Source organism: Lelliottia sp. AC1 (assembly GCF_023278595.1).
In the GTDB taxonomy this organism is placed as follows: Bacteria; Pseudomonadota; Gammaproteobacteria; order Enterobacterales; family Enterobacteriaceae; genus Enterobacter; species Enterobacter nimipressuralis.
The window spans coordinates 2855657-2913327 of record NZ_CP025699.1 but is presented as its reverse complement, the minus strand read 5'-3'; the positions used below and the strand labels follow the sequence as shown (position 1 = coordinate 2913327).

Genomic DNA, 57671 nt, shown 5'->3' with positions numbered 1-57671 from the left:
GGCGCTGAAGAAAACGGCGCAGGAATTTGATAAAGCACTGGCTGAAGCGAAACCTTATCAGCCAACGGGCAAATCAGAGTCCTCCGCCAGCGAAGGCAAAAAAGAGTCTGCGGGCGCTTATCGTCACCTGCTGACCGGCGTGTCTTACATGCTGCCGATGGTGGTTGCGGGTGGTCTGTGTATCGCACTCTCCTTCGCTTTCGGTATCGAAGCCTTTAAAGAGCCGGGTACGCTGGCGGCGGCGTTGATGCAGATTGGTGGTGGCTCGGCGTTCGCGCTGATGGTGCCTGTTCTGGCGGGTTATATTGCGTTCTCCATCGCTGACCGTCCGGGCCTGACGCCGGGTCTTATCGGCGGTATGCTGGCTGTGAGCACTGGCTCGGGCTTTATCGGCGGTATCATCGCCGGTTTCCTGGCCGGTTACGTCGCGAAGGCCATCAGCTCGAAGCTGAAGCTGCCGCAAAGTATGGAAGCACTGAAACCGATCCTGATCATTCCACTGATCTCAAGCCTGGTGGTTGGCCTGGGTATGATTTACCTCATTGGTAAGCCGGTTGCGGGTATCCTGGAAGGTCTGACCCACTGGCTGCAAACCATGGGTACGGCGAACGCGGTACTGCTGGGCGCAATCCTTGGCGGCATGATGTGTACTGATATGGGTGGTCCGGTCAACAAAGCGGCTTACGCGTTTGGTGTCGGCCTGCTGAGTACTCAGACGTATGCCCCGATGGCCGCTATCATGGCTGCCGGTATGGTGCCACCGCTGGCGCTGGGTCTGGCGACCATTATTGCACGCCGTAAGTTCGATAAGGCGCAGCAAGAGGGCGGTAAAGCGGCGCTGGTACTGGGACTGTGCTTCATTACCGAAGGTGCGATTCCGTTCGCGGCGCGTGATCCGATGCGTGTTCTGCCTTGCTGTATCGCAGGCGGCGCGGTAACCGGTGCGATCTCCATGGCGATTGGCGCGAAACTGATGGCGCCGCACGGCGGTCTGTTTGTTCTGCTGATTCCTGGCGCGATTACCCCGGTTCTGGGTTATCTGTTCGCGATTATCGCCGGTACGCTGGTGGCGGGTCTGTCTTACGCGGTGCTGAAACGCCCGGAAGCAGAAGTGGTTGCGAAAGTAGCGTAAATGTCTTGTCGGGTGGCGCTTAGCTTCCCCGACCGACAAAGTAAAAAGCCGGGTGCTTACGCGACCCGGCTTTTTTTATGCGGCTTGTTCAGCCGTTTGCTGTGCTTTCAGCCAGGCGATCTCTTCCGCCCAGATATCCGGATTCACCGTTTCCAGCACCATAGGGATGCCGTCAAAGCGGGCGTCCTGCATGATAAAGCGGAACGCGTCGTGGCCGATATTGCCCTCACCCAAACTGTGATGGCGGTCGACGCGGCTGCCGAACGCGCTTTTGGCATCGTTCAAATGCATGCCGCGCAGATACTTAAAGCCGACAATACGTTCAAACTCTGCGAAGGTTTTCTCGCACTCTTCAACGGTGCGCAGGTCATACCCGGCGGCAAAGGCGTGGCAGGTATCAATGCAGACGCCGACGCGGGATTTATCTTCCACACCGTCGATAATCGTCGCCAGATGCTCAAACTTGAATCCCAGATTGCTGCCCTGGCCTGCGGTGTTTTCGATTACCGCGGTGACACCGGTGGTCTGCGCCAGCGCAATATTGATGGATTCGGCGATCCGCGCCAGACACGCATCTTCTTCGATTTGCATCAGATGGCTGCCAGGATGGAAGTTCAGTAGCGTCAGGCCAAGCTGTTCGCAGCGCTGAAGTTCATCCAGAAACGCCTCGCGCGATTTATCCAGCGCCTCCTGAACCGGATGGCCCAGGTTGATGAGGTAACTGTCATGCGGAAGGATCTGGCCCGGCCCGAAGTGATACTTCTCGCAGGCGGCTTTGAAATCTTCAATCACTTCAGTGGTGAGCGGCGCAGCGCGCCACTGGCGCTGATTTTTGGTGAACAGGGCGAAAGCGGTCGCCTCGATTTCGGCGGCGCGAATGGCGGCATTCGCAAGACCACCTGCTGCGCTCACGTGCGCTCCAACGTATTTCATAAGGGACTCCTGTTAACCCGAAACGCTTATGATAGCGGGTTAACAGATTTTTTACGCCCCCCAACAAGAAGATCGTAGTAGCCGCCAGACCCTCGTTGCCTGCATATCCCTTTGCTTTTGGCATAGCTGCTGCCGGAGGAAATAATGCTTGTCCAGTGGCACTCAGAGTAGTCAGTGCCGAGAGGGTAAAAAGAGATAATAAAACAGTCGCTCCTACCTGCCGGTTAGGACGGTAAAAAATGAAAACTGCCGCCTTCAAAGAAGACGGCAGTTCAACATGGTTACCCGAGCAAAACGGAGAGTGGGTTACGAGATAGTCGCAATTCAGAATTTATTTATATTCATCAAATGGATGCATTAAGCTAACGCATAATGTACCGCCAGGTTGATCGCCCCGCCGCCCACAATCAGCCAGACAAACAGTACCAGTGCCATCAGTAGCGGTTTGGCCCCGGCTTTTTTCAGCGCGCTGACATGGGTGGTGACGCCCAGAGCGGCCATCGCCATCGCCAGCATGACGGTATCCAGTGTAATCAGCATATCGACCACTGCTTTTGGCAGCAGATGGAACGAGTTAAACACCGCCACCACAATAAACAGAACGGCGAACCAGGGAATGGTGATTTTGCTTTTCTCACCTTTGCCTGCTGGCGAAAGTTGTTTTACGCGTGCCGCCAGAATAATCAGGAACGGGGCCAGCATCATCACGCGCAGCATTTTGGCAATCACCGCCGCATTTTCGGCATCCGGATTGATGGCATGACCGGCCGCCACAACCTGCGCCACTTCATGCATGGTCGAACCAATATAGATCCCGTAGGCCTCCGGCGTGAACCAGTGTGCCAGCAGCGGGTACATGGCAGGATAAAGGAATATCGCCAGCGTACCGAATATCACCACCGTCGCCACCGCAACGGTCACTTTACTCGACTCGGCTTTCACCACCGGTTCTGTCGCCAGTACAGCCGCGGCCCCACAAATACTGCTCCCCGCGCCAATCAGCCAGCTGGTTTGTTTGTCGAGGCCAAAGACTTTTTGCCCGATAAAGCAGGCCAGCATAAAGGTGCTGGTTAGCGTTAACACGTCGATGGCAATGCCGCTCACGCCGACGTCGGCAATCTGCGCAAAGGTGAGGCGAAAACCATAAAGAATGATACCCAGGCGCAGCAAATGCTGTTTGGCAAACAGCACACCCCCATCGCAGGCGGACCAGATTTTTGGGTAAACCGTATTGCCGACCACCATCCCCAGCAGGATCGCCAGCGTCAATGCGCTAAATCCTGCCCCGGCGACGGCCGGAATACTGCCACCCCATAATGCCACCCCGGTGATCAATGCACTTAGCGCAAGCCCCGGGATGTAATGCCACAGTGTTCGATGATGATGCACAGTGAGTTCAGTCATAGCCTTCTCCTTTTAATGGTTAAAAGGTTACGGCGCTCTGGCTTAAAAATAAAATTGATTATATATTTATAATTAATCTTTATAAGTGGTAAGCAGAGCGCTTACCGGGTGGAAGGCCACGATGCACATAACATTACGTCAACTGGAAGTTTTCGCCGAAGTGTTGAAAAGCGGGTCGACCACCCAGGCTTCGCAGCGGCTGGCCTTGTCTCAGTCGGCGGTCAGCGCCGCGCTGACGGATCTGGAAGGGCAGCTCGGGGTGCAGCTTTTCGACAGGGTAGGGAAGCGGCTGGTGGTGAACGAACACGGACGTCTGCTTTACCCGCGTGCGCTGGCGCTACTGGAGCAGGCTGTCGAAATTGAACAGCTGTTCCGGGAGGACAACGGGGCGATCCGAGTGTATGCCAGCAGCACCATCGGTAACTATATTCTTCCGGAAGTGATTGCCCGCTATCGCCGCGATTTCCCGGCATTGCCGCTGGAGATGAGCGTCGGCAACAGCCAGGATGTGATTAATGCGATTATTGATTTCCGCGTGGACATTGGGCTTATCGAAGGGCCGTGCCATAACGTGGATATCATTGCGGAACCCTGGCTGGAAGATGAGCTGGTGGTATTTGCCTCTCCCGCCTCTTCCTTATTACAGGGCGAGGTCACGCTGGAACGCCTGGCGCAGGCGCCCTGGATTTTACGCGAGCACGGTTCAGGCACGCGCGAAATCGTCGATTATCTTTTGCTCTCGCATTTGCCGCAGTTTCAGCTGGGCATGGAGCTGGGTAATTCCGAGGCGATTAAACACGCCGTGCGGCACGGTCTTGGGATTAGCTGTCTCTCCCGTCGCGTCATCGCCGAGCAGCTCGAAAGCGGTTCCTTGATTGAAATTCCGGTTCCACTGCCGAAGCTGGTGCGCACCCTGTGGTGTATTCATCACCGCCAAAAACACCTTTCGAATTCGTTGCAGCGGTTTTTGCGCTATTGCGAAATCTAGTCCAGGCTCTGCTTTACTTATAATTCCGGAGCCGTCATGAAGCTCTCTTATAACAGAGCATTTCTGCCAGAAGGATCGCGGATCGTCTGCTACAATCTCGCCTCATTTTTTGAATGGACAGCATTTTCATATGGTTTCCGAAACTAAAACCACAGAAGCGCCCGCGCTACGCCGCGAACTCAAGGCGCGTCACCTGACGATGATCGCCATTGGCGGTTCTATCGGTACAGGTCTTTTTGTTGCCTCTGGCGCAACTATTTCAGCGGCAGGCCCGGGTGGCGCGCTGTTTTCTTACATGCTGATTGGCCTGATGGTGTACTTCCTGATGACCAGTCTGGGCGAACTGGCAGCTTATATGCCGGTATCCGGCTCTTTCTCCACTTACGGCCAAAAATACGTTGAAGAAGGCTTCGGTTTTGCGCTGGGCTGGAACTACTGGTACAACTGGGCGGTGACCATCGCCGTTGACCTCGTGGCCGCACAGCTGGTCATGAACTGGTGGTTCCCGGACACGCCAGGCTGGATCTGGAGCGCGCTCTTCCTGGCCGTGATCTTCCTGCTGAACTACATCTCCGTGCGCGGTTTTGGCGAAGCGGAGTACTGGTTCTCGCTGATTAAAGTCGCGACCGTTATCATCTTTATCGTCGTCGGCGTGGCGATGATTGTCGGCATTTTCAAAGGGGCGCAGCCAGCGGGCTGGAGCAACTGGCAGATTGGCGAAGCGCCGTTCGCCGGTGGTTTTGCGGCAATGATCGGTGTGGCGATGATCGTCGGCTTCTCCTTCCAGGGCACCGAGCTGATTGGTATCGCGGCGGGTGAATCTGAAGATCCCGAGAAGAACATTCCGCGCGCCGTGCGTCAGGTATTCTGGCGTATCCTGCTGTTCTATGTGTTCGCGATCCTGATTATCAGCCTGATTATTCCTTACACCGATCCAAGCCTGCTGCGTAACGATGTTAAAGACATCAGCGTCAGCCCGTTCACGCTGGTCTTCCAGCATGCGGGTCTGCTCTCTGCGGCAGCGGTGATGAACGCGGTGATCCTGACGGCGGTGCTGTCGGCGGGGAACTCAGGGATGTACGCTTCAACGCGTATGCTCTACACCCTGGCCTGCGACGGTAAAGCGCCACGTATTTTCTCTAAACTGTCTCGCGGCGGTGTTCCGCGCAACGCGCTGTATGCAACCACGGTGGTGGCGGGGCTGTGCTTCCTGACGTCGATGTTCGGCAACCAGACGGTTTACCTGTGGCTGCTGAACACCTCCGGTATGACCGGCTTTATCGCCTGGCTGGGGATTGCGATCAGCCACTATCGTTTCCGCCGCGGCTATGTGAAGCAGGGGCACGATATTAACGATCTGCCGTACCGCTCTGGTTTCTTCCCGTTAGGGCCAATCTTCGCCTTCATTCTGTGCCTGATCATCACGCTCGGTCAGAACTACGAAGCCTTCCTGTCAGACACCATCGACTGGGGCGGCGTCATGGCGACGTACATTGGTATCCCTCTGTTCCTGATCATCTGGTTTGGTTACAAACTGACGAAAGGAACCCGATTCGTCCGCTACAGCGAAATGGAATTCCCTGGACGAATCAAACAATAATCGCACTTCCTCTCTTTTAGCCCGCTCATTCGAGCGGGCTTTTTTATCCCCACAGTATGCATAAATGACATAATTGTTAACAATTGAATTGATAATAATTATCGTTTGTTTTATCGTTATCGCCGTTATCAAAAGGATGAAGGAGTCAGCGTCGCGTTTTTGAAAAGACGATGACGTTACTGCCACACCTGCAAAGAAACACACAGCCGACCGGCCAAAGAAGCCGGCGGTATGCAATGCACTGTGAGCAATAATTATTTGATATTGTTGTGTTTACCTCATGGAGATATGGAATGTTTAGGTTAAATCCCTTCGTACGGGGAGGACTCTGTGCGTCTGCACTGTCCCTGGCGTTACCGGTTATTGCGGCTGAGTCCGGCGATACCCTGGTTGTCACGGCGTCTGCCACTGAACAAAACCTCAAAGATGCACCGGCCAGTATCAGCGTCATTACTCAGGAAGATCTGCAGCGTAAACCCGTTCAGAACCTGAAAGATGTGTTACAGGACGTGCCAGGTGTGCAACTCACCAACGAAGGGGATAACCGTAAAGGGGTCAGTATCCGTGGGCTGGACAGCAGCTACACCCTGATTCTGGTGGACGGTAAGCGCGTCAACTCCCGCAACGCCGTCTTCCGCCATAACGATTTCGATCTCAACTGGGTTCCGGTCGATGCCATCGAGCGTATCGAAGTGGTGCGCGGCCCGATGTCATCGCTGTACGGGTCCGATGCGCTGGGCGGGGTGGTAAACATCATCACCAAAAAAATCGGCCAGAAATGGACCGGCACCCTGACCGCCGACACCACGATTCAGGAACATCGCGATCGCGGTGATACCTACAACGGTCAGTTCTTTACCAGCGGTCCGCTGGTGGATGGCGTGCTGGGGCTGAAAGCCTACGGTAGCCTCTCTAAACGCGAAAAGGATGACCAGCAGGAATCCTCAACCTCTGCGACGGGCGAAACGCCGCGCATTGAAGGGTTCACCAGCCGCGACGCTAACGTCGAATTCGCCTGGACGCCGAATCAAAACCACGATTTCACCGCAGGCTACGGTTTCGACCGTCAGGACCGTGACTCAGACTCTCTCGACCAGAACCGCCTCGAACGCCAGAACTACTCCCTGAGCCACAACGGGCGCTGGGATGTTGGCAACAGCGAGCTGAAATTCTACGGCGAGAAAGTCGATAACAAAAATCCTGGTAACAGCAGCCCGATTACCTCCGAAAGCAACAGTATCGACGGGAAATATGTCCTGCCGCTTGGTGAAATTAACCAGCTGCTGACCTTCGGCGGCGAATGGCGACACGACAAACTGAAAGATCCGGTGAACCTGACCGGCGGCTCCAGCAGCAATACCTCTGCCAGCCAGTACGCGCTGTTTATTGAAAACGAATGGCGTATTTTTGAGCCGCTGGCGTTGACCACTGGCGTGCGTATGGACGATCACGAAACCTACGGCGACCACTGGAGCCCGCGTGCGTATCTGGTCTATAGCGCAACCGACACCGTGACGGTGAAAGGCGGCTGGGCGACGGCCTTTAAAGCTCCCTCCTTACTGCAGTTAAGCCCGGACTGGACCACCGGTTCGTGCCGGGGTGCCTGTGAAATTGTCGGTAGCCCGGATCTGAAACCAGAAACCAGCGAAAGCTTCGAGCTGGGTCTTTACTATGCCGGGGAAGAGGGCTGGTTAGAGGGCGTTCAGGCCAGTATTACCACCTTCCAGAACGATGTGGATGACCGTATCAGCATCCTCCGCACCGCAAATGTAAATCAGGCGCAGAGCTATCCAAACTACGTTGGGCTGAATGCCGACGGTGAGCCGATTTTCCGCTACTACAACGTCAACAAAGCGCGTATTCGCGGCGTGGAAACCGAGCTGAAATTCCCGCTGGCCGAAGACTGGAAAGTGACGCTGAATTACACCTACAACGACGGACGTGATATCAGCAACGGCGGCAACAAACCGCTGTCCGAGCTGCCATTCCATACCGCGAACGGAACCGTGGACTGGCAGGCAACGCAGGACTGGTCCTTCTATATGCAGGGTAACTATTCCGGCGAAAAACGTGCCATCACCGCCGGCGATGCAACGCCAGGCGGGTATGTGGTCTGGAATACCGGTGCAGCGTGGCAGGCAACGAAAAATGTCAAACTGCGTGCAGGCGTGCAAAACCTGCTGGATAAAGATCTCAGCCGCGACGATTACAGCTATACGGAAGATGGCCGTCGTTACTTTATGGCAGTGGATTACCGCTTCTGATAGCGAGTTGGCCGGGTGAAGGTTATGCCTTTCCCGGCCAACGCTTGCGCTCTGTATTGGCCCGGTTTGCGTCGCGCACCGGGCAACAGGCTGGGTTATTTCAGTAAATACTCCGCATGGAAGCGGAGATGATCCTCGATAAACGAGGCAATAAAGTAATAGCTATGATCGTGCCCCGGCTGGATGCGCAGGGTCAAAGGCCAGCTTTTCTGCCGCGCCACTTCCGCCAGCACTGCGGGCTGCAGTTGATCGGCGAGGAACTGATCGGCATCACCCTGATCGATAAGCGTCGGGATCGCCTGTTCCGGAAGGCTTGCCTGCATCAGCGCACAGCTATCCCATTCCTGCCAGGTGGTGACATCATCGCCCAGATAATTCGAAAACGCTTTCTGCCCCCAGGGTATCTGAGTCGGGTTCACAATCGGCGCAAAGGCGGAGACGCTGGTGAATTTACCCGGATTTTTAAGCGCCATAATTAACGCGCCGTGTCCGCCCATCGAATGCCCGCTGATGGCTGCGCGATCACTCACGGCAAACTGCGCCTGGATCAGAGCAGGCAGCTCGTCGCGAATGTAATCGTACATCCGGTAATGGCTCGCCCAGGGCTGTTGGGTCGCATTCAGATAGAAACCCGCCCCTTTACCCAGATCGTATCCGGCGTCGTCAGCGACATCATCGCCGCGCGGGCTGGTGTCGGGCATCACCAGCGCAATGCCTAATTCAGCCGCAACGCGCTGTGCACCCGCTTTGGTGGTGAAGTTCTCATCGTTGCAGGTCAGGCCGGAGAGCCAGTACAGCACCGGTGGCTTAACATTACCGGTGGCCGGTGGCAGAAAGATGCTGAACGTCATCGCGCAGTTCAGCGTGGTGGAGTCGTGCCGCCAGCGCTGCTGCCGACCTTCAAAACAACGGTGCTCTTCGAGCAGTTCCATGCAAGGCTCCTGATTTTGTGTCGATATTCACTCAATCCATAATACAGATTATTCATTCACCTGTGAGCAACTTTCACTTCCGCATTAAGTCGATATGTTGCATCATGAATTAACTAAATTTTAACAATTGGGGCGATCATGGCGCTGCGTATCGCGCTCAGCGGATTTGTGGTTTTGGTGGTGGCGATGGGGATAGGGCGCTTTGCTTTTACGCCTCAGGTTCCGCTGATGATTTCGGCCGGACAGCTGACGCTGACCAGCGCCGGGCTGGTGGCCGCCATGAACTATCTGGGCTATTTAGTTGGTGCGTGGGATGCCATGCGGGCACACCGCTTTGTTGAAGGGCGTCTCTATCTCGGGATCTTCGGCGCGGTAGCGCTGACGCTGCTGTCAGCCGTCGCGGATAACGCCATCATTCACGGCCTGATTCGTTTCGCGATCGGCTGCATGAGCGGCTGGTCGATGGTGCTAATTGCCGCCTGGACCAACGAACGGCTGGCTCATTTTGGTAAGCCGGGACTTAGCGCGGCGGTCTTTGCCGGGCCGGGAGCGGGCATTGCCTTAAGCGGCCTGCTGGCGGTCTATATTCAGGCACGCTCGCTTTCAGCAGGCGCGGCGTGGCAGATTTATGGCGTGCTGGCGCTGATTCTTATCGTGCTGGTGGCGCGTTATCTCCCGCGCGGCGGGCAGTTGCATCGGCCGGGAACGGCGCCGGAGCCGCTGGTGCTGACCACCGATTTGCGTCGCCTGGTCTGGAGCTACAGCCTGGCAGGGTTTGGCTACATTCTCCCGGCCACCTTTTTATCGCAGATGGCGGCCGTACGTTTCCCTGGCAGCCTGTTTGCGCAGTTTGTCTGGCCCGTCTTTGGCGCGGCGTCTGTCATCGGGATTGCGCTGAGCATCGCCCTTCGCCACGTCTCGACGTCGAACCGCCGTCTGTCGATTGTCCTCTGGTTGCAGGGGCTGGGCGTGTTTGCCGCCTGGCTGATGCCGGGGATCGGTGGCCTGATAACGGGCGCATTGCTGGTGGGCGGTGGGTTCCTCTGTGCCGTGCAGCTCTCCCTGCTGTGCGGCCGCGAACTGGCCCCGAACCACACCCGTTATATGGCCGGTTTACTGACCACAGGGTATGCGCTCGGTCAATTGGTTGGGCCGGTCACGTCGGCGCTCTCGACCTGGCTTACCCATCAGTTGGAGCCGGCGCTGGGCCTTGCAGGGCTGGCATTGTTTGTCGGCGGAGCACTGGTCTGGGATCGTCAGGCCGAAAGGCAGCAGCAATTGCAATAATTATCGCTGTGAATACTGGATTATGTGCGCCACCTCACGCACAATGAGCGCACACTTTTGCTTCAAAGAGGGCAAAAGGCAGCCACACCTGCAGGAGAAAAATAATGCCATCACTCAGTAAAGAAGCCGCTCTCGTTCACGAAGCTTTAGTCGCGCGTGGTCTTGAAACCCCGCTGCGTCCGCCTGTTAATGAACTGGACAACGAAACACGCAAACGTCTTATTTCCGGGCACATGACCGAGATCATGCAGTTGCTGAATCTCGACCTGAGCGACGACAGCCTGATGGAAACTCCGAATCGCATCGCCAAGATGTATGTCGATGAGATTTTTTCCGGTCTCGATTACGCCAATTTCCCAAAAATCACCGTCATCGAAAATAAAATGAAAGTCGATGAAATGGTGACCGTGCGTGATATCACTCTGACCAGCACCTGCGAACATCATTTCGTGACTATCGACGGCAAAGCGACCGTGGCCTATATCCCGAAAGATACGGTGATTGGTCTGTCCAAGATCAACCGCATTGTGCAGTTCTTTGCCCAGCGTCCGCAGGTGCAGGAGCGCTTAACGCAGCAGATTCTGACGGCGCTGCAAACGCTGCTTGGCACCAACAATGTGGCTGTATCTATTGATGCCGTCCATTATTGCGTTAAAGCGCGCGGCGTTCGCGATGCAACCAGCGCGACAACCACCACGTCGCTGGGTGGCCTGTTTAAATCCAGCCAGAACACCCGCCAGGAGTTCCTGCGCGCCGTGCGTCACCACAACTAACCACAGGGCAGGATAAATGGAGCGTAATGTCACGCTGGATTTTGTACGTGGCGTTGCCATTCTCGGTATCCTGCTACTGAATATCGCCGCTTTTGGACTGCCCAAAGCGGCGTATCTCAATCCCGCCTGGTATGGCGATATTACCCGCAGCGACGCCTGGACATGGGCGATTCTCGATCTCTTCGCGCAGGTTAAATTCCTCACGCTCTTTGCGCTCCTCTTCGGCGCTGGGCTGCAACTGCTCCTCAAACGTGGCAAACGCTGGATCCAGTCGCGGCTGACGCTGCTGGTACTGCTCGGCTTTATCCATGGCCTGTTTTTCTGGGATGGCGATATTCTGCTGGCCTATGGATTAGTCGGTCTGATTTGCTGGCGAATGATCCGCGATGCCCACGACGTAAAAAACCTGTTCAATACGGGGGCGATCCTCTATCTGATTGGCATCGGCGTACTGTTGCTGCTGGGAATGATCTCCGGTGGGGCGACCAACCGCTCATGGATCCCGGATGCGGCGAATCTGCAATACGAACAGTTCTGGAAGCTGAAAGGCGGCGTAGAGGCTATCAGCAATCGCGCGGATATGCTCGGCGATAACCTGATCGCACTCGGCGCGCAGTACGGCTGGCAGCTGGCGGGAATGATGCTGATGGGCGCGGCACTAATGCGCACCGGCTGGCTGAAAGGGGAATTTAGTCTCGCTCATTACCGCCGGACCGGGTGTGCGCTGGTGCTGACTGGCGTCATCATCAATCTGCCTGCGATTGTCGGGCAGTGGATGCTGGGCTGGGATTACCGCTGGTGCGCGTTCCTGTTACAGGCCCCGCGTGAGCTGAGTGCCCCGTTCCAGACCATCGGCTATGCGGCGCTGATTTTCGGCTTCTGGCCGCAGATAGCCCGTTTCCGACTGGTGGCTGCCGTGGCCTGTGTTGGCCGGATGGCGCTGAGCAATTATCTGCTGCAAACCCTGATCTGCACCACGCTGTTCTATCATTTCGGCCTGTTTATGAAATTCGACCGCCTTCATCTGCTGGCGTTTGTTATTCCGGTCTGGGCGGTGAATCTGGTGTTTTCCGTCATCTGGCTGCGTTTCTTCCGCCAGGGACCGCTGGAATGGTTGTGGCGTCAATTAACCGCACGTGCTGCAGGTGTATCATTGACTAAAACATCCAGATAACGATCTGGATCACAATCATTAACAAAACGGATGTAAACGTTTTCATCTGTGTGAGCTTCTTCACGTAGTCCCCTCCTTGTCACTGCCAGAATAGCCTCCTTGCTAAACACAGGGGGTGTCTGTGAGTTGCTGCAATCCTTTAAAGGATGGTGAATATGATCACCATTCGTGACGTAGCCCGCATCGCGGGTGTTTCTGTTGCTACCGTCTCCCGCGTGCTGAATAACAGCGCGCTGGTCAGCCCTGAAACGCGTGAAACCGTGATGAAAGCGGTGACGCAGCTCGGCTATCGGCCCAACGCCAATGCGCAGGCCCTCGCCACCCAGGTGAGCGACACCATTGGCGTGGTGGTGATGGATGTATCGGATGCCTTCTTTGGTGCGCTGGTGAAAGCCGTGGACGTTGTCGCCCAGCAGCACCACAAATATGTGCTGATCGGTAACAGCTACCACGAGGCTGAAAAAGAGCGTCACGCCATTGAGGTGTTGATCCGCCAGCGATGTAACGCCCTGATTGTCCACTCAAAAGCCTTGAGCGATGAGGAGCTGGCGGGGTTTATGGATCAAATTCCTGGTATGGTGCTCATCAACCGCGTGGTGCCGGGGTATGCCCACCGCTGTGTCACGCTGGACAACGTCAGCGGGGCGATGATGGCGACGCGCATGCTGCTCAATAACGGCCATCAGCGCATCGGCTATCTCGCCTCCAGCCACCATATTGAAGATGACGATATGCGACGGGAAGGCTGGCAAAACGCCCTGAAAGAAGCCGGGATTGTGCCGTCAGACAGCTGGATTGGTACCGGTTCGCCGGATATGCCGGGAGGGGAGGCCGCGATGGTCGAACTGCTCGGACGGAATCTGCAACTGACCGCCGTCTTTGCCTACAACGACAGCATGGCCGCCGGGGCGCTCACTGCGCTGAAAGACAACGGCATTGCGGTGCCGCAGCATCTGTCATTGATTGGTTTTGATGATATTCCGATTGCCCGTTACACGGACCCGCAGCTCACAACCGTGCGCTATCCAATCGCGTCCATGGCCCGTCTGGCAACGGAGCTGGCGTTACAGGGCGCCGCAGGGCAGCAGGATTTGAGCGCAACGCACTGTTTCATGCCGACTTTAGTACGCCGCCATTCTGTGGCTGTTAAACAAATTGTGGCTCCGATCACTAACTGATTACGTCAGGTGATGTAACCGTTTTCAATCTGTGAGTAAATTCACAGTATCTTAACAAGCCGCTGACTATGATGTCAGCGTTTTAGGAGCTGAAACGCTATGTAACGGTGATTAATCACTTTCACTATAGCCAAAGTGCCCCAAACGACAAATAAAACGCATTACTGGAGCGTTACCGAACACGGAAGATAGAAATTTTATAAGTGAACTTCGGCTGTCAGTAACGTTTTTCTAACATCTGCCCGCCGACCGTTATTCACAAGAACTACCCTGCATAAAAAAAACCGGAGATACCATGAATAAGAAGGTGTTGACTCTGTCTGCTGTTATGGCAAGCATGCTTTTTGGTGCAGCTGCGCACGCTGCGGATACCCGTATTGGTGTGACAATCTATAAATACGACGACAACTTTATGTCTGTTGTTCGTAAAGCTATCGAGAAAGATGCTAAAGCAGCGCCAGACGTTCAGCTGCTGATGAATGACTCCCAGAACGACCAGTCCAAACAGAACGACCAGATCGACGTTCTGCTGGCGAAAGGCGTGAAAGCCCTGGCCATCAACCTGGTTGACCCGGCAGCTGCAGGCACCGTTATTGAAAAAGCACGTGGCCAGAATGTGCCTATCGTCTTCTTCAACAAAGAGCCTTCCCGCAAAGCGCTGGACAGCTATGACAAAGCCTTCTATGTCGGTACTGACTCTAAAGAGTCCGGTATTATTCAGGGCGATCTGATCGCGAAACACTGGGCAGCGAACCCGAACTGGGACCTGAACAAAGACGGTCAGATTCAGTTCGTTCTGCTGAAAGGCGAGCCGGGCCACCCGGATGCTGAAGCACGTACCACGTATGTGATCAAAGAGCTGAATGACAAAGGTCTGAAAACCCAGCAGCTGGCGTTAGATACCGCGATGTGGGACACCGCTCAGGCGAAAGATAAGATGGACGCATGGCTGTCTGGCCCGAACGCGAACAAAATCGAAGTGGTTATCGCCAACAACGATGCGATGGCAATGGGTGCTGTTGAAGCACTGAAAGCGCACAACAAATCGTCTATCCCTGTCTTCGGCGTGGATGCCCTGCCAGAAGCGCTGGCACTGGTTAAGTCTGGCGCAATGGCCGGTACCGTTCTGAACGATGCGAATAACCAGGCTAAAGCGACCTTCGATCTGGCGAAAAACCTGGCCGATGGCAAAGGTGCGGCTGATGGCACCAACTGGAAAATCGAGAACAAAATCGTTCGCGTTCCTTACGTGGGCGTAGACCAGTCAAACCTGGCTGAGTTTATCGGTAAATAAGTTAGAGATTGCATGTTCTCACAGGGCGCAATTCGTTGCGCCCTTTTATAACGCGATATGCGAGGCCGTCAAGGTATAATTATGGTCAGCACAAATACTCAGTCGTCAGGCGAATTCTTGTTAGAAATGAGCAATATTAACAAGTCTTTTCCCGGCGTTAAGGCTCTCGACAATGTTAATTTAAAAGTACGTCCTCACTCTATTCATGCGTTGATGGGGGAGAATGGTGCGGGTAAATCAACATTATTAAAATGCCTTTTTGGGATCTATCAAAAAGATTCTGGTAGCATTCTTTTTCAGGGGAAAGAGATCGACTTCCATTCCGCCAAGGAAGCACTGGAGAATGGTATTTCGATGGTTCACCAGGAATTAAACCTGGTGCTTCAGCGTTCTGTTATGGACAATATGTGGCTGGGTCGTTACCCAACCAAAGCTGTATTTGTCGATCAGGACAAAATGTATCGTGACACCAAAACGATTTTTGATGAACTGGATATTGATATTGACCCGCGCGCCCGCGTAGGCACCTTATCCGTTTCACAAATGCAGATGATTGAAATTGCCAAGGCATTCTCCTATAACGCGAAAATCGTGATTATGGATGAGCCAACGTCATCCCTGACGGAAAAAGAGGTGAACCACCTTTTCACCATTATCCGTAAGCTGAAAGAGCGTGGCTGTGGCATCGTCTATATCTCGCATAAAATGGAAGAGATCTTCCAGCTGTGCGATGAAATCACCATTCTGCGTGACGGCCAGTGGATCACCACTCAGCCTCTCGAAGGGCTGGATATGGACAAGATCATCGCCATGATGGTCGGCCGCTCCCTGAACCAGCGCTTCCCGGACAAAGAGAACAAGCCGGGCGAAGTGATTCTGGAAGTTCGCAACCTTACGTCTTTGCGTCAGCCCTCTATCCGCGATGTCTCCTTCGACCTGCATAAGGGCGAAATTCTGGGTATCGCAGGCCTGGTCGGTGCGAAACGTACCGATATCGTGGAAACCTTATTTGGTATCCGTGAAAAATCGGACGGCACCATTACGCTGCACGGTAAGCGCATTAATAACCATAACGCCAACGAAGCGATTAACCACGGCTTTGCCTTGGTGACTGAAGAGCGTCGTTCGACGGGGATTTATGCTTATCTGGATATTAACTTCAACTCGTTAATCTCCAATATTCGTAACTATAAAAATAAGATGGGCCTGCTGGATACTTCCCGCATGAAAAGCGATACCCAGTGGGTTATCGACTCGATGCGTGTAAAAACCCCAGGACACCAGACGCAAATCGGTTCACTTTCCGGCGGTAACCAGCAGAAGGTTATTATTGGTCGCTGGTTATTAACGCAGCCAGAAATTTTAATGCTTGATGAGCCGACGCGCGGTATTGACGTGGGTGCAAAATTTGAAATCTATCAGCTGATTGCTGAACTGGCTAAAAAGAATAAAGGGATCATTATTATTTCTTCCGAAATGCCGGAATTGTTAGGGATCACAGATCGTATTCTGGTTATGAGCAATGGTCTCGTTGCCGGAATTGTTGACACCAAAACGACAACGCAAAACGAAATTCTCCGTCTTGCGTCTTTGCACCTTTAAGATCAGGGGCTCCTCATGAGTGCGTTAAATAAAAAAAGTTTTCTCACTTATCTGAAAGAGGGCGGTATTTACGTCGTTCTTTTAGTATTACTGGCCATTATTATTTTCCAGGACCCTACGTTCTTAAGTTTGCTTAACTTGAGTAACATTTTGACCCAGTCCTCCGTGCGTATCATCATCGCGCTGGGCGTGGCGGGGCTGATTGTGACTCAGGGTACGGACCTGTCAGCAGGGCGCCAGGTAGGTCTGGCGGCGGTTGTGGCCGCCACGCTGTTGCAGTCGATGGAAAACGCCAACAAGGTGTTCCCGGAGATGGCCACCATGCCAATTATTGTGGTGGTGCTGATTGTCTGTGTGGTGGGTGCCATCATCGGTCTGATCAACGGTATTATCATCGCCTATCTGAACGTGACGCCGTTTATCACCACGCTGGGTACGATGATTATCGTTTACGGTATCAACTCCCTGTACTACGACTTCGTGGGTGCATCCCCGATTTCCGGTTTCGACAGCGGCTTTTCGACCTTCGCGCAGGGCTTTGTGGCGCTGGGCAGTTTCCGCCTCTCCTACATCACCTTCTACGCGCTGATCGCCGTGGCCTTTGTCTGGGTGCTGTGGAACAAAACGCGCTTCGGTAAAAACATCTTCGCTATCGGCGGCAACCCGGAAGCAGCAAAAGTGTCCGGCGTTAACGTGGCCCTGAACCTGCTGATGATTTATGCCCTGTCCGGCGTGTTCTATGCCTTCGGCGGTTTGCTGGAAGCGGGTCGTATCGGCTCAGCGACGAACAACCTCGGCTTCATGTACGAACTGGATGCTATCGCAGCCTGTGTGGTAGGCGGCGTATCCTTCAGCGGCGGTGTAGGTACGGTGGTGGGCGTGGTGACGGGTGTAATCATCTTTACCGTTATCAACTACGGATTGACCTATATCGGTGTGAACCCGTACTGGCAGTACATCATCAAAGGGGCGATTATCATCTTTGCGGTGGCGTTGGATTCCCTCAAATACGCGCGCAAGAAGTAATCTTACCAAAACGAAAAACCCGCTCACGAGCGGGTTTTTTTATCTCTTCTCTTTCTTCTGTAATTCCAGCAGTTGGTCCGGGGTAACCGCCGGATAATCCTGCGCATCCTCGGGCACCTGATGCATCTCCGGAATTGGCACCAGCGGGCCTAAAAAGCGCGGTTCACGTTTGAAGAGATAGAGATCCGCCAGCGCGCCAAAGCGTGCGCCAAACTCACGCACACGAACGCTCCACATATCTTTCGGAGAAGGGACCGCGTAGCACTGCGCCTGAATCCCCATATGCAGGGCAATAAACAGCGCGCGCTCGCAGTGGAAGCGCTGGGTGATGATAATAAAATCATTAGTATCAAAGACCTTACGCGTACGCACAATGGAGTCCAGGGTGCGGAATCCGGCATAGTCCAGAACGATATCCGCCGGATCGACGCCAGCAGCAATCAAATCTTTGCGCATGGTCATCGGTTCGTTATAGCTTTGCTGGGCGTTATCGCCGCTCAGCAGCAGGTAATTGACCTTGCCGCTGTTGTAGGCGTTCAGCGCCCCCTGAATGCGGTAGCGGTAGTACTGATTAATCACGCCGGTGCGATAATACTTCGCCGTCCCCAGCACCACACCCACCTGGCGATAAGGTAAATCCTGCAGATCGTCAAAGATATAGGGGGCGGTTTTCCAGCTCATCCAGCGGTCGAGGCCGAGCACAGTCAACAGCAGAATGCCGACCAGGACACACAGGCTGTAAAACACGCGCTTTAACATGAAGATGGCTCGTTCCGTGGAGGGAAATTTCACTTAGGCTACTTTACCCGCCTGGTAATCGCAAGAAACAGCGGTTTGATTGGGGGGAATTTCATCAGCAGGGCGGGCATTTCTGCCCGCACAGGTCTATTACGCCAGCAGCGTACGGTCGATACTGGTACAGCCGAGCGCCTTGAGGGTGGCGGCGGTGGCATCCCACTGGATCAGCGGCGCATCGGCCTTTTCTGCCAGAGTCGCACGCTGAATATCCGGGTAATCGTATCCGTTGAGGCTCAGCAGGTTCAGGGCGCCTTGCAGCGGTGGCAGCGTCGGGTTGAATGCCGCGTTTTCGGCATAGCTGCCGCTGAAGATTTTGCCATCACGCAGCTCCAGCGCCACGCCGCTTGGCGACTTGCTGTACGGTGTATGACTTTTGTTTGCCGCCGCAATGGCCGCTTGCGTCAGGTCATCGCCCGCTAACGCATAGCCATGATCCTGGTCGTCCATCAGCAGGGTTTTGATATCCAGGTCTTTCGGGCCGAAGGCGTCCGGCAGATAATCGCCCAGCGTATGCGGCTCACGGCCTGGCAGGTTGATGCGCAGTTGCAGACCGCTGTTCAGTTCATTCATAAACTGACGGCAGTGACCGCAAGGGGTGTAGTTCACGGTGATGGCCTGCAGCGCTTTCTCACCACGCAGCCAGGCATGGCTGATGGCGCTCTGTTCTGCATGGACGGTCTGTTGCATGGTCGCACCAAGGAACTCCATGTTTCCGCCGAAATACCAGGTTCCGCTCACGCCGCGCGCAATCGCGCCAACGTTAAAGTGGGAGAGATCGGCTCTGGCGCAGGCGGCAGCCAGCGGCAGTAGTGCGAAAGCCAGCGCGTCTTCGTCCAGTCCCGTAGCCTGTTTAAGCGTCGTGACCTGCTCCGCAGTCAGCAGGGCGGGGAAATGCGTATCCGCCAGAACCGGAGCCAGGGCTGATTGCAAATTCTCTGCGAGCTGGGCAAAAGCAGTTTGAAAACGTGGGTGCATGGCAATGCCTCATAAAGGTTAATGGATCGGTAGTGTACGGAGCCAATAGCGCTTTATATGTGATCTACTTCTCATTATGTATGCAACTTATGAAAACAAAATGAAATTTGCGCGACGCATCGCAAATTTTAGCCCACTACCGCCAGAATAATCGGGAACAGGAACGGAGCGATCAGCGAGGTCATGATCCCGCAAATCACCAGCGCCAGCGAACTGAACGCGCCTTCCTGATAGTCCAGCTCGGCGCAGCGCGCAGTGCCGAGGGCGTGGGAGGCCGTACCCATCGCCAGCCCGCGGGCGGCTTTGGTACGGATACGCATGACATTGAGCAACGTGTGGCCAAACACCGCACCCAGGATCCCGACAAAAATCACGCACATGGCGCTAATGGCCGGGATACCACCGATGCTGCCGCCCACGGCCATCGCAATCGGCGTGGTCACGGATTTCGGCAGAATAGAGGCGGCGATTTGCGGCGACGCCCCCATCAGCAGCGCCACTGACGTCCCCGTTACCATGGCGACGACGCTACCAATCAGACAGATGGTGATGATCGATTTCCAGCGCGCGCGGATCTGGTGCAGCTGCTCGTAAAGCGGAAACGCCAGCGCCACGACGGCAGGCTGGAGCAGATCGTTTAAAATTTTGCTGCCCGCAAAATAGCGTTCGTAAGGAATGCCGGTGAGCAGCAGGAACGGAATAATCACCACCATCGCCACCAGCAGCGGGTTGAGAAGCGGCATCTTGAAACGCGCGGCAAGTTTACGTGCGGCGAAAAACACCACCAGTGTCAATGGCAGCGACCACCAGATATTGGCCATCATTTTTGACTTCCTTTCTGCCCAACGACTTTGCGTTCGCCATGTACCAGATGCGAACTCCAGCTCACGACCAGGAACACGACCAGCGTACTCACCGCGCAGGAGACCAGAATCGGGCCGTACTGGGCTTTAAGCAGATCGTAATATTGCATCACGCCCACGCCTATCGGCACAAACAGCAGCGCCATATAGCGGATCAGCACAAAGCAGCCAGGGTTGACCCACTTCGCGGGCAGAATTTGCAGCGCCAGCAGCAGAAAAAGAATCAGCATGCCGATAATGCTGCCGGGAATGGTGATCGGTAGCAGGGACGAAATGAAAATCCCGGCATACAGGCAGGCATAGATCAGAATAAAAGCACGCAGGTACTGCCAGAGGGTATTCAGAGTTTTGATCATGGTGAAAGTCCTTGATGGAACGCATTCATCATACAATTAAACATAGAAACGTGCTACGGATCACATCATGATTTTTGAGCATACCAGACATTCCTTTTTGGAACGTTAGGCAATTCCCCAGCATTCACAGCAAAAGCCATACAAAACAGTGTAGTTGCGGTGACTATTTTTGAAGCAGTGATATGATAAAAGCCATTCCCGCGATCAGGAGATTCTAATGTCAGAATTCATTTTTTTCCGGAAAGGGACACAGATTTTCGCCGTGGAGAAGGGCAATGCGGAAGGCTCATCACACCTGGAAGCACAGGGCTATGAGCAGGAGTTTGAAGAGATCACGGCGCCCGATGCCCAAAGTGCGCTGGCGCGTTACAACGATATCAAAAAAGAAGATGAGCTGAACGTCTACGCCTTCGCGCTGGGCCCGACATTCACGCTGCTCATCGTGGTCGTTCTGACGGCGGTGGCCTACGTCGTAATGAAATAGACGCGCGTTAAGCCCTTTGCACCTTTATAGAGAGCGGCTACTATAGCGGGTCTTTTTCCACAGGGTTTTAGAATGCGTGTTTTACTGGCGCCGATGGAAGGCGTGCTCGACTCATTAGTGCGCGAGCTGCTGACTGAGGTAAATGATTACGATCTCTGCGTCACCGAGTTTTTGCGGGTGGTCGATATGCTGTTGCCAGTAAAGTCGTTTTATCGACTCTGCCCGGAGCTGCATCGTCAGAGCCGGACCACCTCCGGTACGTTGGTGCGTATCCAGCTGCTGGGGCAGTACCCGGAGTGGCTGGCGGAGAACGCGGCCCGTGCGGTAGAACTGGGTTCATACGGTGTCGATCTCAACTGCGGCTGTCCGTCGAAAATGGTCAACGGCAGCGGCGGTGGCGCAACGTTGCTAAAAGATCCTGAGCTGATCTATCGCGGCGCGAAAGCGATGCGTGAGGCGGTGCCAGGCCATCTCCCGGTGACGGTAAAAGTGCGTCTGGGTTGGGACAGTCACGACCGCCAGTTTGAGATTGCCGATGCGGTGCAGCAGGCCGGGGCGACGGAGCTGGTGGTTCATGGGCGTACCAAAGACGATGGCTATAAAGCAGATCGTATCAACTGGCAGGCGATTGGGGAGATCCGCAAGCGTCTGTCGATTCCGGTGATCGCGAATGGCGAAATCTGGGACTACGAAAGTGCGCAGGCCTGTATAAAAGATACGGGCTGCGATTCAGTGATGATCGGGCGCGGGGCGCTGAATGTGCCTAACCTGAGCCGGGTGGTGAAGTACAACGAGCCGCGTATGCCGTGGCCGGATGTGGTTACGCTGCTGCAAAAATATTCGCGTCTGGAAAAGCAGGGCGACACCGGGTTGTACCACGTGGCACGTATCAAACAGTGGCTGAGCTATTTACGCAAAGAATATGACGAAGCGCTGGGGTTATTTCAGGAAATTCGGACTCTGCAGACATCAGCCGACATTGCGCGGGTCATTCAGGCCAAATAATAGCGTCGGGATCGTCGCGTTACTGCCCTCGCAGGCTTTCATAGGGCATATAACGTTTCACTAAAGGCGATGTGCGCTACGTTTAGCGATATGTTCCGCTGGCGCAGGAGAGCGGGGTGGCGAAACTGAAAACCGCTTCAATAACGATCTGTATCACGTTTTTACGCGTAGTACATTGAGGCTGCGATTGAAACTGATAGAGTGCAAAAACTGGATTGTTACTGCTGCGGCAGGCAAAACCTGATTTTCTGGCATCTGCCGGAGGTCAGGTTTTTTTGTTTCTGGGGTTCTGATGAAAATCGCCAAAATTCTCAATAATAATGTGGTGGTTGTTCTGGATGAGCACATGCGCGAACAGGTCGTGATGGGGCGCGGGCTGGCCTTCCAGAAACGCATCGGTGACGATCTTGACGCTGAGAAAGTGGAAAAGGTTTTCGCACTGCAAAGCGATGAGCTGGCGCGTCGATTGGGGGAATTACTCAGTCAGATCCCGCTTGAGGTAATGACCACCTGCGACCGCATTATTGGGCTGGCGGCGCAGCGGCTGGGGAAATTGCAGGACACTCTCTACATCACGTTGACCGACCACTGCCATTTTGCCATCGAGCGGCAAAAGAAAGGCCTGGCGATCAAAAACGTGCTGTTGTGGGAGATCAAACGTCTGTACCCGAAGGAGTTTGAGCTGGGGCAGGAAGCAAGGGCGATTATCGCCAGCAGGCTGGGGGTGGAGCTTGCCGAAGATGAGGCGGGGTTTATCGCGCTTCACCTGGTCACGGCGCAACTGAACAGCGAAATGCCTGAAGTGATGCACGTCACCCGCGTTATGCAGGAGATTCTGCAGCTGGTGAAGTATCAGCTTCAGCTGGAATATGACGAAGAGTCGCTCAGCTATCAGCGCTTTGTCACCCACCTGAAGTTCTTTGCTCAACGGATGCTGACCCGCACCGTGGTGGAAGATGACGATGTGACGCTGCATACGGCGGTAAAAGATAACTACGCGAAAGCCTGGATTTGCGCCGAGAAAATCGCGCAGTATCTGCAGAAAAGTTATCAGCGCGAGCTGACGACGGAAGAAATTATGTTTCTCACCATTCATATTGAGCGAGTGAGAAAAGAGGGGCGTTAAGCTCCAAAATCTGGATTGTTACTGCATAACGCAGGCAAAACCTGAGCGCGGCATCTGAAGAGATGCCGTTCTCGGGTTTTTTTTATTTTTAAACTCAGTCACCAGATGCCTGCGGGCATCGAAGAAAGGAAATCGAGATGGAATATCAAGCTTTGGCGAAGGATATTCTCGGCCACGTAGGGGGCAAAGAGAACATCATCAGTCTGGTCCATTGTGCCACCCGGCTTCGCTTCAAACTGAAAGAAAATCAAAAAGCGGATGCCGAAGGGCTGAAGAAAAATCTGGGCGTGATCATGGTCGTTGAAAGCGGCGGGCAGTTTCAGGTGGTGATTGGAAACCATGTGAATGATGTCTGGAAAGCGGTACGTGCTGAAGCGGGTTTGCATGACGATACGCCAGTGGCAGCAGACGAGAACGGAGACAATAGTCATCTTCTCGGGCGCTTGATTGACGTGGTCTCCGGCATCTTTACCCCGTTTATTGGCATCCTGGCGGCATCCGGTATTTTGAAAGGATTGCTGGCGCTGGCCGTGGTTTGCGGCTGGCTCAGCCCCGACAGCGGAACCTACAAAATCTGGTTTGCGGCAAGCGATGCCTTATTCTTCTTCTTTCCGCTGGTGCTGGGCTACACGGCCGGGAAGAAATTTGGCGGCAATCCGTTTATCACCATGGTCATCGGTGGCGCGCTGACCCATCCGATGATGATTCAGGCGTTTGAGGCCAGCCAACAAACCGGGGCCGTAGCGGACGCGTTTCTCGGTATTCCGGTCACCTGGTTCAACTACAGCGCATCGGTTATTCCGATTATTCTCGCGGCGTGGGTCAGCTGCTGGCTGGAAAAAAAGAGCGGCAAACTGCTGCCGTCGTCGATGAAAAACTTCTTTACGCCGCTGATCTGTTTAGCGGTCACCGTCCCGCTGACCTTCCTGGTGATTGGGCCGGTAGCGACCTGGCTGAGCCAGCTGCTGGCTAACGGATATCAGGTGATTTATGTCCTGGCCCCGTGGCTGGCGGGCGCAGCGATGGGTGCGCTGTGGCAGGTGTGCGTGATCTTCGGCCTGCACTGGGGGCTGGTGCCGCTGATGATCAATAACCTGGCGGTACTGGGGCATGACTCAATGTTGCCGATGCTGCTGCCTGCGGTGATGGGGCAGGTGGGTGCCGCGCTGGGGGTCTTCCTGCGCACGCGCGATGCGCGTCTGAAAATGCTGGCGGGCTCATCGGTAACAGCGGGGATTTTTGGCATCACTGAGCCTGCGGTGTATGGCGTGAACTTGCCGCTGCGTCGTCCGTTCATCTTTGGCTGCGTGGCCGGGTCGATTGGCGGGGCCATCGTGGGCCTGAGCCAGGCCTATGTTTACTCCTTTGGGTTCGCCAATATCTTTACCATTGCGCAGATGATCCCGCCGGGTGGCATTGATGCTTCGCTGTGGGGGGGCATTATTGGAACTGTGGTTGCTCTGATGTTGAGTTGCGTGCTGACGCTGGTTGCAGGGATGCCGGGGCGCGCAGTTGAGACGACGCCAGTCACGGTCACCGCAGGTGAAGACGATGTACTTTCGCCAATGAGCGGAACGGTGCTGGCCCTGAGTCAGGTGCCGGATGCCACCTTCGCGAGCGGTCTTCTCGGTCACGGCGCGGCCATTATCCCGTCTGACAACCACGTTTTCGCCCCGTTTGCGGGTGAGGTTGCCTCGCTATTCCAGACCAAACACGCGATTGGCCTGCTAAGCGACAGCGGCATTGAAGTGCTGATCCACGTCGGTATCGACACCGTCAAGCTCGACGGCAAGCATTTCACCGCTCACGTGAACGTGGGCGATAAAGTGAAGCCTGGCGATCTGCTGCTGGAATTCGACAGACAGGCCATTCTTGACGCCGGATACGATTTGGCCACCCCGATTATTATCAGTAACAGCGACAGTTATGCAGAGGTGATCACCGTGGCGGCCAGCGCCGTCAACGCCGGTTCGCCGCTGCTGACCGTCAGCCATCAATAACAGGAGAACGTGATGAAAACTTTCCCGGATACATTTTTATGGGGCGGCGCGGTTGCTGCCAACCAGGTAGAAGGCGCTTACCTTGAAGATGGCAAAGGCCTGTCAACGTCGGACGTCCAGCCGAAAGGGGTATTTGGCCCGGTGGTAGAGCGCGTACCGGGCGACAGCGGAATTAAGGATGTGGCGATCGATTTTTATCATCGCTACCCGGACGATATTAAGCTGTTTGCTGAAATGGGATTTAGCTGCCTGCGTGTCTCTATCGCCTGGACGCGTATTTTCCCGAACGGGGATGAGCAGCAGCCGAATGAAGCGGGTCTGGCGTTTTACGACAAACTGTTTGACGAACTGGCCGCGCACAACATCACTCCGCTGGTAACGCTATCGCACTATGAGATGCCGTGGGGCCTGGTGAAACAGTATGGTGGCTGGGGCAGCCGTCAGGTGATTGGTTTCTTCGAGCGGTATGCGCGCACGGTGTTTACCCGCTACAAAGAGAAGGTGAAGCTGTGGCTGACATTTAACGAAATCAATATGTCTTTGCATGCGCCAATGACGGGCGTCGGCCTGCCGGAAACCAGCAGTAAAGCGGAAGTCTATCAGGCAATCCATCATCAGCTGGTGGCCAGCGCATTGGCGGTGAACGCCTGTCATGAGATTGTCCCGGAAGGCAAAATTGGCAATATGCTGCTGGGAGGGCTGGTCTATCCGCTGACCTGTAAGCCGGACGATGTGCTGGAAGCATTGCAGGAGAACCGTGCATGGCAGTTCTTCGGTGATGTGCAGTGCCGTGGCGCTTATCCGGGCTACATGTTGCGTTTCTTCCGCGATAACGGTATCCAGCTTGACGTAACCGATGCCGATCGCGAGGCGCTGAAATCGACCGTAGACTTTATCTCCTTCAGCTATTACATGACCGGTTGTGTGACCACGGATGAAGAGTTAAATCAGCAGGCGCGCGGCAACATTTTAAGCATGGTGCCAAACCCGCATCTCGCAAGCTCAGAGTGGGGCTGGCAGATTGACCCGGTCGGCCTACGTACTCTGCTGAATGTGCTGTGGGATCGCTATCAGAAGCCGCTGTTTATTGTCGAAAATGGTCTGGGCGCGAAAGATAAACCCGATGCCGACGGTGTCGTGCAGGATGACTACCGTATTGCCTATCTGAACGATCATCTGGTGCAGGTGCGTGAAGCAATGGAAGACGGCGTAGAGGTGATGGGTTACACCAGTTGGGGACCTATCGATCTGGTGAGCGCGTCGAAAGCTGAGTTGTCCAAACGCTACGGCTTTATTTACGTCGATCGCGACGACAGCGGTAATGGCACGCTGGCCCGCAGCCGTAAGAAAAGCTTCTACTGGTACAAAGAGGTCATTTCGACCAAAGGCGCTTCGCTAAAAGCATAATGGCACCACGCTTTGCCCGACCGGCAAAAATCGGTCGGGCAAATCATCAGAAAATCATTTTAAATACGCCCGTCACCACCAGTAAACCAATTAAGAAAATAATCAAAATAACCCACAGTAATATTTTCATTCCCTTCTCCTTCAACTTTGCCATTGGGCTTACGTCTATTTAAGTGTAGCAGCCGCATCAAATGCTTAATCAATAAGTGCTGTGAATGAATGTAATTATATAATTCGTAAGGAGAATATTTTTCTGAGTGTATGAATGTATGACAAAGTAAGGGTTGCCACGCGTTACTAAAAAAAAGTAAAGCAGCAGGCGTAATTTGCCCCTTTCTTTTTTGCGTGAATGGCGTAATGAAACGTTCAATTATTTTCCCTTTTAGCTTACCTCTCTCTTTATTGCTGGTGGCCTGTGCGCCGGGCCACGACACGGCGGCGTCTCTGCATCAGCAGGCTCCCGTGGCGAAAATCAACACTCAGCTGGCCCACACCCAGTGGCCGAAAAATGAGTGGTGGAAAGAGTTCCACGACCCGGAGCTGAACGCCCTGATTGCCAAAGCGCTGGCCGATGCGCCGGATATGCAGATTGCCCACCAGCGTATCGCCCTCGCGGAAGCCCAGGCCAAAATGGCTGTGGCTGCGGGCGGCCCGCAGATTGATTTTTCGGCGGACGCCGAGCGGCAAAAAATGTCGGCAGAAGGGCTGATGGGACCGTTCGCCGAGACCGATCCTGCGGCGGGCACCACCGGGCCGTGGTACACCAACGGCACCTTCGGTCTGACGGCGGGATGGGATCTGGATCTGTGGGGTAAAAACCGCTCCCAGGTCGAGGCCCGGATCGGCAAGGTCAATGCGCAGAAAGCGGAGATGGAACAGACCCGCCAGCTCCTCGCCAGCAGCGTGGCGCGCCTGTACTGGGAGTGGCAAACGCAGGCCGAAATTGGTCATGTGCTGACGGACATCAAACAGGAACAAGAGTCGATTATTGCCGTCGATCGTGAACTCTACCAGCACGGCATTACCTCCTCCGTAGAAGGTGTCCTCACCGATATCAACGCCAGCAAAACGCAGGAGCAGAGGGCGGAAGTCAGTGGCAAAATGAAAGCCATTGAGGCGCGGTTGCAGGCGCTGACCAATACCACGTCAGTGACGCTCACACCGCACGCGCTGCCGAAAATCGACGCTTCGCTGCCGCCGACGCTGGGCTACGACCTGCTGGCCCGTCGTCCCGATCTTCAGGAGGCGCACTGGTACATTGAAGCGTCCATGAATGACGTGGATGCCGCGAAAGCCGCGTTTTATCCGGACGTTAATCTGATGGCTTTTCTGCAACAGGACGCCCTGCATTTAAGCGATCTATTCCGCTCATCGGCCCAGCAGATGGGGGTCACTGCCGGACTGACGCTGCCGATCTTCGACAGCGGTCGCCTCAATGCGAATCTCGACATCGCCCAGGCACAGAGCAATCTGTCCGTCGCGAACTACAACAAAGCGGTGGTCGATGCAGTGAATCAGGTGGCGCGCACGGCCAGCGAAGTGGAGACGCTGATGAACAAAAATCAGCAACAGCAGCAGGTTGAAGCCGATACCGCACGGGTGGTGGCCCAGGCGCAGGCCCGTTTTCATGCGGGGATCATCGCCGGCTCACGCGTGAGCGAAGCGAAAATTCCGGCGTTGCAGGAGCACATCGCGAGTCTGACGCTTCAGGGGCAATATGTGGACGCCACCCTGCAGCTGACCTCTGCCCTGGGCGGCGGGTATCACCACGGTTAACAGGACGTTATCTATACTTACCTTTTTGCGTTATGGCGGAGGTAGGTATGGCATCAGTTCAGCGCGTGGCCATTGTTACGGCATCAGATTCCGGAATCGGTAAAACAACGGCGCTACTTCTGGCAGAGCACGGGTTTGATATTGGCGTGACCTGGCATTCGGATGAGGAGGGGGCACTCCAGACCTGTCGTGAAATCGAAGCCCTGGGGCGTCGCGCCGAGGCGATACAGCTGGATCTCAGCCACCTGCCCGAGGGGGCGAAAGCCATTGAGACGCTTATCGCCCGCTTTGGTCGGCTGGATGCGCTAGTCAACAACGCTGGCGCCATGGCCAAAGCCCTGTTTCTTGATATGACGTTTGACGACTGGCGCGGGATTTTTACCGTGGATGTGGATGGCGCGTTTCTCTGCTCACAACTTGCCGCCCGGCAGATGGTGAAGCAGGGGCAGGGTGGACGGATTGTGAATATTACCTCGGTGCATGAGCACACCCCGCTACCGGAGGCCAGCGCCTACACCGCAGCGAAACATGCGCTGGGCGGCCTGACAAAATCGATGGCCCTTGAGCTGGTGCAGCACAAAATCCTGGTCAATGCGGTTGCCCCTGGCGCTATCGCCACGCCGATGAACGGCATGGATGACAGCGAAGTCGAAGAAGGCTCCATGCCCGAGATCCCCCTCGGTCGGCCTGGGCAAACCCATGAGATCGCAAGCCTTGTCGCGTGGCTGTGTGACACGGATGCCAGCTACACCACGGGGCAATCGTTTATTGTCGACGGTGGCTTTATGCTGGCGAATCCGCAGTTTAAACCGGCGGAATAACGACGCTAGTCGCGATTATTTTCCCGATGCTTGCGCCACAGTCGCCAGATAATGACGCCTGCCACCACCAGTATCAGCCAGATCCAGTGCTTCAGATGCTGGTCGAGGTTGTGCAGCCAGGGGCCAATCACTTCGCCGCCCACATAGCCGAGCGAAGTGAATATCAGCGCCCAGGCGATGGCACCAATGATGTTTAGCGGCAGAAAGATTTTCGGCGGCAGGCGGCTGGCGCCAATTAGCAGCGGGCCGATAATGCGAAAGCCGTACATAAACCGGGTACCGATCACAAACAGATAGGGGTGACGCTGAATCAGCCGCTGCGCGCGGTTGATTTTTTTCTGATGCCGGGCAAAACGTTTGAGCAGCGTGGGGCCAAAGCGCAATCCCAGCAGATAGAGCAACTGATCGCCAATCATCCCACCCAGCGCTACCGCGGCGACCACCAGCGGGAAACGAAGCAGCCCCTGATGTGCGGCCACCCCGCCAAGCAGGGTGATGGTTTCCCCTTCCGCCACGCTCCCTATCACCAGCGCCGCATATCCATACTGTTCAATCAGACTATTGATATCCATGAGTTCAGCGGTGTCTCCCTGTGTAAACCTTCCTTAAGCATACACCCTGTGAATCAATGGTGTGGCAACCAGGACGATTTCCCCGAAGCGGCAATTTTGCCGCTGTTCATAAAATAATCTAAAGCTGCATTATACTTACAGTATCGCCTTGCGGGCCGACAATGAGGGGGCTGTATGAACCATGTCTGGGGGCTGTTTTCCCATCCCGATCGTGAGATGCATGTCATCAGAAGCGAGAACGAAACGGTCGCGCATCACTACACGCACCATGTCCTGCTCATGGCTGCCGTACCGGTGATCTGCGCGTTTATTGGCACAACACAAATCGGCTGGAATTTTGGCGATGGCAACGTCGTGACGCTCTCATGGATGACGGGGCTGGCGCTGGCGGTGGTCTTCTACGGTTTAATGCTGGCAGGTGTGGCGGTGATGGGGCGGGTGATCTACTGGATGGCGCGAAACTATCCTCAGCGTCCCTCGCTCACCCTGTGCATGGTTTTTGCCGGATACGTGGCAACACCGTTGTTTATGAGCGGCATCGTGGCGCTCTATCCGCTGGTCTGGCTGTGTGCGCTGGTGGGTACCATCGCGCTGTTTTACACCGGCTATCTGCTGTACGTGGGGATTCCGACCTTCCTCAACATTAACAAAGAAGAAGGCTTAAGTTTCTCCAGTTCAACTCTCGCGATTGGCGTGCTGGTGCTGGAGGCGCTGCTGGCGCTCACGGTGATCCTGTGGGGCTACGGCTATCGTCTCTTCTGAGGTAAATGCATTGCTGGCGTAAATGCCAGCAATGCAGCATCTGTTCACGATTCTCCGCTGGCGACAACTCACCAGGGCAGCTATGATGCCTTTGCCAGCCTGTTTCGCTCGTTGTAACGGGAGGCGTACGTCATCACGTGCATGAATAATTATCAGAAGTCTCACCATGCTGAAATTCCGAGTTTCTTTACTTAGCCTTGCGCTGATCCTGGCTGTGCCCGTTGCCGCGCCAGCGATTGCCAAAACAACCGCAGTGACCACTGCCGCCCAGCCGGAAATCGCCTCCGGAAGCGCGATGATTGTCGATCTGAATACCAACAAGGTGATCTATTCCAGTCACCCGGATCTGGTGCGTCCGATCGCGTCGATTACCAAATTAATGACCGCGATGGTGGTGCTCGATGCACGACTGCCGCTGGATGAGAAACTGAAAGTCGATATCAGCCAGACGCCAGAGATGAAAGGGATTTACTCCCGCGTGCGTCTGAACAGCGAAATCAGCCGTAAAAATATGCTGCTGCTGGCGCTGATGTCTTCGGAAAACCGGGCGGCCGCGAGCCTCGCGCACCATTATCCGGGCGGATACAACGCATTTATCCGTGCGATGAATGCCAAAGCCAAATCCCTGGGCATGACCAACACCCGTTTTGTCGAGCCAACCGGGCTGTCGATTCACAATGTCTCCACCGCACGCGACCTGACCCACCTGCTGATCGCCAGCAAACAGTACCCGCTAATCGGTCAGCTGAGTACCACGCGTGAAGAGATGGCGACCTTTGCGAATCCGGCGTACACCTTACCGTTCCGCAATACTAACCATCTGGTGTATCGCGAAAACTGGAATATCCAGCTGACGAAAACCGGCTTTACCAATGCGGCTGGTCACTGTCTGGTGATGCGTACCGTGTTTAACGGCAAACCGGTGGCGCTGGTGGTGATGGATGCGTTTGGCAAATACACTCACTTTGCTGATGCCAGCCGTTTGCGTACCTGGATTGAAACCGGGAAAGTGATGCCAGTTCCGGCGGCAGCGCTGAGCTATAAAAAGCAAAAAGCGGCGCAGATGGAAACCGCACAGAACGACTGAGCGCGTGGCAAGTGAATCCACGGTTTGCAGGCCGGGCAGGCGCAGTGCCGCCCGGCAAAACGTTTTGCCTCGCGAATTACTCCGGCAGCGTCCAGTCACCGTCGTTCAGGGGGCGCTGCATAATCAGCGTATCCCGCCAGTTTCCCTTCTTATAGCCCACGCTTCTTAACTGCCCGGCCACCTCGAATCCATGCTTTTTATGCAGCCGGATTGAGCCGGCATTGTTGTGCCCGTCGCCGACCACGGCAATCATCTGCCGCCACGGACCCTGCTCACAACGTTCAATCAGGGCATCCATCAGCGAGCTGCCAAAACCACGTCCGGTGGCGCTGGCATCCACATAGATCGACTCTTCAAGCGTATAGCGATAGGCAGGGCGCGCGCGATACAGCGCCGCATAGCAGTATCCCACCACCACGCCGCGATAGAGCGCCACCAGCCACGGCAACCCGTCGGCGGCAATCGTGCTCATGCGCTGGCGCATCTCTTCGATGGTGGGGGGAACTTCTTCAAACGATGCACGCCCGTTAAGCACATGCCAGGCGTAGATCGCGGCAATGGCATGTACGTCGTCAGGTTGGGCGTCGCGCACCTCGACTTCGGAAGCGGACAGGATATCAACGGCCGACATGATGGGCGGACTCCTCAGGAAAAAAAAGCCGGAGAAGCGGTTCTCCGGCGGGGTGAGATTACTCTAGTACGATTGTTACTGGCTTAACAATAATTTCAGTGTGGCTATAGTGTTTGATCAGAGGGTTGCGTCTCGTCGCGCTCTGTCTGTACCGCTTCTTTCCAGTATTTATGCTTCGTCGTCTTACCAATGCCGGGATTCATGCTGTTTGTCGGGTCATTCTCGCGATAAAAACGTTTAAGCGTTTCTGGCGCTTCATACAGGTGCCCGACGTTATGTTCGGCAGGGTATTGTGCCCCGCGCGCGCGCAGCAGTTCGAGCATCTGCTCCTTCAGGGCATGCGCATCAACGCCTTTTTTGACGATGTAATCCTGGTGGAAAACGTGGCACATAAAGTGGCCGTAGTAGAGCTTATGCACCAGCTTACTGTCGATTTCCGGCGGCAGGTGTTCAAACCACTCCGTATCGTTACGTCGCAGGGCGATATCCAGCGCCAGAATATCTTCCACTTCGTCGGCGTGAACCGCCTGATAGCGAATCGCGGCGCCCGCCGCGGCGAAGCGGTGTAAGAACGCCTTGTTGCCTTCTTCCGGCGTACAGGCAAAGAAATCGCCCTCGGCTGTTTTAAAGTATTCCGCCAGCCAGGTTTGCGCCTCGGCAATCCCGTCGCCCGACATTTTCAGCAGCAGGTGGTGTTCGTACTTATCGCGCCAGCTCTTCATGCGCGGCGGCAGGTGCGCCGGGAAAGCCGTGCCCAGCTTCTGCATAAAGCGATCGGTGAAGTGCGGTTTGAACAGGGACACTTTGCCAAGCATGGCGTCGGCGCGGCCTTTCATCGTAAAGAAGAATGGCATTTTGTCGGTGCCGAGCTTATCGATCATCAGGAAGGTGTCTTTGCCGTAGCGCTCGGCGATATCGTAAATATCGCGATGCATGTACTCACCCGCGACCGGCAGATTTGTGAACTCGCCCAGAATATGACGACGGATCTCGGTCAGCACCTCCGGCTGGTTGGTACCGATATAAAAGACCTGCTGATTTTTCTGCGCCGGGAAGGTGTCCAGACGTACGGCAAACACCGCCAGTTTGCCCGCGCAGCCGGAAGATTCAAACAGACGATCCGGATCGGCGTTATAGCGCGCCGGGGTATCGGCTTCAATGTCGCGCACGCGTTCGACGTAATCGTGATCGTGGGCGTGACGGCCATCGTGCTGCACGTCAGCGTCGTTCACGCGCTCGTCGTCGAGCTTGCTCAGGATCTGCTCAGGCGTGACACCCAGGTTGATCCCCAGATGATTCACCAGCTGTAATTTTCCGTTCTCATCAATGCGTGCAAACAGGGACATTTCCGTATACGCCGGGCCGCGCTGCACCAGCGACCCGCCGGAGTTGTTGCAGATCCCGCCGATCACCGACGCGCCAATGCAGGAGGAGCCAATCACCGAGTGCGGCTCGCGACCCAGCGGCTTGAGCGCTTTTTCCAGCGAATAAAGGGTCGTGCCAGGATAGGCCAGCACCTGCTCACCTTTGTCCAGCAGATGCAGTTTATCGAGACGCAGGGTGCTGATAATGACGATATCCCGGTCGTAATCATTGCCGTTTGGCGTCGAGCCTTCCGTCAGGCCGGTATTGGCCGCCTGCATCAGAATGATTTTGTCGGCGTTGACGCAGGCGCTCAGTACACGCCACAGCTCCAGCAGCGTGCCGGGGAAGACTACCGCCAGCGCTTCACCCTGGCCGGAACGGAAGCCCTTGCGATAGCGGGCGGTTTTTTCAGGGTCCGTCAGCAGGTGTGAGTGACCGACCAGGCGAGACAGTTCGTTAATAAAAGTGTTGTTATTTTGTGTGCGAACAGAAGTCATCTTCCACTCCTTGTGGTGGGGCAAATTTCTCGCTGTAAAGCATAGCGCGATTAACTGTTAAGCGAACAAGTATTCATGAGAAAAATCAGAGAATAACCCTGCAAGGTTGAAAGGGTTTGTGGCACACTGCGCTTTTCGCACGGTCTGGCCGAGTTTTCCGGCGGTTGATGATGAGAGAGTACAACACATGAAATGGCTTTGTTCTGTAGCTGTCGCAGTAAGCCTGGCGCTGCAACCCGCGCTGGCTGAAGATCTGTTTGGCAACCACCCATTAACCCCGGAAGCCCGCGACGCCTTCGTCACGGACTTGCTCACTAAAATGACGGTCGATGAAAAAATCGGCCAGCTGCGTCTCATCAGCGTCGGGCCGGATAACCCGAAAGAGGCGATCCGCGAGATGATCAAGGAGAGCCAGGTCGGGGCGATTTTTAACACCGTCACCCGCGAAGATATCCGCAAAATGCAGGACCAGGTGATGCAGCTCAGCCGCCTGAAAATTCCGCTTTTCTTCGCCTACGATGTGGTCCACGGCCAGCGTACCGTCTTCCCGATTAGCCTCGGTTTAGCCTCATCCTTTAACCTGGATGCGGTCAGAACCGTCGGGCGTATTTCGGCCTATGAAGCCGCCGACGACGGTCTGAACATGACCTGGGCGCCGATGGTCGACGTCTCGCGCGATCCGCGCTGGGGCCGCGCCTCAGAGGGCTTTGGTGAAGACACCTATTTAACCGCCACCCTCGGCAAAACCATGGTCGAAGCGATGCAGGGCAAAAGCCCGGCGGATCGTTACTCGGTGATGACCAGCGTCAAACACTTTGCCGCCTACGGCGCGGTAGAGGGCGGGAAAGAGTACAACACCGTTGACATGAGCTCGCAGCGCCTGTTCAACGACTACATGCCGCCGTACAAAGCCGGGCTGGATGCAGGCAGCGGCGCGGTGATGGTGGCCCTGAACTCCCTCAACGGCACCCCGGCGACCTCCGATTCCTGGCTGCTGAAAGACGTACTACGCGATCAGTGGGGCTTCAAAGGCATTACCGTGTCCGATCACGGCGCGATTAAAGAGCTGATCAAACACGGCACCGCCTCCGATCCGGAAGACGCCGTGCGCGTGGCGCTCAAAGCCGGTATCAACATGAGCATGAGCGACGAGTATTACAGCAAATACCTGCCTGACCTGGTGAAAACCGGCAAAGTGACCATGGCAGAGCTGGACGACGCCACCCGCCATGTGCTGAACGTGAAATATGACATGGGGCTGTTTAACGATCCGTACAGCCACTTAGGGCCGAAAGAGTCCGACCCGGCGGATACCAATGCCGAAAGCCGTCTGCATCGTAAAGAGGCCCGTGAAGTGGCGCGCGAAAGTCTCGTGCTGCTGAAAAACCGTCTCGAAACGCTGCCGCTGAAAAAATCCGGCACCCTCGCCGTGGTTGGCCCACTGGCCGACAGCAAGCGTGACGTGATGGGCAGTTGGTCCGCTGCGGGCGTGGCCGATCAGTCCGTCACCGTGCTCACGGGGATCAAAAATGCGCTGGGCGAAAAGGGCAAAGTGATTTACGCCAAAGGCGCTAACGTCACTAACGACAACGATATCGTCACCTTCCTGAACCAGTACGAAGAGGCGGTGAAGGTTGATCCGCGTTCGGCGAAAGAGATGATCGACGAAGCGGTCAACGCGGCGAAACAGGCTGATGTGGTGGTGGCGGTCGTCGGTGAAGCGCAGGGCATGGCCCATGAAGCGTCGAGCCGTACCGATATCACCCTCCCGCAGAGCCAGCGCGATCTGATCAGCGCACTGAAAGCGACGGGTAAACCGCTGGTGCTGGTGCTGATGAACGGCCGCCCGCTGGCGCTGGTGAAAGAGGATCAGCAGGCTGATGCGCTGCTCGAAACCTGGTTCGCCGGGACCGAGGGCGGAAACGCCATTGCCGATGTGCTGTTTGGTGATTACAACCCGTCTGGCAAACTGCCGATGTCCTTCCCGCGCTCTGTCGGCCAAATTCCGGTTTACTACAGCCACCTGAATACCGGTCGCCCGTACAACGCCGATAAGCCGAACAAGTACACCTCACGCTATTTCGATGAAGCTAACGGCCCGCTTTATCCGTTTGGTTATGGGCTGAGCTACACCACCTTCAAGGTTTCTGACGTGAAAATGTCTGCACCCACCCTGAAGCGTGACGGCAAAGTCACCGCCAGCGTGGACGTGACCAACACCGGTAAACGTGACGGTGCCACGGTCATTCAGATGTACGTGCAGGATGTAACGGCCTCCATGAGCCGCCCGGTGAAACAGCTGCGCGGCTTCGAGAAGGTTGACCTGAAGCCGGGTGAGACCAAAACTGTGAGCTTCCCGATTGACGTCGATGCGCTGAAGTTCTGGAATCAGCAGATGAAATATGACGCGGAACCAGGGAAGTTTAACGTCTTTATCGGCGTGGACTCTGCGCGAGTGAATAAAGGCGAGTTCGACCTGCTTTAACGACAAGAGACGAAACCCGCCGTTGTGCGGGTTTCGTGACGTATCCCGCAAGGTTTCACGCCTTTCCTGCCTGATTGCTTTGCTTCCCTCTTTTCTCGTCACTTACTCGCCGTCAAATGTGACCTTTTTCACAGTTCATTTTTATCCCACACATGAAATCGTGAGGACGATCAAAACTCACTCCCGCCACACCCGGCAGGCGTGACTCTCTTCACTCTTCGCGAAAAAGCCCGGTAAACACGCCACAAACACGCCGCAGAAAAGCCGTGTAATGCCTGTCACATCACAGCTGACAGGTAATCACATGAAGCTCTCATTAGAAAACATCTCCCTCGATCGAAGCGGGTTGACCCCCGTCACCACCGCGCTGCAGGAACTCATCGATACGCTTGCCGTGAACGGAGGAGGCATGCTGGTGGTCACGCCAGGCATCTACCTGACCGGAACGCTGGTGCTGCCGTCGAATTTCACCCTGCATCTGGAAGCGGGCGCGCGCCTGCTCGCCAGCCAGAATGTGGATGATTACCACGCTGCAGAAACCCAAAGTACAGCCGAGCTGTCGCGCATGGCACTCATCTACGCCCGCGATGCGCGCAACCTGACGCTCAGCGGCGCGGGCTGCATCGACGGCAACGCCACGGCCTGGTTTGCCGCAGAGACGGATGACCAGGGCTATCGCCAGCCGAAACCCCAGCGCCCACGCCTGCTGGTGCTGGAAGGGTGCGAACAGGTACGCCTGACGGATATCACCCTGTGCGACTCGCCGATGTGGACCGCGCATCTGGTGAGCTGCAACCATGTTTTCATCCGCAATATCACCATTGATAACGATCTGGCGCTGGCTAACACCGACGCGCTGGACATCGACAGCTGCCAGCATGTGCTCATCAGCGACAGCTACTTCAGCGCCGCCGACGACGGCATCTGTCTGAAGACCACGGCCAAAGCGCCCGAACTCCAGCAGCCGATCGACAACGTCACAATCAGTAACTGCATCATTCGCTCCAAAAGCTGCGCAATTAAAGTCGGGACCGAAACCTTCGCTGACATCACCCATCTGGCGGTCACCAACTGCGTGATTTTCGACTCCAACCGCGGCATCGGCCTGATCTCCCGCGACGGCGGCCATTTCAGCAAGATGAGCTTTAACAACATTCTCTTCGACTGCCGCCACGGCCATCCGTGTCACTGGGGCAAAGCCGACCCGGTATTTATCTCCGTGCGTCATCGCGCGCCGGACATCACGCCAGGCACGATCAGCCAGATCACCTTCTCGGGCCTGAACGGGACGGGGGAGGGGGCGATAAATCTGCACAGCGAAACGCCCGGTGCGATCCGCGATATCACCTTCAACGGCCTGGCGTTCAGCCAGCTTGCCTCCCGATCCGATGAACAGGGCTGCTACGACGTGCGCCCGCCGTGTAACCCAGAGCGCCCGACCGGAATGGGGCTGGACAACGCCTATCGCGTGAATACGCAAACCGGGCGCGCTCACGGCGTGGAGTTATATCCGCACGGGCTGCCGGCCCTTTACGCCTGCGGCGTCGAAGGGTTGCATCTGCATGCCATCACCATTACGCGCCCGTCGCCGCTGCCTGCGGGCTGGGATACTGAAAAAATCCGGAGTGCAAAATGATCAAAAAAGTGCGGGAAATAAAGCTGCGGAACTACGTGTGCTACGGGCTGGCGGATGTGATTGGCTCGGGGGCCTTTACCCTGGTCAGCGCCTGGCTGCTGTTTTTCTTAACCACCTTTTGTGGCCTGACGCCGATCCAGGCCGGGTCCCTGTTTGCGGTGGCGAGAATTGTTGATGTGATCATGTGTCCGGTGATCGGCTACGTTTCTGATAACTTCCACAAAACGCGCCTGGGGCGCCGCTTTGGCCGTCGCCGTTTCTTCCTGCTGGCCAGTATTCCGCTGGTGTCGGTCTACAGCCTGCTGTGGGTGGAAGGGTTCAACTACTGGATGTACCTGCTGTTCTACATCCTGTTTGAAATCGTCTACACCATGATCATTATTCCGTACGACACGCTCTCGGCTGAGATGACGTCGGATTTCAAAAAGCGCTCAAAACTGACCAGCGCACGTATGTATATCGCCCAGCTCGCGGGATTTGCGGCGGCGTTCCTGCCGGGGCGTCTGGTGGCGTACTTCGGCCCGGACTCTTCCGACTCCTTCTTCTATACCGGGGCGATTTTCACCGTCTCCTTTATGATTGTGCTGTTCTTTGTCTATTTCGGCACCTGGGAGCGCTCGCTGGAAGAGATCCAGCAGAATGAGCACCACGACGAAGACGACGAAAAAGAGCCGTTCGCCACGCGCGCATACCATATCTATTACGATTTCGTCTCAACGTTAAAAATCAAAACGTTCCGCTCGCATCTGGGGATGTATCTCGGCGGCTCGGTGGCGCAGGACATTTTCAACTCGGTCTTTACCTACTTTGTGGTCTTCGCCCTGATGACCTCGTCTGTGATGGCCTCCAATCTGCTGGGCGTCGTAAACGGTCTGCAGTTCTTTGGCGTCGGGATTGCCACCTGGCTGACCCTGCGCTACTCCCCGTCGCGCGCCTTTGCGACCCAGGCCACGATGGCGCTGGTGGCGTTTGCCCTGTTTGTGTCCGCGTACTTCAGCGGCACCGGCGGGATGACCCTGCTGTACGTCGGTGCGGCGGTCGCCGGGCTGGCGCGCGGCGGTATCTACGCTATTCCGTGGAATAACTATACCTTTGTCGCCGACGTGGATGAGATCCTCACCTGCCGTCGTCGCGAGGGGATTTTCGCGGGCTTTATGAGCCTGCTGCGTAAGGCGTCGCAGGCCCTGTCGATTTTCCTCGTCGGCGTGGCCCTGCAGATGTCCGGGTTTGTCTCCGGACAAAATGCCCAGCCGCAGTCGGCCATCAACATGATTTTAATCATCATGATTGTGCTGCCGGTCGCACTGACGCTGTGGGGGATCTGGTCGGCGTTCCAGTTTAAGGTCAACAGCCGTACCCACGCGATTCTGAACGAAGAAGTGGCGCGTCTGAAACAGGGCGGCAGCAAGGCGACCGTCAGCGCGGAAAACAAAGCGGTGATCGAAAGCCTGACCGGTATGCCGTACGACCACTGCTGGGGGGAAAACAGCGTCGGCTATTTGAATCGTAAACGCATGAATGTGCGCGCACTGCGAGACAAAATGGCATGACGGAGCAGAGCGTATTTATCCAGCAGGGCCTGTGGGCCCGGCTGGGATTGCCTCGTGAACTGTGCTGGGGCTTTGTCGGGATTTTCCTGTTTATCACCGGCGCCACCATCGAGCAAAGCTGGCTGGCGTCGATGCTTCAGCATCGCGGTTTTGATGCCATGCACATCAGCCTGCTGTCATCGGTGTTTGGGCTGTGTGTCGCGGCGGTATCGTGGTTTTCCGGAATAGGCGCGGGCGTACTTGGCCTGCGCCGCCTGATGTGGGCGGCGACGCTGTTCTACTTTATCGGCTCAATTCCCTTTATCGCTTACGCGCTGCCGCAGGGGAATTATCCTCTGATGGTGGCGAGCTACGCCCTGCGCGGTGTGGCGTATCCGCTGTTCGCCTATTCGTTTCTGGTGTGGATTAACCAGCGCTGCGAGCCAGGTATACTCGGGCGCGCCGTCTCCTGGTTCTGGATTGCGTTTGGGGTGGGCATGACCATCGTCGGGCCGTGGTACTCAAGCCTGATGCTGCCCCTGATCGGCGAAACCTCGACGCTGCTGAGCGGGTTTATCTTTGTGGCACTCGGCGCATTCTGCGCGCTGGTGCTCAACCGCGATCGCCCGCTCGTGCAAAGCAACGGCCATCTCGGCGCGGCCTTTGCCGAAGGGATGATGGTGCTGGTGCGTGAGCCGAAAATGCGTCTGGCGGTGATCGTCAAAACCATCAACGATATCGGCAAGTTTTCGCTGGTGATCCTGATGCCGGTCTACCTGCCGCGTTTCGGATTTAGCATCGCCGAGTGGTTGACAATCTGGGGGCTGGTGAACGTGGTCAATATCTTCGCTAACTACTTCTTCGGCTGGCTCGGCGATACCATCGGCTGGCGCAAGACGGTGGTCTGGTTCTCCGGCACCCTCTGCGGCCTGGCGATGCTGGCGGTGTGCTACGCGCCGGTACTGTTTGGTGACAGCCAAACGGCGCTGTTTCTGGCTCTGGCCCTGTACGCCATCGGGCTGGGTGCCTTTGGCCCGCTGAGCGCGCTGATCCCGTCCCTGCTGCCGGAGAACAAAGGCGCTGCCATCTCCTGCCTGAATCTCGGGTCGGGGCTGAGCAATTTCGCCGGTCCACTTATCGTCACGCTCTGCGTTTCGCCGTTTGGCGTGGAGGGGACGTTGTGGGTGATCGCGCTGCTCTATTTTGCCGCCAGCCTGCTGACCGTTCCGCTGAGGTTGCCGGAAGAAGGATGATTCCTCAATTTTAGGCTACGCTTTTCTCTCAAGCCCCTGATAAAGGCGGCAAATTAATGAGGAAAGCAGAATGACAATCACAAAGGGGATATGGGGTTCAGCGGCGTTACTGGCGGCGCTGAGCCTGCCTTTACAGGCGGCAGAGCCGGTAAAGGTGGGGTCTAAGATCGATACGGAAGGGGCGTTGCTCGGCAATATCATCCTGCAGGTGCTGGAAAGCCACGGGGTGAAAACAGTGAATAAAGTCCAGCTGGGTACCACGCCCGTGGTGCGCGGGGCCATCACCTCCGGCGAGCTGGATATCTACCCAGAATACACCGGTAATGGCGCGTTTTTCTTTAAAGATGAAAACGATGCGGCGTGGAAAAATGCCAGCGCAGGCTACGAGAAAGTGAAAAAACTCGACGCCGAACAGAACAAACTGATCTGGCTGACCCCTGCGCCCGCCAACAACACCTGGACCATCGCCGTGCGCAAGGATATCGCTGAGAAAGGCAAACTGACCTCTCTTGACGATCTGAGTCGCTATCTGAAAGAGAAGGGCGATTTCAAACTGGCGGCCTCGGCGGAATTTATCGAACGTCCGGACGCGCTTCCGGCCTTTGAAAAAGCCTACGATTTTAAACTCGACCAGAGCCAGCTGCTGTCGCTCGCGGGCGGTGATACGGCGGTGACGATCAAAGCTGCCGCTCAGAAAACCTCCGGCGTAAATGCGGCGATGGCCTACGGCACTGACGGCCCGGTGGCGGCGCTCGGTCTGCAAACCCTGACCGATCCGAAAGGCGTTCAGCCGATCTATGCCCCTACGCCTGTGGTGCGTGAAGCGGTGCTGAAAGCCTATCCGCAGATCGGCGACTGGCTAAAGCCGGTGTTTGAAACTCTCGATGAGAAAACCCTGCAACAGCTCAATGCGAGCATTGCGGTGGAAGGGCTGGATGCCAAAAAAGTGGCGGCAGATTATCTGAAGCAAAAAGGACTTGTGAAGTAACAGGATAATGCTGTGCCGATAACCTGTCATAACCGCGTACTGCTGCTGCTCGCGTTTGTCGCGCTGGCGGCGTGCGCGCTTCCGTTTGTGAATTTTGCCCCTAATCGGCTGGTGTCCGGCGAGGGGCTGTCCGTCTGGCAGGTGTGGGCGTTTTCGCCCCTCCTGCTGGCCCTGTCCCTTCTACTGGCTGCAGTGCTGGCGTTTTGCCGTGGGCGCTTGCCGCTCATTTTCACGCTGATCCTCTGCGAAGCGTTAGTTGTGCTGCTGACCTGGAGTGCCGGGCAGGCGGCGACGCATCTCGCCACCGCCGAAACGCCGCTGGCGCGCACCTCGGCAGGCAGCGGGCTGTGGCTGTGGATGGCCCTGTGCCTGCTCGCCTGTAGCGACGCGATCCGCCGTCTGACGCAACACCCGCTCTGGCGCTGGCTGCTCCACGCGCAGATTTGGGTTCTGCCGCTGGCGCTGCTGTTCAGCGGCGAACTGAATACCCTTTCTCTGCTCAAAGAGTACGCTAACCGCCAGGAGATTTTTAACGATGCGCTGTTGCAACATCTGACGATCCTGTTTGGCACGCTGGTGCCTGCGCTGCTTATCGGCGTACCCATCGGCCTGTGGTGCTACCGCCACCCCACGCGTCAGGGGCCGGTATTTACCGTGCTGAACGTGATTCAGACAATCCCTTCCGTGGCGCTGTTCGGCTTGCTGATCGCGCCGCTCGCCGGGCTGGTGAAAAGCTTTCCTGCGCTCGCCTCGCTCGGTATCGCCGGAACCGGACTGACGCCCGCGCTGATCGCGCTGGTGCTGTACGCGCTGCTGCCTCTGGCGCGCGGCGTGCTGGCGGGGCTAAGCCAGGTTTCCCCTGAAGTGCTGGAGAGCGCCAGCGCGATGGGGATGAGCGCTCGCCAGCGATTCTGGAAAATCCAGCTGCCGCTGGCACTGCCGCTGCTGCTGCGTAGCCTGCGGGTGGTGGCAGTGCAAACCGTCGGCATGGCGGTGATTGCGGCGCTGATCGGCGCTGGCGGCTTTGGGGCACTGGTATTCCAGGGCCTGCTGAGCAGCGCGCTGGATTTGGTCTTACTCGGTGTGATTCCTACTATCGCGCTGGCGGTGGTGGTGGATGCGCTTTTTGCCCTGTGGCTGGCCCTGCTGAAGGGGAAAAATGATGATTGAATTTCACGATGTGAACAAAAAATTTGCCGGGCAGATGGCTGTCAGCAACCTGAATCTGCGTTTTGAAGAAGGGGCCTTTTCGGTGCTGATCGGCACTTCCGGCTCGGGAAAATCGACCACCCTGAAGATGATCAACCGGCTGGTGGAGCATGACAGCGGGCTGATTCGTTTTGCTGGCGAGGAGATCCGCAGCCTGCCGGTGCTGGAACTGCGCCGCCGGATGGGGTACGCCATTCAGTCCATCGGCCTGTTCCCGCACTGGACGGTGGCGCAGAATATCGCCACCGTGCCGCAGCTGCAAAAATGGTCGCGGCAGAAGATTGCGGATCGCGTGGACGAACTGATGGCGCTGCTGGGGCTGGAGCCTGCCCTGCGCGAGCGCTATCCGCATCAGCTTTCCGGCGGGCAACAGCAGCGCGTCGGCGTGGCGCGCGCGCTGGCTGCGAATCCTGAAGTGCTGCTGATGGATGAGCCTTTTGGCGCGCTGGACCCGGTTACTCGCAGCGCGCTGCAAACGGAGATGACCCGTATCCACCGCATTCTGGGGCGCACGATTATTCTGGTGACTCACGATATCGACGAAGCCCTGCGCCTCGCCGACCGCCTGGTTTTGATGGACAACGGCCAAGTGGTGCAGCAGGGGACGCCGCTGGAGCTGTTAACCCATCCGGCGACGGATTTTGTGCGCGAATTCTTTGGCCGCAGCGAACTGGGCGTACGCCTGCTGTCGCTGCGCACGGTCGGGGAGTATCTGCGCCGCGAAGATCCTGCCGTTAACGGCGAACCCCTTCAGGCGCAAATGAGCCTGCGCGATGCGCTCTCTGCGTTTGTCGCGCGGCAGTGCGAGGTGTTACCGGTGGTCGATGAGCAGGGCGCGCCCTGCGGCACCCTGCATTTTCGCGATTTACTGGCCGGGGAGGTGGAACGTGAAATGGCTACGTGATCCGCTCCTGTGGCTGGTGCTGCTGTTTGTCGCGCTGCTGTGGCTGATGCCCTACAGCGGCGGGCTGTTTGGCGCGTTGTTTCCAGGCCTTCCGCGCCCCGTTTATCTGCAGGAGAGTTTTATCAGCCTGACGCTGGCCCATTTCTGGCTGGTGGGGGTTTCAAGCGCCGTGGCGATTGTGATCGGCGTCGGGGCCGGGATTGCGGTGACGCGCCCGGCGGGCCGAGAGTTTCGCCCGCTGGTGGAGACCATTGCCGCTATCGGGCAGACGTTCCCGCCGGTGGCGGTGCTGGCGATTGCGGTGCCGGTGATCGGTTTTGGTCAGGAACCGGCGATCATTGCGTTGATTCTGTACGGCGTCCTGCCGATTTTACAGGCGACGCTGGCCGGGCTGACAGCGGTTCCGGCGGCGGTGAGCAGCGTGGCGGAAGGCATGGGGATGAGTGCGGGGCAGCGTCTGCGTAAAGTTGAGCTGCCGCTTGCCGCGCCGGTGATTCTGGCAGGTGTGCGCACGTCGGTAATCATTAATATCGGGACGGCGACCATTGCCTCAACGGTCGGGGCCAATACCTTAGGCACGCCGATCATTATCGGCCTGAGCGGGTTTAACTCGGCTTATATTGTGCAGGGCGCGGTGCTGGTTGCGCTGGCGGCGATCGTGGTTGATCGCGGATTTGAACGGCTGGCGCAGTATCTCAGCCGACACCGCCACGTACGATAAATGAGTAGCCAGCCAGCATAACGCCGCCAATGCCGCTGATAGCCATTAAGGCGAAGAGGGTAATTACGGCCACTTTGGTTGCCTTCATAATGTGCTCCTTTTGTTAACCGTCCAATTATACGGTGAAGCACACCTGTTAATGAACCATTAAATGCCGTTAAGACATTTACGGACCGAGGGTAATGACGGGGTAGCCGTGTTCGCGCCATTCGCTCAGAAGCTGCTGTTGGGCGGCAGTGGGGATTTCTCCGCACCAGACCAGCAGGGTTTGCCCTTCGAAAAGCTCCGGGCGAAACTGCGCTAATGAATGTGCCAGCACGTCTACTCGCCAGCCTTGCTGCGTGGCGATCCAGGCTTCGAGCCATAAGCGGGTGGTGTCGTGAATATTCCAGCCGACCACCAGCGCGTCCTTTCCGCTCTTCTTGCGTGCCGTCGACAGGCACACGGAAATGTAATTGATTAACGCGCCATCCAGCATGCTTAGCAGCGTCTGTAATGCCGGCTGCTGAGACTGCAGACGGCGGCGAAGCGGTATAAACAGATGAGCGATTAACGTCTGGGCGGGATAATCCCGACCCTGCTCCTTGATCCAGGTACGCAGACGTTGAAAGTTACCGGCCTGCAACAGCCGAAGCAGGGTTTCCTGATGTTCGCGCCACTCGGCCAGGCTGTCGGGATCGTGTTCGCATAAGAGCGATTTGACCTTACTGACCTGTACACCGTTGTCGATCCAGCTTTTGATTTCGCGAATGCGATCGATATCCGCCTCGTTAAACAGGCGGTGCCCTCCGTCCGTTCGCTGCGGTTTAAGCAGCTCGTACCGCCGCTGCCATGCCCGCAGCGTCACAGGATTGATATCACAAAGCAGTGCCACTTCACCTATCGTGTAAAGCGCCATGTTCGCCCCCTGGCTTGCGCATCCCCAGAGTAACTGTAGTCGTTGATTCGCGAACCAGGAAGAATCGACCGTTTTTTGAACAAATAATGCGAAGGGTGGAATATCTTGCGCTACACGATGTGATGACGGGCACGAATTGCAGCTTTTTTGGAATGCTTCAAAGAAAGTTAATGTGTATCAGTGTATGTTACGCGTTTTTAGAAAGTGCGGTTTGCGGTCATGTACGAATTTAATCTGGTGTTGCTGCTGCTTCAGCAGATGTGCGTTTTTCTGGTCATCGCGTGGCTGATGAGCAAAACGCGGCTGTTCATTCCGCTGATGCAGGTGACGGTACGCCTGCCGCACAAACTTCTCTGCTACGTCACCTTCTCGATTTTCTGCATTCTCGGCACCTATTTTGGCCTGCACATTGAAGACTCGATCGCCAATACGCGCGCCATCGGTGCGGTGATGGGCGGGCTGCTGGGTGGCCCGGTGGTCGGCGGTTTAGTCGGGTTAACGGGCGGATTGCATCGTTACTCCATGGGCGGCATGACGGCCCTGAGCTGCATGATCTCGACGATTGTCGAAGGGCTGCTCGGTGGCCTGGTTCACAGCTACATGATCAAGCGTGGTCGCCCGGATAAAGTCTTTAGCCCACTCACTGCCGGGGCAATAACTCTGGTGGCAGAGCTGGCGCAAATGCTGATTATTCTGCTGATTGCGCGTCCCTTTGAAGATGCCCTGCATCTGGTGAGCAGCATCGCCGCGCCGATGATGGTCACTAATACCGTCGGCGCGGCGCTGTTTATGCGTATCCTGTTAGACAAGCGCGCGATGTTTGAAAAATACACCTCGGCATTCTCGGCCACGGCGCTTAAGGTCGCCGCCTCGACGGAAGGCATTCTGCGCCAGGGCTTTAACGAAGAGAACAGCATGAAAGTGGCTCAGGTGCTCTATCAGGAGCTGGATATCGGCGCGGTGGCGATCACCGATCGCGAACGGCTGCTGGCGTTTACCGGCACCGGTGACGATCACCATCTGCCCGGCAAACCGATCTCTTCGACGTATACGCTGCGCGCCATAGAAACGGGCGAAGTGGTGTATGCCGACGGGAATGAAGTGCCGTACCGCTGCTCGCTGCACCCGCAGTGCAAACTCGGCTCGACGCTGGTGATCCCGCTGCGCGGTGAGAATCAGCGGGTGATGGGGACGATTAAACTCTACGAAGCCAAAAACCGGTTGTTCAGCTCCATCAACCGCACGCTGGGGGAGGGGATCGCCCAGCTGCTGTCAGCGCAAATCCTGGCGGGGCAGTACGAGCGGCAAAAGGCGCTGCTGACACAGTCGGAAATCAAACTCCTGCACGCTCAGGTGAATCCGCATTTTCTGTTTAATGCGCTGAACACGCTCAAGGCGGTGATCCGCCACGACAGCGATCAGGCGACGCAGCTGGTGCAGTTTCTGTCGACCTTTTTCCGCAAAAACCTGAAGCGCCCTTCAGAGATTGTGACCCTCGCCGATGAGATCGAACATGTGAATGCCTATCTGCAAATCGAAAAGGCGCGATTCCAGTCGAGACTGCAGGTATCACTGTTCGTGCCGGACGAACTGGCCCATCAGCATCTTCCGGCGTTCACCCTGCAGCCGATTGTGGAAAATGCCATTAAACACGGCACCTCGCAGCTGCTGGGCACCGGCGAAATCCATATTTCTGCCAGCCGTTTTAATCACCATCTGGTGCTGGACATTGAAGATAACGCCGGGCTTTATCAGCCTGGCGCCGAGTCGGGCGGGCTGGGGATGAGCCTGGTCGACAAACGTCTGCGCGCGCATTTCGGCGATGACTGCGGTATCACCGTCGACTGCGAGCCGGACAGTTTTACCCGTATTACCTTACGATTGCCCCTGGAGGAAAACGCATGCTAAGAGTGCTGATTGTCGATGATGAGCCGTTAGCGCGGGAAAACCTGCGGGTTCTGTTGCAGGAACAGAGCGACATTGAGGTGGTGGGCGAGTGCGCCAACGCCATCGAAGCCATTGGTGCGGTGCATAAATTGCGCCCTGACGTGCTGTTTCTCGATATCCAGATGCCGCGCATTAGCGGCCTGGAGATGGTCGGTATGCTCGACCCGGAGCATCGTCCTTACATCGTTTTTCTGACGGCGTTTGATGAATATGCGGTGAAAGCGTTTGAAGAGCATGCGTTCGATTATCTGCTGAAACCCATCGAAGAGAAGCGGCTGGAGAAAACCCTCAATCGCCTGCGCCAGGAGCGCAGCGTGCAGGACGTTTCGCTTCTGCCGGAAAACCAGCAGGCGCTAAAATTTATCCCCTGTACCGGCCATAGCCGCATCTACCTGTTGCAGATGGACGACGTGGCGTTTGTCAGCAGCCGCATGAGCGGGGTGTTCGTCACCAGCGCTGAAGGCAAGGAGGGCTTTACGGAGCTGACGCTGCGCACGCTGGAGAGCCGTACGCCGCTGATCCGCTGTCATCGCCAGTATCTGGTGAATATGGCGCATCTGAAAGAAATTCGTCTGGAAGAGAACGGCCAGGCGGAGCTGGTACTGCGCGCCGGACAGACGGTGCCGGTGAGTCGGCGCTATCTGAAGAGCCTGAAAGAGGCGATTGGACTGTAAAACTGGTACACTGCGCCCCATCGCATCACCGACAGCTGAAGGCTCTATGTTAAGTAACGATATTCTTCGTAGCGTGCGCTACATCCTGAAATCCAACAATAACGATTTGGTTCGTATTCTGGCGCTGGCCGAGGTCGAGACCACGCCGGCGAATATCGCCAGCTGGATCACCAAAGAGGACGAAGAGGGCTTTGTTCGCTGCCCGGATATCATTCTCTCTTCGTTTTTGAATGGCCTGATTTACGATAAACGCGGCAAGGATGAGTCTGCCCCGGTGCTGTCGCCTGAGCGTCGCGTGAATAACAACATCGTACTGAAAAAACTGCGTATCGCGTTTTCCCTCAAATCTGACGATGTGCTGGCGATCATGACCGAGCAAAAATTCCGCGTGTCGATGCCGGAAATCACCGCCATGATGCGCGCGCCGGATCATAAGAACTACCGCGAGTGCGGCGATCAGTTTATGCGCTACTTCCTGCGCGGGCTGACTCACCGTGTGCATAGCGCGAAGCCGTCAGCCTAAGTTTGCTGGCCCTACGCTACGCTTTGTAGGCCGGGAGCCGGTAAACAAGGCATAAAAAAGCCGGAGAACGCTCCGGCTTTTTTGTTTATTTCACCTGCTGACCCGGTTTCGCCCCATCGTCCGGGCTTAACAGGAAGATATCCTTCCCGCCAGGACCGGCGGCCATCACCATCCCTTCCGAGATACCGAAACGCATTTTGCGCGGCGCAAGGTTAGCGACCATCACCGTCAGGCGACCGATCAGCACCTGCGGGTCCGGATACGCAGAGCGAATGCCAGAGAAGACGTTACGTTTCTCACCGCCCAGATCCAGCGTCAGGCGCAGCAGTTTGTCAGAGCCTTCGACGAATTCCGCGTTTTCAATCAGCGCAACGCGCATATCAACTTTGGCGAAATCATCAAAAGTGATGGTTTCCTGAATCGGATCGTCTGCCAGCGGGCCAGTGACTGGCGCAGCGGCGGCTTTCACCTCTTCTTTCGACGCTTCAACCAGCGCTTCAACCTGTTTCATCTCAATGCGGTTATACAGCGCTTTGAAGGTGTTCACTTTATGGCTGAGCAGCGGCTGCTGGATAGCATCCCAGGTCAGCTCGGTGTTCAGGAAGGCTTCTGCACGTTCCGTCAGCTGCGGCAGAACCGGCTTCAGGTAGGTCATCAGCACGCGGAACAGGTTGATGCCCATGGAGCAGATCGCCTGCAGATCCGCATCGCGGCCTTCCTGCTTCGCGACAACCCACGGTGCCTGCTCGTCCACATAGCGGTTTGCCAGATCGGCCAGAGCCATGATTTCGCGCACTGCTTTACCGAACTCGCGCGCTTCCCACGCGTCGCCGATAGTGGTGGCCGCGTCGGTAAAGGTTTTATACAGTTCTGGATCGGCCAGTTCTGCCGCCATTACGCCGTCGAAACGCTTGGCGATAAAGCCCGCGTTACGGGACGCCAGGTTGACCACTTTATTCACGATGTCTGCGTTCACGCGCTGCACGAAATCTTCCAGATTCAGGTCGATATCGTCGATGCGGGATGAGAGCTTCGCGGTGTAGTAGTAGCGCAGGCTGTCCGCGTCGAAGTGGTTCAGCCAGGTGCTGGCTTTAATGAAGGTGCCGCGTGATTTGGACATCTTCGCGCCGTTCACCGTCACGTAGCCGTGCACGAACAGGTTGGTTGGCTTACGGAAACCGCTGCCTTCCAGCATCGCAGGCCAGAACAGGCTGTGGAAATAGACGATGTCTTTGCCGATGAAGTGGTACAGCTCTGCGTCGGAATCTTTTTTCCAGTACTCTTCGAAGCTCTGGGTGTCGCCGCGCTTGTCGCACAGGTTCTTGAAGGAACCCATGTAGCCGATTGGCGCATCCAGCCAGACGTAGAAATATTTGCCCGGCGCGTTCGGGATTTCGAAACCGAAGTACGGCGCATCGCGGGAGATATCCCACTGCTGCAGACCGGATTCGAACCACTCCTGCATTTTATTCGCCACCTGCTCCTGCAGCGCGCCGCTGCGGGTCCACGCCTGCAGCATTTCGCTGAAGGACGGCAGATCGAAGAAGAAGTGTTCAGAGTCGCGCATGACAGGCGTCGCGCCGGACACCACGGATTTCGGCTCAATAAGCTCGGTCGGGCTGTAGGTCGCGCCGCACACTTCGCAGTTATCGCCATACTGATCCGGGGATTTACACTTCGGACAGGTGCCTTTCACGAAACGGTCCGGCAGGAACATGCCTTTTTCCGGATCATACAGCTGAGAGATGGTGCGGTTTTTGATAAAACCGTTCTCTTTCAGGCGGGTGTAGATAAGCTCCGACAGCTCGCGGTTCTCGTCGCTGTGCGTTGAGTGATAGTTATCATAGCTGATGTCAAAGCCAGCAAAATCAGTCTGATGCTCCTGACTCATTTCGGTAATCATCTGCTCCGGGGAGATCCCCAGCTGCTGTGCTTTCAGCATAATTGGCGTGCCGTGAGCATCGTCCGCGCAGATGAAGTTTACCTGGTGGCCGCGCATTCGCTGGTAACGGACCCAGACATCAGCCTGGATATGCTCCAGCATGTGGCCGAGGTGGATTGAACCGTTTGCGTACGGCAGAGCGCACGTTACCAGAATTTTTTTCGCGACTTGAGTCATAGTGGGCATTACTTCTTTAACAGTAAAAAGGGTTTTTGATAGTAACAAAAGGGCCATTATTAAGTAAGCACAAACCACGGCCTTTCAGGTAAACTTGTTCAACTAAGGTCTTATTCACAAGAACAAAGGAGTCGGGATGAGTTCTCAATCCCAGGCCAAATCACCGGAAGCCTTACGAGCAATGGTTGCCGGGACGCTGGCTAATTTTCAGCATTCAACCCTGAAGCACAATCTGACCACGCTAAAAGCGCTGCACCACGTGGCATGGCTGGATGACACGCTGCACGTAGAACTGCAGATGCCGTTTGTCTGGACCAGCGCCTTCGAAACCCTGAAAGAGCAGTGCAGTTCCGATCTGCTGCGTATTACCGGGGCGAAGGCGATTGACTGGAAGCTGACGCACACCATCGCCACGCTCAAACGCGTGAAAAATCAGCCGGGCATTAACGGCGTGAAGAATATTATTGCCATCAGCTCCGGCAAGGGTGGGGTGGGGAAATCCTCCACCGCCGTGAACCTTGCGCTGGCGCTGGCCGCAGAAGGGGCCAAAGTCGGTATTCTGGATGCCGATATCTACGGCCCGTCGATTCCCAATATGCTGGGTGCGGAAAACCAACGTCCAACCTCCCCGGACGGCACCCACATGGCGCCAATCATGGCCTACGGCCTGGCGACTAACTCCATTGGCTATCTGGTGACGGACGATAACGCGATGGTCTGGCGTGGCCCGATGGCCAGCAAGGCGCTGCTGCAGATGCTGCAGGAGACCATGTGGCCGGATCTCGATTACCTGGTGCTGGATATGCCGCCAGGCACGGGCGATATCCAGCTGACGCTGGCGCAAAATATCCCGGTGACGGGAGCGGTTGTGGTCACTACGCCGCAGGATATCGCGCTGATCGACGCCAAAAAAGGCATCGTGATGTTTGAGAAAGTGGAGGTGCCGGTGCTCGGCGTGGTCGAGAACATGAGCGTGCATATTTGCAGCAACTGCGGTCACCACGAGCCGATTTTTGGCACCGGTGGCGCAGAGAAACTGGCGGCGCAGTATCACACTCAGCTGCTGGGGCAGATGCCGCTGCATATCACCCTGCGTGAAGATCTCGACCGTGGTAAGCCGACCGTGGTGGGCCGTCCGGAGAGTGAATTTGCGGGAATGTACCGCCAGCTGGCAGGGCGCGTGGCCGCGCAGCTGTACTGGCAGGGTGAAGTGATTCCAAGCGAGATCGCGTTCCGCGCAGTCTAAGCATTAGCCGTAATGGGCCGGGGGCACTCGCTTACCCGGCCTGCAACAGGCTGTTCCGTGGGTCTGCGCAAGCGCAGCGCCTGCGGGCAATTACCGCAAAACGTAATGCATCAGGTAATACTCTCCATCCGGAGAATCTCCCGTCGCCTCAATATGCCAGCCGTGTCGCTGGTAAAATGCCACCGCGCGTTCATTTCTGACCAGACACTTCAGCGAACCGGTGCTGGTGAACGTCTCCTGCACACGTTTGAGCAACAGGCTGCCAGCGCCCGCGCGCTGATACTGCGGGTCAACAAATAGATTGTGCAGAAAATTATCGTTGCTCCAGACCGACGCAAACCCGACGCGATGGCCGTTTTGCATCGCCACCCAGATTTGCTCGTCACGCGTTGCCGCGTCGAAATCTTCTAGCTGCCAGTCGCTGCTGTCCAGCCACGGCCAGGCTTCACGCCGGGCGTGTAAGTAGAGGGTGCGCAGGAAAGGGCGATCGCTTTCCTGCCAGGCCCGGACGATGAGGGGATCAGCGGTGATAGAAGATATCTCCGTTGTAGGCTTTACGGATTTTACCGTCGGCGTCACCAATCAGAACGTAGTTCTCACCCATGTAAGTCCAGTGTGTACCCGCGTCAGGCGCAGGGAGGTTACGCAGCTGGTACTGTTTAATGGTGTATTCAGGCGTTTGATACTGAGCTGGTGCGGTGTCGCCAATTTTGAATTTGGTGAAATCGGCAATGAACTCTTGTTCTTCGTATGCCTGGATACCAGAAGGGGCAGCGGCAGGCTGCGGCGCGGCGTATACGGCACCCGCCAGTGACATCAACACACCCAGAAGCAGCAATTTACTCTTAGCCATTTTTTCTCCAGTTAAACCGTTTTGCTGATACTTCAGCCCGCTGTGGCGTCACAGCGTGGCAAGCAGCCCATTTTAGGGGGCACAGTCCCACTTGTTTGAAAAAAAATGTAACAAATCTGAACAGCTTTGCCCACGAATTCTTAACCACGTCGCTGAATGACGTTTCACATCTCAATATTCAGAGAAAATAACGAATTAGAGGCCTGCGAATTTATGGCTTAGCTGGTCGGGGAAAATCACAATGGGAAAGAAAAAAGAGGGATAACAAAATTGTCCCCGCACCAGAGGGTGCGGGGAGCAAGGACTTACTTCGCAAGAATCTCGTACGCAGTGCGTTCCACCAGCGACAGCAGGACTTTCACGTCGTCCAGCGTCACCGTTGGGTTCAGCAGCGTCAGTTTCAGGCAAGTCACGCCGTTGTGCTCGGTCACGCCGACGTTTGCACGGCCGGAGTCGAGCAGGGCGTCACCAATTTTCTGGTTCAGCAGCGCGATAGCTGCGTCGTTCAGCGCCTGCTCAGGGCGGAAGCGGAACAGCACGCTCGCCAGCTGAGGCTGCATTACCAGCTCCAGCACCGCCTGATCTTTCACGTACGCGGCAACGTCCTGCGCCAGCGTCACACCGTGATCGATAATGGCCGCGTATTGCTCCTGACCCAGCGCTTCCAGGCTCATCCACAGCTTCAGCGCGTCGAAACGGCGCGTAGTCTGCAGTGACTTGGAGACCAGATTCGGCACGCCCGCTTCTTCGTCAAACTCAGAGTTCAGGTAGGCCGCCTGGTAGCGCATCAGCTCGTAATGGCGCGCTTCTTTCAGCAGGAATGCACCGCAGCTGATGGTCTGGAAGAACTGCTTGTGGAAGTCCAGGGTGATGGAATCCACCAGTTCGATACCGTCCAGGTAGTCGCGATACTTATCGGACATCAGCAGTGCGCCGCCCCAGGCTGCATCCACGTGCACCCAAATCTGCTGCTCTGCGGCCATCTCTGCGATAGCGCGCAGCGGATCGATCGCACCCGCGTCGGTGGTCCCGGCGGTGGCGACGATCGCCAGAATCTGCTCACCGTTGGCATTGCACTGGGCAATTTTCGCCGCCAGATCGCTCAGATCCATGCGTGAGCACTCGTCGGTTTTCACCTGAATGACCGACTGATAGCCCAGACCGAGCAGCGCCATGTTCTTCTGCACGGAGAAGTGCGCGTTTTCAGAACAGAGTACGCGGATCTTACGCAGATCACCGATCAGACCGTCCTGCTGGATGGAGTGGCCCTGACGCGCGAAGAACGCGTCACGTGCCAGCATCAGGCCCATCAGATTGCTCTGGGTGCCACCGCTGGTGAACACGCCCGCATCCCCGGCCTGATAACCCACGCGAGTACGCAGCCAGTCGATCAGCTTCATCTCAATGATGGTTGCTGACGGGCTTTGATCCCAGGAGTCCATGCTCTGGTTGGTGGCGTTGATCAGCACTTCCGCCGCCTGGCTCACAACCAGGCTCGGGCAGTGCAGGTGTGCCACACACTGCGGGTGGTGAACCGACAGGCTGTCTTTCAGGAAGTACTCGACCGCGCGGGCAATCGCCGCTTCGTTACCGAGGCCTTTCTGACCGAAGTTCAGGGAGATATTCTCGCGCAGCTCGGCGACGGTTTTCCCCTGATACATCTCAGACTGCTGCAGCCACTGCATCACCGCCTGAGAGCTTTGCTCGATGGCCTGCTGATAGGCCTCGATGCTTTGCGCCGACGACGACAGAATTGGGTTTGACTCAGACATCTTTTTCCTAACTCCGTTAGACCGGGCGAACGCCCGCAGCAAGCAGCGCCTGCTCGAATTTATCCAGGAAGACGTTCAGTTCCTGATCGCTAATCAGCAGGGATGGCAGCAGACGCAGAACCACGCCGTTACGACCACCGCGCTCCAGAATCAGGCCTGCTTCGAAGCATTTCTTCTGGATCAGGGCAGAGAGGTCACCGTCGCCTGGGAAACAGCCCATGTGATCTGCCGCTTCGTTCGGTTTCACGATCTCGATGCCGATCATCAGGCCCAGGCCGCGCACGTGGCCGATCACCGGATAACGCTGCTGCAGCTCAACCAGCTGGCCTTTCAGCCATTCGCCCTGAGCAGCCACTTTGTCGGCGATATTCTGATCTTTCAGAATTTTCAGCGTTGTCAGTCCGGTTGCCATCGCCAGCTGGTTGCCACGGAAGGTGCCGGTGTGATGACCTGGTGCCCAGGCATCGAACTGCTTTTTGATGCCGAGAACGGCCAGTGGCAGACCGCCGCCGACAGCTTTAGACATCACGATGATGTCTGGCTCGATACCCGCGTGTTCGAAGGCAAACTGCTTGCCGGTACGGCAGAAACCAGCCTGAACTTCGTCGAGGATCAGCAGAATGCCGTGCTCCTGAGTCACTTTACGAATGCGCTGCAGCCACTCAGCCGGAGCCGGGTTCACGCCGCCTTCGCCCTGAACCGCTTCCAGAATCACGGCCGCAGGTTTACGCACGCCGCTTTCGACGTCGTTGATCAGGTTATCAAAGTAGTAGGTCAGCGCTTTCACGCCCGCGTCACCGCCGATACCCAGCGGGCAGCGGTACTGGTGCGGGTAAGGCATGAACTGCACTTCTGGCATCATGTTATCGACCGCTTCTTTCGGAGACAGGTTACCTGTCACGGAGAGCGCGCCGTGGGTCATCCCGTGATAGCCGCCGGAGAAGCTGATAATGCTGCTGCGACCGGTGACTTTTTTCGCCAGTTTCAGCGCGGCTTCTACCGCATCGGCACCGGATGGGCCGGTGAACTGCAGACAATATTCTTTGCCCTGGCCTGGCAGCAGGGAGAGCAGATACTCAGAGAACTCGTCTTTCAACGGTGTTGTCAGATCGAGAGTATGTAACGGCAAGCCGCTGGTAATGACATTTTGGATGCTTTTCAGCACATCAGGATGGTTATGGCCAAGCGCGAGGGTGCCAGCGCCGGCAAGACAGTCAAGGTATTCTTTATTATCTGCATCGGTAATCCACACGCCATCTGCTTTAGCGATCGCTAAAGGCAGTTTGCGAGGATAACTCCTGACGTTCGATTCAAACTCGGCCTGACGGGCCAGATAGGTTTCGTTGCTTTTGCGGGCATCTGCGGTGTCAATACGGACTTTATCCGTCATCATATCACTCCCACAACCGGGGCAGCCTTATGCGCCTCGATTGAATAAATAGTTAGTAAAGGATAGGGCGAGTAAAAAACGCGGCCAATATAGAGCCTTTTGGCGCGTGGCTCAATGGTTAATTTGTTTACTGTTTTGTTACAAAAGAGGGGGGTTGAAGAGCGTTCAATAACCCGATGTTTTTGATAACAAAAATCTGCCGCTTCGACGCGAAAAGCCCTCACCCCGCGCAATACAAAAAAGGCGGCACGTTAGCCGCCTTAACATTACTTCTGCGTGAACTGCAATAAGCCATGATCGCGGCCATGGGTTTTATTCCATGACGCATCGGTAATACCGTCTTCATCAAGGGTGATGGAGAGTACGTAACCCGCCCCTTTAATCTCATAACTATTCGCATTAAAACGCTTTATCGTCGCCTGCTTACCGTTGATTTTGGCGGTGAAAAAGCCGTTGCTGACGCTGGCTTTGATCCCGTTTGCCGTGAACGAAGCTTCACGCAGCGGGTCATGCACTTTGGCGCTCTGACCGTGCTGCACGGCGTTGGCGGCATTCTCAAGCGCCTGTTTTTCGGCCACGGCGTTCATCGTCGTGGTGCGGTTTTGCTCCGCTAAATAACAGGTATCGCGGCTGACGCCTTGCGCTTCACACTTCGCCATACGCTCAGCCGGAGAGGAACAGGCCGAAAGCGCAGAGACAGCAATGGCGACCATCATTAATTTCTTCATTTAATAACCTCTAACACATTGGATACAATTTAAAGATGAGATGAGATCGCGACAGGAGAAATAATCTCTGTACATCGTCCCGAGCCAAAATCCGGTCAGTATTAATAAAATATAAAGCACAGCAGAAAATATTATTATTTTTATCATGATGGCTATCATCAACAGGTACAAAATCACTCTTTAATAACGAGAGCAGATTTATCAGAAGCCAATTCCGATACCCGCGCCCATCGCGAAATCGTTGTTGGTGGAATCACTGACACCCGCTTTAATCACCGTTGCGTCGCCTGCATGGAATGATGCGCCCACGCTCAGCGCCTGCTCATTTTTGAATGTCCCGACGCCTGCGGAAAACATCACCTGCTGGCCCACCTGTACCTGAGGCATCGATGCAATAGCGATGGCAGATGCCGCCCCGCTGCGGGACTCTTTCTTGTTATCGTCCACTTCATCTTTCAGGTTTTTGAACTGACTATTGCTGGCGGACTGCTGTTGAGCAAACGACTGTTTAGCGTCTTGCAGGTCTTTCTCGACGCTCGCCGACTGCTGGGCAGCGGCACTCTGCAGATGGTTAATCTGCTGATTCACATCCTGTTTAGTCTGCTGAAGATCTTTATTCAGGCTGGCCGACTGCTGCGTGCTGGTGTTCTTCACCGTCGAAATCTGCTGATTCACATCCTGCTT

Annotated in this window: 51 protein-coding genes (2 of these 51 running past the window's edge); 32 read left to right on the top strand and 19 right to left on the bottom strand. The window is 55.9% G+C overall.

What is annotated here, in order from left to right; all coding sequences use genetic code 11:
* Positions 1-1132 carry the 3' portion of a PTS fructose transporter subunit IIBC gene (fruA, locus tag C0560_RS13825; RefSeq protein WP_102104868.1) on the top strand. 560 nt of this gene lie to the left of the window's left edge, so the window shows 1132 of its 1692 coding nt (coding positions 561-1692); its start codon lies beyond the left edge, outside the window; the stop codon is at positions 1130-1132.
* Positions 1133-1207: 75 nt separating this feature from the next.
* Here fruA and nfo read toward each other — a convergent pair whose 3' ends face one another.
* Positions 1208-2065, bottom strand: coding sequence for a deoxyribonuclease IV (gene nfo / locus C0560_RS13820; RefSeq protein ID WP_248858764.1), 858 nt, complete (start codon positions 2063-2065; stop codon positions 1208-1210).
* 357 nt (positions 2066-2422) lie between these two features.
* Positions 2423-3469 (bottom strand): YeiH family protein, encoded by a 1047-nt coding sequence (locus C0560_RS13815; RefSeq protein ID WP_142503410.1) that lies wholly within the window; start codon positions 3467-3469, stop codon positions 2423-2425.
* A gap of 121 nt (positions 3470-3590) precedes the next feature.
* On the opposite strand from C0560_RS13815, the gene yieE reads away from it, so the two are divergent.
* The 3 genes from yieE (at position 3591) to cirA (ending at position 8321) form a co-directional block, all read left to right on the top strand.
* Positions 3591-4457, top strand: coding sequence for a DNA-binding transcriptional regulator YeiE (gene yieE, locus C0560_RS13810; protein WP_100779516.1), 867 nt, complete (start codon positions 3591-3593; stop codon positions 4455-4457).
* A gap of 130 nt (positions 4458-4587) precedes the next feature.
* A complete protein-coding gene (lysP, locus tag C0560_RS13805; protein WP_100779517.1) occupies positions 4588-6057 on the top strand; it encodes a lysine-specific permease in 1470 nt (489 codons plus the stop codon).
* A gap of 293 nt (positions 6058-6350) precedes the next feature.
* Positions 6351-8321, top strand: coding sequence for a catecholate siderophore receptor CirA (gene cirA / locus C0560_RS13800; RefSeq protein ID WP_181826590.1), 1971 nt, complete (start codon positions 6351-6353; stop codon positions 8319-8321).
* Positions 8322-8416: 95 nt separating this feature from the next.
* On the opposite strand, the gene fghA is transcribed toward cirA, so the two are convergent.
* Positions 8417-9253, bottom strand: coding sequence for an S-formylglutathione hydrolase (fghA, locus tag C0560_RS13795; RefSeq protein WP_248858763.1), 837 nt, complete (start codon positions 9251-9253; stop codon positions 8417-8419).
* 138 nt (positions 9254-9391) lie between these two features.
* Here fghA and C0560_RS13790 point away from each other — a divergent pair, with 138 nt between their 5' ends.
* From C0560_RS13790 to mglC, 7 genes are all read left to right on the top strand, one after another.
* Positions 9392-10540 (top strand): YbfB/YjiJ family MFS transporter, encoded by a 1149-nt coding sequence (locus C0560_RS13790; protein WP_102104862.1) that lies wholly within the window; start codon positions 9392-9394, stop codon positions 10538-10540.
* A gap of 104 nt (positions 10541-10644) precedes the next feature.
* The gene (folE, locus tag C0560_RS13785; protein WP_100779522.1) at positions 10645-11313 is read left to right on the top strand and encodes a GTP cyclohydrolase I FolE; all 669 of its coding nucleotides are present in this window, start codon (positions 10645-10647) and stop codon (positions 11311-11313) included.
* A gap of 16 nt (positions 11314-11329) precedes the next feature.
* Positions 11330-12487 carry a DUF418 domain-containing protein YeiB gene (gene yeiB, locus C0560_RS13780; RefSeq protein WP_248858762.1) on the top strand — a complete coding sequence of 386 codons (1158 nt, stop codon included), beginning with the start codon at positions 11330-11332 and terminating at the stop codon, positions 12485-12487.
* Between the two features lie 155 nt (positions 12488-12642).
* Positions 12643-13665 carry an HTH-type transcriptional regulator GalS gene (gene galS / locus C0560_RS13775; RefSeq protein ID WP_100779524.1) on the top strand — a complete coding sequence of 341 codons (1023 nt, stop codon included), beginning with the start codon at positions 12643-12645 and terminating at the stop codon, positions 13663-13665.
* 295 nt (positions 13666-13960) lie between these two features.
* Positions 13961-14959, top strand: a complete 999-nt coding sequence (gene mglB / locus C0560_RS13770; protein WP_063143782.1) for a galactose/glucose ABC transporter substrate-binding protein MglB — start codon at positions 13961-13963, stop codon at positions 14957-14959.
* Between the two features lie 81 nt (positions 14960-15040).
* Positions 15041-16561 (top strand): galactose/methyl galactoside ABC transporter ATP-binding protein MglA, encoded by a 1521-nt coding sequence (gene mglA, locus C0560_RS13765; RefSeq protein ID WP_248858761.1) that lies wholly within the window; start codon positions 15041-15043, stop codon positions 16559-16561.
* Positions 16562-16576: 15 nt separating this feature from the next.
* The gene (mglC, locus tag C0560_RS13760) at positions 16577-17587 is read left to right on the top strand and encodes a galactose/methyl galactoside ABC transporter permease MglC (RefSeq protein WP_100779526.1); all 1011 of its coding nucleotides are present in this window, start codon (positions 16577-16579) and stop codon (positions 17585-17587) included.
* Between the two features lie 39 nt (positions 17588-17626).
* Here mglC and sanA read toward each other — a convergent pair whose 3' ends face one another.
* The 4 genes from sanA to C0560_RS13740 form a co-directional block, all read right to left on the bottom strand.
* Positions 17627-18346, bottom strand: a complete 720-nt coding sequence (gene sanA, locus C0560_RS13755) for an outer membrane permeability protein SanA (RefSeq protein ID WP_102104860.1) — start codon at positions 18344-18346, stop codon at positions 17627-17629.
* A 129-nt stretch (positions 18347-18475) separates the two neighbouring features.
* Positions 18476-19360: a cytidine deaminase gene (cdd, locus tag C0560_RS13750; protein ID WP_248858759.1), complete on the bottom strand. Its 885-nt coding sequence runs from the start codon at positions 19358-19360 to the stop codon at positions 18476-18478.
* Positions 19361-19488: 128 nt separating this feature from the next.
* Positions 19489-20184 (bottom strand): CidB/LrgB family autolysis modulator, encoded by a 696-nt coding sequence (locus C0560_RS13745; protein ID WP_100779529.1) that lies wholly within the window; start codon positions 20182-20184, stop codon positions 19489-19491.
* On the bottom strand, positions 20181-20579 hold the full coding sequence (locus C0560_RS13740) for a CidA/LrgA family protein (RefSeq protein ID WP_123427288.1): 399 nt from the start codon (positions 20577-20579) through the stop codon (positions 20181-20183). The genes C0560_RS13745 and C0560_RS13740 overlap by 4 nt, the downstream gene beginning before the upstream one ends.
* A gap of 217 nt (positions 20580-20796) precedes the next feature.
* Here C0560_RS13740 and C0560_RS13735 point away from each other — a divergent pair, with 217 nt between their 5' ends.
* From C0560_RS13735 to C0560_RS13705, 7 genes are all read left to right on the top strand, one after another.
* Positions 20797-21063, top strand: coding sequence for a hypothetical protein (locus tag C0560_RS13735; protein ID WP_100779531.1), 267 nt, complete (start codon positions 20797-20799; stop codon positions 21061-21063).
* A gap of 72 nt (positions 21064-21135) precedes the next feature.
* A complete protein-coding gene (gene dusC, locus C0560_RS13730) occupies positions 21136-22068 on the top strand; it encodes a tRNA dihydrouridine(16) synthase DusC (RefSeq protein WP_248858757.1) in 933 nt (310 codons plus the stop codon).
* Positions 22069-22360: 292 nt separating this feature from the next.
* Positions 22361-23194: a BglG family transcription antiterminator LicT gene (licT, locus tag C0560_RS13725; protein WP_248858755.1), complete on the top strand. Its 834-nt coding sequence runs from the start codon at positions 22361-22363 to the stop codon at positions 23192-23194.
* 137 nt (positions 23195-23331) lie between these two features.
* Positions 23332-25194: a PTS beta-glucoside transporter subunit IIABC gene (bglF, locus tag C0560_RS13720; RefSeq protein WP_248858753.1), complete on the top strand. Its 1863-nt coding sequence runs from the start codon at positions 23332-23334 to the stop codon at positions 25192-25194.
* A 12-nt stretch (positions 25195-25206) separates the two neighbouring features.
* Positions 25207-26601: a glycoside hydrolase family 1 protein gene (locus tag C0560_RS13715; RefSeq protein ID WP_248858750.1), complete on the top strand. Its 1395-nt coding sequence runs from the start codon at positions 25207-25209 to the stop codon at positions 26599-26601.
* 357 nt (positions 26602-26958) lie between these two features.
* Positions 26959-28377, top strand: a complete 1419-nt coding sequence (mdtQ, locus tag C0560_RS13710; RefSeq protein ID WP_248858749.1) for a multidrug resistance outer membrane protein MdtQ — start codon at positions 26959-26961, stop codon at positions 28375-28377.
* Positions 28378-28424: 47 nt separating this feature from the next.
* Entirely contained in the window at positions 28425-29198 is a 774-nt protein-coding gene (locus C0560_RS13705; RefSeq protein ID WP_248858747.1) for an SDR family oxidoreductase, read from the top strand.
* A gap of 5 nt (positions 29199-29203) precedes the next feature.
* Here C0560_RS13705 and C0560_RS13700 read toward each other — a convergent pair whose 3' ends face one another.
* Positions 29204-29770: a DedA family protein gene (locus tag C0560_RS13700; RefSeq protein WP_181826581.1), complete on the bottom strand. Its 567-nt coding sequence runs from the start codon at positions 29768-29770 to the stop codon at positions 29204-29206.
* A 174-nt stretch (positions 29771-29944) separates the two neighbouring features.
* On the opposite strand from C0560_RS13700, the gene C0560_RS13695 reads away from it, so the two are divergent.
* Both C0560_RS13695 and pbpG read left to right on the top strand, forming a co-directional pair.
* Positions 29945-30532 (top strand): Yip1 family protein, encoded by a 588-nt coding sequence (locus C0560_RS13695; protein ID WP_100779539.1) that lies wholly within the window; start codon positions 29945-29947, stop codon positions 30530-30532.
* A gap of 166 nt (positions 30533-30698) precedes the next feature.
* The gene (gene pbpG / locus C0560_RS13690; protein WP_100779540.1) at positions 30699-31619 is read left to right on the top strand and encodes a D-alanyl-D-alanine endopeptidase; all 921 of its coding nucleotides are present in this window, start codon (positions 30699-30701) and stop codon (positions 31617-31619) included.
* Positions 31620-31695: 76 nt separating this feature from the next.
* On the opposite strand, the gene C0560_RS13685 is transcribed toward pbpG, so the two are convergent.
* Both C0560_RS13685 and dld read right to left on the bottom strand, forming a co-directional pair.
* Entirely contained in the window at positions 31696-32250 is a 555-nt protein-coding gene (locus C0560_RS13685) for a GNAT family N-acetyltransferase (protein WP_100779541.1), read from the bottom strand.
* A 104-nt stretch (positions 32251-32354) separates the two neighbouring features.
* Entirely contained in the window at positions 32355-34112 is a 1758-nt protein-coding gene (dld, locus tag C0560_RS13680; protein ID WP_100779542.1) for a D-lactate dehydrogenase, read from the bottom strand.
* A 187-nt stretch (positions 34113-34299) separates the two neighbouring features.
* On the opposite strand from dld, the gene bglX reads away from it, so the two are divergent.
* The 8 genes from bglX to C0560_RS13640 all read left to right on the top strand — a co-directional run bounded on the left by bglX (position 34300) and on the right by C0560_RS13640 (position 44837).
* A complete protein-coding gene (bglX, locus tag C0560_RS13675; RefSeq protein ID WP_181826579.1) occupies positions 34300-36597 on the top strand; it encodes a beta-glucosidase BglX in 2298 nt (765 codons plus the stop codon).
* A 304-nt stretch (positions 36598-36901) separates the two neighbouring features.
* On the top strand, positions 36902-38233 hold the full coding sequence (locus C0560_RS13670) for a glycoside hydrolase family 28 protein (protein ID WP_248858746.1): 1332 nt from the start codon (positions 36902-36904) through the stop codon (positions 38231-38233).
* The gene (locus tag C0560_RS13665) at positions 38230-39783 is read left to right on the top strand and encodes an MFS transporter (protein WP_102104122.1); all 1554 of its coding nucleotides are present in this window, start codon (positions 38230-38232) and stop codon (positions 39781-39783) included. The genes C0560_RS13670 and C0560_RS13665 overlap by 4 nt, the downstream gene beginning before the upstream one ends.
* The gene (locus C0560_RS13660; protein ID WP_123427309.1) at positions 39780-41015 is read left to right on the top strand and encodes an MFS transporter; all 1236 of its coding nucleotides are present in this window, start codon (positions 39780-39782) and stop codon (positions 41013-41015) included. The genes C0560_RS13665 and C0560_RS13660 overlap by 4 nt, the downstream gene beginning before the upstream one ends.
* A 70-nt stretch (positions 41016-41085) precedes the next feature.
* A complete protein-coding gene (locus tag C0560_RS13655) occupies positions 41086-42003 on the top strand; it encodes an ABC transporter substrate-binding protein (protein ID WP_100779547.1) in 918 nt (305 codons plus the stop codon).
* A gap of 12 nt (positions 42004-42015) precedes the next feature.
* Positions 42016-43173 (top strand): ABC transporter permease, encoded by a 1158-nt coding sequence (locus C0560_RS13650; protein WP_102104120.1) that lies wholly within the window; start codon positions 42016-42018, stop codon positions 43171-43173.
* On the top strand, positions 43166-44116 hold the full coding sequence (locus C0560_RS13645) for an ABC transporter ATP-binding protein (protein WP_248860289.1): 951 nt from the start codon (positions 43166-43168) through the stop codon (positions 44114-44116). The genes C0560_RS13650 and C0560_RS13645 overlap by 8 nt, the downstream gene beginning before the upstream one ends.
* The gene (locus C0560_RS13640; protein ID WP_231276667.1) at positions 44100-44837 is read left to right on the top strand and encodes an ABC transporter permease; all 738 of its coding nucleotides are present in this window, start codon (positions 44100-44102) and stop codon (positions 44835-44837) included. Before C0560_RS13645 ends, C0560_RS13640 begins: the two co-directional genes overlap by 17 nt.
* Here C0560_RS13640 and C0560_RS13635 read toward each other — a convergent pair.
* Both C0560_RS13635 and mlrA read right to left on the bottom strand, forming a co-directional pair.
* The gene (locus C0560_RS13635; RefSeq protein WP_100779551.1) at positions 44812-44925 is read right to left on the bottom strand and encodes a protein YohO; all 114 of its coding nucleotides are present in this window, start codon (positions 44923-44925) and stop codon (positions 44812-44814) included. The genes C0560_RS13640 and C0560_RS13635 overlap by 26 nt on opposite strands.
* 78 nt (positions 44926-45003) lie before the next feature.
* The gene (mlrA, locus tag C0560_RS13630) at positions 45004-45735 is read right to left on the bottom strand and encodes an HTH-type transcriptional regulator MlrA (protein ID WP_100779552.1); all 732 of its coding nucleotides are present in this window, start codon (positions 45733-45735) and stop codon (positions 45004-45006) included.
* A 219-nt stretch (positions 45736-45954) separates the two neighbouring features.
* On the opposite strand from mlrA, the gene C0560_RS13625 reads away from it, so the two are divergent.
* Genes C0560_RS13625 through C0560_RS13615 form a run of 3 tightly spaced genes read left to right on the top strand, consistent with a single transcriptional unit; the run spans position 45955 to position 48879 of the window.
* Complete coding sequence (locus C0560_RS13625; protein WP_100779553.1) at positions 45955-47643, top strand: sensor histidine kinase; 1689 nt, start codon at positions 45955-45957, stop codon at positions 47641-47643.
* Positions 47637-48356 carry a two-component system response regulator BtsR gene (gene btsR / locus C0560_RS13620; RefSeq protein ID WP_100779554.1) on the top strand — a complete coding sequence of 240 codons (720 nt, stop codon included), beginning with the start codon at positions 47637-47639 and terminating at the stop codon, positions 48354-48356. Before C0560_RS13625 ends, btsR begins: the two co-directional genes overlap by 7 nt.
* 46 nt (positions 48357-48402) lie before the next feature.
* Positions 48403-48879, top strand: coding sequence for a DUF1456 family protein (locus C0560_RS13615; protein ID WP_100779555.1), 477 nt, complete (start codon positions 48403-48405; stop codon positions 48877-48879).
* Positions 48880-48964: 85 nt separating this feature from the next.
* Here C0560_RS13615 and metG read toward each other — a convergent pair whose 3' ends face one another.
* On the bottom strand, positions 48965-50998 hold the full coding sequence (metG, locus tag C0560_RS13610) for a methionine--tRNA ligase (protein ID WP_248858745.1): 2034 nt from the start codon (positions 50996-50998) through the stop codon (positions 48965-48967).
* Between the two features lie 136 nt (positions 50999-51134).
* On the opposite strand from metG, the gene apbC reads away from it, so the two are divergent.
* Positions 51135-52244 (top strand): iron-sulfur cluster carrier protein ApbC, encoded by a 1110-nt coding sequence (gene apbC, locus C0560_RS13605; protein WP_248858744.1) that lies wholly within the window; start codon positions 51135-51137, stop codon positions 52242-52244.
* 90 nt (positions 52245-52334) lie between these two features.
* Here apbC and C0560_RS13600 read toward each other — a convergent pair whose 3' ends face one another.
* From C0560_RS13600 to C0560_RS13575, 6 genes are all read right to left on the bottom strand, one after another.
* Entirely contained in the window at positions 52335-52823 is a 489-nt protein-coding gene (locus C0560_RS13600; protein ID WP_248858743.1) for a GNAT family N-acetyltransferase, read from the bottom strand.
* Entirely contained in the window at positions 52765-53097 is a 333-nt protein-coding gene (locus C0560_RS13595) for an RcnB family protein (protein WP_100779559.1), read from the bottom strand. Before C0560_RS13595 ends, C0560_RS13600 begins: the two co-directional genes overlap by 59 nt.
* A gap of 305 nt (positions 53098-53402) precedes the next feature.
* Positions 53403-54869 carry an aspartate aminotransferase family protein gene (locus C0560_RS13590; RefSeq protein WP_100779560.1) on the bottom strand — a complete coding sequence of 489 codons (1467 nt, stop codon included), beginning with the start codon at positions 54867-54869 and terminating at the stop codon, positions 53403-53405.
* Positions 54870-54885: 16 nt separating this feature from the next.
* Positions 54886-56262, bottom strand: coding sequence for a diaminobutyrate--2-oxoglutarate transaminase (locus tag C0560_RS13585; RefSeq protein WP_123427324.1), 1377 nt, complete (start codon positions 56260-56262; stop codon positions 54886-54888).
* 263 nt (positions 56263-56525) lie between these two features.
* On the bottom strand, positions 56526-56987 hold the full coding sequence (locus C0560_RS13580; RefSeq protein ID WP_100779562.1) for a hypothetical protein: 462 nt from the start codon (positions 56985-56987) through the stop codon (positions 56526-56528).
* A gap of 201 nt (positions 56988-57188) precedes the next feature.
* Positions 57189-57671, bottom strand: the 3' portion of a protein-coding gene (locus C0560_RS13575) for a YadA-like family protein (RefSeq protein WP_248858742.1). It continues 462 nt past the right edge of the window; 483 of the gene's 945 nt are visible here — the last part of the coding sequence; the start codon falls outside the window, past its right edge; its stop codon occupies positions 57189-57191.

Bases quoted from the DNA above. Each gene is read 5' to 3' on its own strand.
- C0560_RS13670 (WP_248858746.1), top strand. From the start codon at position 36,902: ATGAAGCTCTCATTAGAAAACATCTCCCTCGATCGAAGCGGGTTGACC.
- yieE (WP_100779516.1), top strand. From the start codon at position 3,591: ATGCACATAACATTACGTCAACTGGAAGTTTTCGCCGAAGTGTTGAAA.
- licT (WP_248858755.1), top strand. From the start codon at position 22,361: ATGAAAATCGCCAAAATTCTCAATAATAATGTGGTGGTTGTTCTGGAT.
- folE (WP_100779522.1), top strand. From the start codon at position 10,645: ATGCCATCACTCAGTAAAGAAGCCGCTCTCGTTCACGAAGCTTTAGTC.
- bglF (WP_248858753.1), top strand. From the start codon at position 23,332: ATGGAATATCAAGCTTTGGCGAAGGATATTCTCGGCCACGTAGGGGGC.
- C0560_RS13635 (WP_100779551.1), bottom strand. From the start codon at position 44,925: ATGAAGGCAACCAAAGTGGCCGTAATTACCCTCTTCGCCTTAATGGCT.
- mglB (WP_063143782.1), top strand. From the start codon at position 13,961: ATGAATAAGAAGGTGTTGACTCTGTCTGCTGTTATGGCAAGCATGCTT.
- C0560_RS13665 (WP_102104122.1), top strand. From the start codon at position 38,230: ATGATCAAAAAAGTGCGGGAAATAAAGCTGCGGAACTACGTGTGCTAC.
- C0560_RS13685 (WP_100779541.1), bottom strand. From the start codon at position 32,250: ATGTCGGCCGTTGATATCCTGTCCGCTTCCGAAGTCGAGGTGCGCGAC.
- dusC (WP_248858757.1), top strand. From the start codon at position 21,136: ATGCGTGTTTTACTGGCGCCGATGGAAGGCGTGCTCGACTCATTAGTG.
- C0560_RS13735 (WP_100779531.1), top strand. From the start codon at position 20,797: ATGTCAGAATTCATTTTTTTCCGGAAAGGGACACAGATTTTCGCCGTG.
- C0560_RS13745 (WP_100779529.1), bottom strand. From the start codon at position 20,184: ATGATGGCCAATATCTGGTGGTCGCTGCCATTGACACTGGTGGTGTTT.
- metG (WP_248858745.1), bottom strand. From the start codon at position 50,998: ATGACTCAAGTCGCGAAAAAAATTCTGGTAACGTGCGCTCTGCCGTAC.
- C0560_RS13645 (WP_248860289.1), top strand. From the start codon at position 43,166: ATGATTGAATTTCACGATGTGAACAAAAAATTTGCCGGGCAGATGGCT.
- nfo (WP_248858764.1), bottom strand. From the start codon at position 2,065: ATGAAATACGTTGGAGCGCACGTGAGCGCAGCAGGTGGTCTTGCGAAT.
- C0560_RS13705 (WP_248858747.1), top strand. From the start codon at position 28,425: ATGGCATCAGTTCAGCGCGTGGCCATTGTTACGGCATCAGATTCCGGA.
- C0560_RS13700 (WP_181826581.1), bottom strand. From the start codon at position 29,770: ATGGATATCAATAGTCTGATTGAACAGTATGGATATGCGGCGCTGGTG.
- mglA (WP_248858761.1), top strand. From the start codon at position 15,041: ATGGTCAGCACAAATACTCAGTCGTCAGGCGAATTCTTGTTAGAAATG.
- bglX (WP_181826579.1), top strand. From the start codon at position 34,300: ATGAAATGGCTTTGTTCTGTAGCTGTCGCAGTAAGCCTGGCGCTGCAA.
- C0560_RS13585 (WP_123427324.1), bottom strand. From the start codon at position 56,262: ATGATGACGGATAAAGTCCGTATTGACACCGCAGATGCCCGCAAAAGC.
- C0560_RS13660 (WP_123427309.1), top strand. From the start codon at position 39,780: ATGACGGAGCAGAGCGTATTTATCCAGCAGGGCCTGTGGGCCCGGCTG.
- btsR (WP_100779554.1), top strand. From the start codon at position 47,637: ATGCTAAGAGTGCTGATTGTCGATGATGAGCCGTTAGCGCGGGAAAAC.
- sanA (WP_102104860.1), bottom strand. From the start codon at position 18,346: ATGTTAAAGCGCGTGTTTTACAGCCTGTGTGTCCTGGTCGGCATTCTG.
- galS (WP_100779524.1), top strand. From the start codon at position 12,643: ATGATCACCATTCGTGACGTAGCCCGCATCGCGGGTGTTTCTGTTGCT.
- C0560_RS13615 (WP_100779555.1), top strand. From the start codon at position 48,403: ATGTTAAGTAACGATATTCTTCGTAGCGTGCGCTACATCCTGAAATCC.
- mglC (WP_100779526.1), top strand. From the start codon at position 16,577: ATGAGTGCGTTAAATAAAAAAAGTTTTCTCACTTATCTGAAAGAGGGC.
- C0560_RS13695 (WP_100779539.1), top strand. From the start codon at position 29,945: ATGAACCATGTCTGGGGGCTGTTTTCCCATCCCGATCGTGAGATGCAT.
- C0560_RS13790 (WP_102104862.1), top strand. From the start codon at position 9,392: ATGGCGCTGCGTATCGCGCTCAGCGGATTTGTGGTTTTGGTGGTGGCG.
- C0560_RS13740 (WP_123427288.1), bottom strand. From the start codon at position 20,579: ATGATCAAAACTCTGAATACCCTCTGGCAGTACCTGCGTGCTTTTATT.
- C0560_RS13815 (WP_142503410.1), bottom strand. From the start codon at position 3,469: ATGACTGAACTCACTGTGCATCATCATCGAACACTGTGGCATTACATC.
- C0560_RS13655 (WP_100779547.1), top strand. From the start codon at position 41,086: ATGACAATCACAAAGGGGATATGGGGTTCAGCGGCGTTACTGGCGGCG.
- mlrA (WP_100779552.1), bottom strand. From the start codon at position 45,735: ATGGCGCTTTACACGATAGGTGAAGTGGCACTGCTTTGTGATATCAAT.
- cdd (WP_248858759.1), bottom strand. From the start codon at position 19,360: ATGCACCCACGTTTTCAAACTGCTTTTGCCCAGCTCGCAGAGAATTTG.
- lysP (WP_100779517.1), top strand. From the start codon at position 4,588: ATGGTTTCCGAAACTAAAACCACAGAAGCGCCCGCGCTACGCCGCGAA.
- C0560_RS13715 (WP_248858750.1), top strand. From the start codon at position 25,207: ATGAAAACTTTCCCGGATACATTTTTATGGGGCGGCGCGGTTGCTGCC.
- dld (WP_100779542.1), bottom strand. From the start codon at position 34,112: ATGACTTCTGTTCGCACACAAAATAACAACACTTTTATTAACGAACTG.
- pbpG (WP_100779540.1), top strand. From the start codon at position 30,699: ATGCTGAAATTCCGAGTTTCTTTACTTAGCCTTGCGCTGATCCTGGCT.
- C0560_RS13595 (WP_100779559.1), bottom strand. From the start codon at position 53,097: ATGGCTAAGAGTAAATTGCTGCTTCTGGGTGTGTTGATGTCACTGGCG.
- C0560_RS13590 (WP_100779560.1), bottom strand. From the start codon at position 54,869: ATGTCTGAGTCAAACCCAATTCTGTCGTCGTCGGCGCAAAGCATCGAG.
- cirA (WP_181826590.1), top strand. From the start codon at position 6,351: ATGTTTAGGTTAAATCCCTTCGTACGGGGAGGACTCTGTGCGTCTGCA.
- fghA (WP_248858763.1), bottom strand. From the start codon at position 9,253: ATGGAACTGCTCGAAGAGCACCGTTGTTTTGAAGGTCGGCAGCAGCGC.
- apbC (WP_248858744.1), top strand. From the start codon at position 51,135: ATGAGTTCTCAATCCCAGGCCAAATCACCGGAAGCCTTACGAGCAATG.
- yeiB (WP_248858762.1), top strand. From the start codon at position 11,330: ATGGAGCGTAATGTCACGCTGGATTTTGTACGTGGCGTTGCCATTCTC.
- C0560_RS13580 (WP_100779562.1), bottom strand. From the start codon at position 56,987: ATGAAGAAATTAATGATGGTCGCCATTGCTGTCTCTGCGCTTTCGGCC.
- mdtQ (WP_248858749.1), top strand. From the start codon at position 26,959: ATGAAACGTTCAATTATTTTCCCTTTTAGCTTACCTCTCTCTTTATTG.
- C0560_RS13625 (WP_100779553.1), top strand. From the start codon at position 45,955: ATGTACGAATTTAATCTGGTGTTGCTGCTGCTTCAGCAGATGTGCGTT.